Below are 57,671 nucleotides of genomic sequence, written 5' to 3'. Positions count from 1 at the left end.
TGCAGGTAGGTATCGCAACAAAGAAGAACATCCAGGGAGGTACCGTCTGCTGTGCATCATCTTTGGACTCGGGGCCACCATGATAATCTACCTTGCAGGAGTTCCCTACCTAAAACTTGTTGGGAATCTCTCCTGGAAGGTAGCACTGCAGGCAGGCATGCTCCCCTTTATCATTGGAGACTTGCTAAAACTGGCTATTGCGACACATCTTGCTGGAACATTGCATACAAGGATTGATCAGTTTCTCGGCCAAGTGCTTGCATAAAAGTCTGCAAGAGCCGTATGGTAGGCGTATGGAACAGTGCAAAGACCAACAATTTGATGCTTCATCCTATATAGAGGCATTCTACAGGACCTTCGACCGTGTCGCTGGAGATGCCAATTTTCATGGCTTGAAACCACTACCACAGATGCTTTCCATCGGAGAAATTTCCAACGAGTTTCTTGAACTGATGTTCCCTGGCCGCTGTGGACGTGACCGCGCTGAACTCGGGCTACAAGAAATCCTGAGAGCACAGATGCAGGATGTATGTTCACAGCTGAAGAGCCAGTTGTTACTTGCGTTTCGATACGACGACCCATCTCTTGATGAATGTGATGCACATAAGAAGGCCGATACTGCGATCGGGCAACTGTGTGCATTGTTGCCGGAAATTCGTATAAAACTAAAGATGGATGCAAAGGCAGCCTTCGATGGCGATCCCGCAGCAAGAAATATCAGGGAGGTCATCCTCTCCTACCCATGCATCAAGACACTCACCATCCACCGTATTGCACATGAACTGTTCAAAATGGATGTCCCCTTGATCCCTCGCATGTTCAATGAGTATGCACACAAGGAAACCGGCATTGACATCCACCCCGGTGCAGAGATTGGAGCTTCGTTCTTCATCGACCACGGCACTGGTGTGGTAATCGGGGAGACCACGGTCATTGGCAATAATGTAAAGCTCTACCAAGGAGTTACCCTGGGGGCATTGAGCTTTCCCAAGGACGCCTGCGGCAGCTTGATCAGGGGCGCTAAAAGACACCCCTCGATTGAGGACAATGTCACCATCTATTCCAATGCAACCATCCTGGGGGATATAACGATTGGGAAGAATGCAGTGATAGGATCCAACGTATGGATCAAGGAGTCTGTTGCCCCCAATACAATGGTCACTATCCAGGAACCCAAGATTACAGTGAGGGAACTCAGAAATCGCCCTAGCTGAGGGAGCGAATATCCAATTCATCGTTAAGCAGGGACAGACGTAGATGGTCTATCCATGCTCCATCCCTGTACAGATATCCTTTTGCCGTCCCCTCAACTTGGAATCCCAGATGCTCTGCAAAAGCGAGACTGGCACTGTTTTCCTTCTGAATATGTGCCTCGATACGATGCACTCCAAGTTGTTCAAATGCGTAAGCAATGACACCCAATACCGCTTCTGAACCATATCCTTGGCGCAGTTTGTCCCCATCCACACTATAGCTAAGCTTCCCTGAGCGAAAGGGCCCCCATACCAATTGATTCAAACTCACCAGGGCTATGACATGCTTTCGTGTATCCTTCGCAAAAAAAAGCAAGGGAAGCATTCTGTGTTCTTCATAGAGGGCGTACTGACGGTCCGAGACATTTTGAAACGAGCCTAGGGTGTAGTAGCTCTCCTTTTGGGGAATTGAGTAGGGACGAAACAACTCCCGGTTTCTCTTCTCATATGCAAGGTAGGGTCCTGCCAGTGAGCTCGAGATGATATATGCATCAAGACGTTCAGTCGTGAATAGCCGTTTCATAGGAAATGAACTCCATCTTTCCAACGTTGGGTAGCTTGTCACTAAAGCGACCCTTTACCAACATCCCTTCCCTTGCAAAGGGAGGAGCATCAATTACTTTCACTTCCAGATAGTTCCCGCTCAAGCCATACCAATAGCCCCCTTTCCTGTTCTGGAGGATTACCTCACTCTCTTTACCCAGTTGCCGCATTTTGTATGTATCGTGCAACTGCTTTGAGAGTTTTCTCAGTTCAAGGGCCCGCTCATCACGAATCTTTTCTGGCACTCGGTGTTTTGCATGATAAAGCGGGGTATCGGGTCGGGGTGAGAAGGGAAAGACATGCAGCATTGAGAACCCTTGGCTGAGAATGAACTGCTTCGTTTCCTCAAAATCCGCTTCTGTCTCCCCAGGAAGACCTGTAATAATATCGGCCGCCAGGAATGGGTCATTCTTCACCTGTTTGAGTTGGCCCAGAATTGCTGCTAGTTCCCCGATGGTATAGTGTCTATCTACAAGCTGCAGAACCCGGTCGCTCCCACTTTGCACCGGTATGTGGAAGTGCGGTTGCATCCGTGAATCCCGCAAGGCTTGCAACAGACGTTCATCAATGTGATCGGGTTCCATCGAACTGAGACGAAGCCTGACATCAGCAGAAAGCACTGAGAGCAACGTTTCAAGCAATCCACCCAATCCATCCCTCTGGTGGTCATACATGGTGAGATTCACACCGGTTAGCATGATCTCCTGGAATCCTGCCTCCTCGAGTGCCAAAACTCGCTCGATGACAAGATTGGGATCAAGACTAATTGCCTTGCCTCGTGCAATATGCACGCGGCAATACGCACAGCTATTGTCACACCCATCCTGAATCTTCAGATATGCTCTACTATGGTAGGAGAAAGAAGCAGCATCATAGTCAAAGACAGAAGCCTTTCCATCACTGAAGGAAAGACACCCTTCACGCATGCTCATGCCAGAAACCAGGGATGCCTTCAGATGCTTTGCAAGCTGGAGAAGATGCGCTTTCTTTTCCAAGGGCACCACAGTGACCTGGTCACTGAGTGCTTTCAGTTCCTCTTCATTGACCTGGGCATAACAACCTGTTGCAAGGGTAGGAGCAGTCTTGGCAAACTTCCGGATCATCCTTCTCGCTTTCTGCTCTGCCTTGCTGGTAACCGTACACGTATTGACAATATACAAATCAGCACCCTGGTCCTCGCTTACCACAGTGAACCCTTCCTTGGAAAAAGAATCGGCAATAGCTTCACTCTCGCACTGGTTCAGCCGACATCCCAAGGTATATACACACACATTCACTCACATTCCTCCTGCTTTTTCAGGACATCCATGACCGTATCGAGTGCTCCCTTGAGCTCCATGCGCATATCCCTTGCATACGGATTGTAGCGTTGCAGATCATAGAATAGTTGTATGGGGTCATTGCAAGTCTGTTCTACCACACTCATGAGAGACTTATATCCCTTGGTCGCCAGTTTGGTATCGCCAAGGGAAAGTTCAGAGAGCGTTCGCCCTACAAAGTGGGTAATCCCTTGTGACCAAGCCGCCTCACGGTCGTGCTGGTCGCAACTCATACGTATTACATCGAGACCCCAGCGAGCAAATTCATGAGCCCACCAGGAGAGTATCTCCTGCTTGCAATTGACCGGACAGATCACCAAAGGAAGTCCCGAAACCCCGTCCCTTCCCGAGTCAGGACCAAACATTGGATGGGTTGCAATACTCTGTACGGAGGAAGGAAGCAACTCTCGCATGACTTTGGCCGGATACAGTTTAACCGAGCAGGTGTCCATTACTACCGTGTCCTTCCCGATGCTTCCAGAAGTACGTGCAAGTACGTCCCTAAAGGAGCTGATTGAGACACAGAAAAACAGGGCTGAAGTGGTAAGGACTTCTTCCTCTGTTCCGGGGCGAACCCCTGGGGGAACGTTTTTATTTCGTCTGCTGTAGGCGATTACCTCGAACCCATGATCAGCTAATTCCTTTGCCCAGAAGGAACCAAATCGTCCCATTCCATATACTCCGATACGCATGCTCTCTTTCATGAACCGCATTGTACTGGAAAGCAATGAAGGGTATCAATACCCCAGGGCAAGCCTTGGACTCAGGAGGCGTTGCCTCCTTTTCCGCCCCAAGGGACGGGGCATCTCACCTTGCTTTCCCGGCACTCGCTCCAGAGAGGAGGCTAGGATGTACCGCAATCAAGCCTAAGTTGTGCCTTCTCTAAGATATTCTAACGTGATACACTGAAAAGGAGCTACCTAATCTAACCTGTCAAGGAGCATAACCATGACGTTTGCAGAAAAAATGAAGGCCCAAGCAATTGAGGCCCAGAAAAAGCTTGTTCTGGCTGAGGGAACCGAGAGCAGAACCATCCAAGCCGCAAGGAAAATTGTCGACGAGAAACTGGCTACATCAGTTATCCTGGTCGGTGCAGTGGATGCAGTCAAAGAAGCTGCAGAAGCAGTAAAAACTTCTCTTGAGGGCATCTCCATTGTAGATCCATCCTCCAGTGAAGATCGTGACGCTTTTGCAAAGGAATACCATGAACTTCGCAAGCACAAAGGCATGAGTGAAGAAGAAGCGTATCAAAGCATCATCGACCCCCTGCGCTGGGGAGCCATGATGGTTCGTCTTGGCAAGGCTGATGCAATGGTTGCTGGAGCTGAGAACACCACCGGCAACGTACTGCTTGCCGCTTTCCAGATCATCAAGACCAAGCCAGGAATCAAATATGCATCCTCCTGTTTCGTTATGGCGACTGACAAGAGTGAATATGGGGCAAATGGCTCCTTTATCTTTGCTGACTGCGCCACCATCCCCAATCCAACAGCTGAACAGTTGGCTGAAATTGCTAAAGCTTCCGCCATATCCTGCAAGACCTTCCTCAACACTGAGGCGAAGGTAGCCATGCTCAGTTACTCAACCAAGGGCTCTGCAAAAGGGGATTTGGTTGACAAGGTGGTCGAAGCTACCAACATTGTCAAGGAAAACCTTCCTGATCTGCAAATCGATGGTGAATTGCAGCTTGATGCAGCCATTGTTCCCAGCGTTGCAAAGAGCAAGGCTCCTGACTCCAGTGTTGCCGGCCATGCAAACACGCTGATTTTCCCTGATCTTCAAGCGGGCAATATCGGCTATAAGCTGGTACAGCGTCTTGCAGGAGCTGAAGCTTATGGACCAATCCTCCAGGGATTTGCAAAACCGATCAGCGATCTTAGCCGCGGATGCTCCATTGAGGATATCGTGGTGACCAGTGCAATCACACTTGCACAGGCAGCAAGCAACTAACAGCCAACAAAGGGCGGGAGTTTTTCCTTCCCGCCCTTACCCCATGCCCTACTTTTCTATACGATTGCCTCGTCTCTACGGGTAGGCAATGTATGATTGAAAGCACAAAAACCATTGAATCTTCTCTGAATGTATCTACCCTGTACGCTTCACCTGGCTTGATAGCTGGAGAGAATCTCACTAAGGGCAAGAAACTGTGACCAGGAGAGAGCTTCTGCTCTCAGTGATGGCTCAACACTACTGTCCTCAAGCATCGAGACAACCCCTTCCTTTCCCAACAGTGCTCCAATCTTTCCAGCAAGCAGGTTGTTTCTCACTGTCTTTCTTCGTTGTGCAAACAAATCCCTGATCACCAACAGGAAACTCGCACGCAGCTCATCCTTGACCAGGCTCTCTTCGCGTAAAGTGAAATGAACCACACTGCTGGTGACATTCGGCGTGGGGAAAAAAGCTCCAGCATTGATGACAAACGACTGGGTCACCTCATAATCCATCTGGGCTAGCAGAGAAAACGATGACCACAGCTTGGAACCTGGAGAGGCACAGAGGCGGTCAACAACCTCTTTCTGCAACGTGAATACCATCTGAGGGATTCGGTACCCTTCTTCCAGAATCTTTGCGATCACAACCGATCCTACATTATAGGGAAGGTTGCCACAGATTCGCTCAGGTGCAGCGTTTTGATAGAAAGTGGCTGGCAAGGTCTTCAGGGCATCCCCCTCAACAAGATGGAATGCCGGATCTTCACCGAAGGCATGCTCTCTCAGTATTCTGCAAAACCCATGGTCAATCTCAAAAGCCGTTACCACTGCCCCCCTTTCCAGAAGCAACGCCGTCAGAGAGCCAATCCCAGGACCAACTTCCCAAACCGTGGTGTTTTCAAGAGGTTCAAGGAGTGAGACGATGCGTTCACGAACCGGTCTCGAGAGCAGGAAGTTCTGTCCAAATTTCTTGGTCATCGCCAACCCCTCTCTCTGCAGCAGCTCGCTGATCGCATGTGGCGAATCGTAGGCAAAGTTCCAACGCATACTCTCTCCTTCGTTTTGTTTGCAAGACCCGCTTAGCATAGCCAAATGCAACAAGTGTGGTCAACAGAAGGAGTGTGAAGAGCACATAGGTATTCCACGACAACATCCAGATCTTTTCAGCACCAAGGGTGAACAACGCATTCATTCCCTGATAGACCATGCCTAGAGGAAAGGAAAACCAAGACCCAAATACGAGTGTGAGCAAGCTGAACACCATCGCAAGATTAATCAGGAGTGTCGCAGGGATGCTGTACAGCAATCCTGCTGGATTCCACGTTCCTGTGAGCATCATACTGGCAGGTCCGGTTCCAATGATTGCAAGCGTCGTATTCAACAGGGGAATGGGAGGAAGCCCTCTTCCAAAGAGAATCATGGCAAATGCACCATAGCTATAGAGAAACGCAAAACTCGTCACGGAGAACGGGAAAAGCCATATTTGGAGAAACCCCGTAAGATAGAAGGGAACAAGCAAGGAAAATTGTTTCGAACGTGGGACCAACTGAAACATATACATTCCCAAAGCTCGCAATAGTGAAGGTTTTGGCCCTACAGCCAACACGTAAAAGCAGGGAAAGATACAGGCAAACCGTTTACCCCAAAATGGGCCGAACAGACGCTTGCCAAAAAACCCTGCGAGAAGGATGAAAAAATGCAAATGCATACCAGAGAGGGCAAGGGTATGGGCACAACCACAGAGGATCGCCTTATCCTTGAGCAAGAAGGACTCACCGCTCAACTGCCCCAAGAGCAACATGGAAGCAAGACTCCGTACTTGCGCATCCTCTATGCTTACTTCCAAACGTCGTTGCAATGCTTCAAGTAGGGTGCGACGTGCAAGTGCAATAGGAGGGATTCCAAGTACTTGGATGCCCTCAGCATAGAGGATTGTTTCCGTATCATCCCACTGCCCCCAAACGTGGACATCAGAAGAAGCAACCAGAACCGCTTCTACAGGGACCAAGACCGGCACGACGCCTGATGCACTTCCCTGATACCCACGCTTGGTAGTACACCCCGTCAAAGAGAGCCGCAGCAGTTGATCACCACTTCGGGAAAGTGAGGAGTCCTCCTGCAATTTTCCTTCCAGCATCACAATCCTGTTTTGTGGAAAGGCAAAGACCATGGCACTGTTCGTCACTCCCCGGGCCAACAACAGGAAGAAGCAATACAGGAAACAAGACAACACGATGAGGCTCTTTGTACGGGTTGGGAAGAAAGGAGCAGCAATGAGTACCATGGAGCCTAAGACAAGCCCCACCTGAAGAGGATATGAGAAGAGACACGATCCACAACTGGCAAGGTAGATTGCCAGTGTGAACAAGGGAAGTAAGAGTTTTAGTGGATGGAGCAGGTCTTCCATACCAGAGAAAGACCTCACAGGCTGAGTTTTGCTTCAGCTACAGCTCCATGAGCGATACCAACAATGCAAGCAGCCCTATATCTAGCCGCTTCTGCATGCTTTGATGAAATAGACGAGCAGCAAGACGTTCATTTTTTCTGCGTTGCATTCGTTGGTTGTGGACCTTCACTGCAGTTTTGTAGAGGCTCTTGTTGTAGATACGAAGATAGTGTGCCAATAATTCACCAAGTTCTTTAAGCGTCTCATTCGACCCCTCATAGCTAATCGGCTTTAGAGGTTCGGAAGAGACCAATGCCAGACTATTACAGAGCTCCAAAGAGTCTTCTGATGAAGCTTCATCCAGAAACGCTTCAACTGCAAACAGTTGCTCGTCAATTTCCTGCTCACACTCCCCACAGCGCAACTTCAATTCATAACGCCTTCTTTGGGCAATAGAGGAACGGGTATCCCGTTTTGCAAGGTAGTTCCATGCAAGCAGTACCAAACCACCACTGATGAGTAATTCATCAACCATGGGCACGGGGTCCCTGATCACGAGGGATAAGAAGAAGTAAGAAGCTGTAAATACAGCCGCTGAGATCAACAACCTTGGAATGTACTGCTTGTTCTGGATCCATCGATCCACGCTGAAATCAATGGCTGCGTAGAGTGCATAGGAAGCTTCATCCCTCTGGTTCTTGGTCAGCATTCCACTACTTTTGAGCACAACCTGCTCATCTTCACTCCAATGCCCTACCCGATTGATATCAAGATAGGGAGAGAGTGTGAGGTTTTCCTTGTTCTGTCGTTGTATCAAATAGCATGTAATCACGAAAGTGCCGCCTTATATGCGTCTATCCGTTTCCCTAAGTTCTGTTCGAACTCAGTCCGGTCTATTCCATCTGCAGTGAAGAAAAAGTAATATTTGATTTTTGGTTCAGTTCCACTTGGTCTCACTACAATCTTATCTCCACCTTCAAGGAAGAGGATGAGGACATCACTGGGAGGGAATTCTGTCTGTTTCCCATCAAGCAGATCCTGCTTGCTGGTTATCGTATGCCCGGCCAGTGCATCGCCTACATTAAGTTTTCGCAGCCCAGTCATAATCTGGGTCATTTTTTCTTTCCCTGTGGCTCCTACATAATCTTTTGCAAAGACCGCCTCGGTAGAGAAACCCCATGTATCGTAAATCTGATCCAGTCGGTCCTTGAGGGTCATCCCTTTGCTTGCCCAGTGGCACATCATCTCTACACTTATCAAAGCACTGCTTATTGCATCCTTGTCTCGTACCTGGGGAAGCGTCAAATACCCGTGGCTCTCCTCACATCCGAACAGGAAATACTCACGTTCTCCTTTCGGGCCTTCAAGGGATGCTATTTCTTCGGCAATATACTTGAAACCAGTGAGAACATCCTTGCAACGTCCCCCTTGGCTTTCCACGATTCGTTTCACCAAGTCAGTGGTAACCAGACTCTTTACCACGAGAGGGGTTTTCTTCATGAGTTGCTCACCATCAGCTCCCATGAGATAATCGGCAAGCAATGCGGCTATCTGATTACCCGTAAGCAGATGATATGTATCCTTTTTTGCAGAAAGTGGAATGGCTATTCCCAGTCGATCTGCATCAGGGTCGGTTCCCAATACAATGTCGGCTTTCTCACGCTCAGCTAGCTTAAGTGCCATCTTCATCGCTTCGGGGTACTCAGGATTCGGCAGTGGCACGGTGGGAAAGTTACCATCAGGCTCTTGTTGTTCCTCCACTACCACACATTTGATCCCGACCTGGGAGAGCAGGTGTTGCAGCGGGAGATTGCCAGATCCATGCAGTGGGGTGTACACCACAGTAATGGGATTGTTCTGCACCAGAGCAGGCCTCCTGAGATTCAGCAGAGCGGTATGAAAGTATGCTTGGTCCACTTTCTCCGGGACAGGTACGAGCAATCCTTTAGAGCGGGCTGTTTCCGCACTTATTTTCTTGATATCCTTTGCTGTCACTGCATTGGCATGCTCTGCAATTCCAAAATCGTGAGGAGGCGTTACTTGCCCACCATCCTTCCAGTAGACTTTATAACCGTTGTATTGGGCTGGATTATGACTTGCTGTAATAACAATGCCTGCTGTGGTCTGTAAATAGCGCACGGCGAAACTGAGCATCGGTACAGGGTGCAGCACAGGGTAGAGAAACACCGAGATACCGTTTGCAGCAAGTACCAGTGCTGCTTCGTTCGCAAACAGGTCGCTGTAATTGCGACTGTCATATGCAATGACCACTGAAGGATTACTAGATGCTTCATAGAGATACTCACTCAATCCCTGGGTAACTTTGCAGACCATGAAGGTGTTGATGCGGTTGGTTCCCCCACCAATGACACCACGCATCCCTGCAGTACCAAAGGAGAGACTGGTATAAAAGCGATCGTACAACGCTTCCCAGTTTCCCTCGGCAAGTTCTTGCTCTACAGCTTTCCTAAAAACCTCCTGGTCCTCTGCCTGTAAGTATGCCTCAGCCTTCCTTTTCAGATCTTTCTCATTGTACGCCATAGATTACATCCTCCAATTCATCCACCGTATCGACAACCACAGAGCCGGGAAGTGCTTGCAGTTCTTCCTTTGGCCTGAATCCCCACGAGACCAAAATATGAGAACACCCAGCATTCTGGGCAGTCTGATAATCCACTTCGCTATCCCCAATGTAGCAGAGTTCGCCTACGTTTACACCCTGTTGACTACAAAAAAGATCGATTGCATGCCGATCGGGTTTTCTGGGAGATCCCTCTACCAAGCCTCTCACTGAAGCGAAAGAGAATTGGGGAAGTAATTGTTTGACAATTTTTTGGGTAAGCACATCCTCTTTGTTGGAAAGTATTCCAATGGCTACCCCAGAAGATTCCAATCTATCAAGAAGAGGAAGGATTCCTTGGTAGGGGTGGCTCATATCAGCATAGTGTGCCTGATAATAATCCATCATGGATTGATAAAGGAATGCAAACCGTGCTGCATCGACGGGATGTTCATAGTAGGAAAGAGCACCCTTTAGTGCATTGTAGAGCCCACGTCCCACTACTTGTTTCGCCAATGCGGCTGAGAACGGTGGCAACCCCTCCAAGGAAAGAGCAACATTGAAAGCACTACGGATATCCTCAATGGTATCGATGAGGGTACCGTCCATATCAAAGAGTATTGCTTTGGACAACGGTTTCAACATATCGCCATTATCGAGCATAGAGAGGTGGCAAGTCAACAAACGTTTTGACAAAAGGAAGACCCTATGTTTTGACAAAATAGATACACTCCGCTAGAGTGTACCCATGCAAACCATTACAATTAAAGGTGGCAAGGAAAAACAACTTCTCCGTCACCATCCATGGGTCTTCAGCGGCGCTATCGAAAATGACATCTCCCTCCTTGAAACAGGGGTTACCAGAGCAGAAACAGATGAAGGACAATTCATTGCATGGGGTTGGTATGACAAAGAAAGCCATATCCCCTTGCGCCTGCTCTCCTGGAACGAGAACCAGAGAATCGATGAGCGGTGGTGGAAACAAACCATCGCCCAGAGTGTTCTCCGCAGAAAAATGTTCTTCGAGGACAAGGCCGGGGCAACCACTACCTTCCGAATCATTTTTTCAGAGGCGGATTATCTACCAGGTTTGGTAGTGGATGTATACGGAACCATGCTCAGGATCATCATCAGCAGCCGTGTAGCATATCACTTTCAAGACCTCATCGTAGAGACATTGGAATCACTTCTCAAACCTTCCTTGATTATTCTCAATACAGACAGTGCCTTTACTGCTGCTGAACATCTCAAGGAGTCCCTCGTCTACTACCAGGATGGCCAGTATTTCACCCCATCCAAGAAACTCGATCCCGTTCGTTTCCGTGAAGATAATCTCTACTATGAAGTTGCTCCAGGAAAGGGGCAAAAAAGTGGATTCTATTGTGATCAACGAGAGAGCAGACGGGTTATCGAGGCGTATGCAAAGGATGCTGTGGTACTCGATGGATGTTCCTACACCGGAGCTTTCACCCTGCATGCACTGAGAGCCGGTGCAAAGCATGTCGATCTCCTCGATTCGAGCGAACAAGCCCTGAGGCAGGCATTGGTCCATATCCATATCAACCAGGACCTCAAGACTATTCCAGAAGGAAGCCGGGAGAAAATCGAAATTACCCAATGTGATATCTTTGAGCAGATGCGGCATATAGAAAAGGATCACTATGATCTCATGATTCTCGATCCTCCCAAGCTTGCCCAGACCAAGGCACAAGCGGAAGGAGCCCAGAAAGCCTACAAGGATCTGAATCGCTTGGCAATGCAGAAGATCAAGGACGGTGGTATCATTGCAACCTTCTCCTGCAGCTCAGCCATCAGTGCGGAACAGTTCCGCATGATCCTTGCCTGGAGTGCAAAAGATGCTATGGTAGAGATCCAGATCCTTCAGAAGCTTGGCCAAGGACATGACCATCCGATCAGGATTTCATTCCCAGAATCTGAATACCTCAACGGATACTTGGTACGAGTCATACGCTAGCTGGCAAGGGGAGTTGGGGTGTCATCCGGATTGGTATCATCAAGACTGAGCATACTTGAGAGAAATCGCAACTGCTCAACCAAAGAAGAGACCATTTCACTGAGATACCCTACCTTGCCGTTGCCATCATCAAGCGACCGCAGTGCATAACTATAGTCTTGCATTACCGGTACATCCTCATCAAAAGTCAAAGACAAAGGCATGGTTTGTTCTCCATTGTATTTACAACGTCTGAACACGGCTCTTCCATCCTTTCCCTGGCTGGCGCAGGCACCAAACAACCGACAGATAAGCGGTCGTGCTTGATAGACTGTGCAGTGATGGGGAGAGTCGGGGTCATAGAGAGGACAGGGTCCACTTGTATTCCCCTGTGCATTATTCACCGCTTCGATACGAGTTGTATCTTTCTTGAAGAGGAGAAGATAGGCAGCAACCAAACGAGCTTCACTTACCGTTATATCCGGCATAAAGTGCTCACAGCACGTACCGCAGCCACTTCCACAGGCAATACTGTACTTTGAACAGAAATTATTTGTTTGTTTTTCGATGGTTGAATACAATTCGACCAAGTCGGCCATATTCTGGCCTACATACGTTCCTTCGAACGCTCTTATGAGTTCCTCAATACTGTCCATCTGTGATGTACTCCCTAGAACGGAGCGGATACTACCATTACAAGTGGTTGTGAATCAATCAGGAAGACCACGTTTTTTTCGTTTTTTCTTACGATATTCTTTCTCTGCCTGACGGGACCCTTGCACCGAACGCTGAACCAGCCGTGCATTCCTCCGGTCAGAGAGCGCCCATCCACCAATCATCGAACTGGCGCCACAGAATGCCAGAATCCCAATCCATGCAAAAGGACTTTGCATGTAGGGCAAGGCAATGTTCATCCCATAGAAACCGGTGATAAACGTAGGTATCATCAAGCTGATTGAAATGATGGTCAACCGTTTCATGATTACATTCATGTTGTTGCTGATGACCGATGCGAAAGCATCCATCGTCCCGGTCAGGATTGATGAGTAAATATTCGCCATCTCGATTGCTTGTTTGTTGTCTGTAATGACGTCCTCAAGGAAATCCCTCTCATCCTCGCTTTCCAGACGGAAATACGGGGTGCGTTGCAACCGTTCCATCAATGCTTCATTGGTTGTCAGGCTCGTGGAGAAATAGACCAAGGATTTCTGGATCTGCAGCAACTGAATCAACTCATAATTCATGATACTCTTGTGCAGTTGTTCCTCAACCTGTGATTTCTGGCGGTTGATGTATTTAAGAAGACGGATGTACACCATCACTGCACGACCGAGGATGCTTACAACGAATCCTTCGGCGGTCTGTACCGGATATTGTCGATACCGGTTCTTGGCAAAATCCTCAAGCACGATGCTGTCACTTTGGCAGATGGTGATAACAGTATCACGTACCAGTACAATACCAAGCGGAACTGCATACTGGTTTATTCCCTTGCAATCATCGGCCAGGGCGGGCAGACGCATGATCAACGCAATATAATCATCTTCACGTTCAATGCGGGCCTGTTCGTCCTGGTCCATGATATCTGCGAGCAATTCGCTGGAAATGGCATATTTTTCTTCGAGCTGGGTGATATCATCTCTGTTGATATCCCTAGCGTCGACCCAAGTGTAAGGAGCCTCCTGAATGGGCTCTCCGGGAATCTGGCTTATAAGATTCTTTCTAATGGTGATCATACTTCCTCCATGGCTGTGTTTGCATCCATACCCAGCCCTTTGCAGGAAGAATCATGATTACTTCTTGTGTTGGGGATAGGAGGACGCCGTTCGGGTGTTTCTAGGCAGCGGGTTTATACTGCCACCGTCGTCTACTGTAGACATGGGTTCCTCCTCATAACAAGATGGCCTACCAGTCTGGCAAGCACCACAGCAATACTACCACAATCACGTTAGCCTAATAAAGGGGTTGCCAGTTTTTTTTCTCTCTTTTCGAAACAAGATAAACATTCTATACTCGCTACAAGGAGGAACATGATGGTTACACGAGAAGAAGCTGATGCATTGCTGAGAAAATACAATCCTAATGAAGCACTGGTTTACCATGCCTATTCAGTTGAGGAGACGATGCGGCGATTCGCGAAGGAGTATGGGTATGATGAGGAGTACTGGTCACTGGTTGGACTCCTTCATGATATAGACTATGGTATGTTCCCCGAGGAGCACTGCCAGAAAGCTCCAGAATTATTGCAGGAAATTGACGTTGACGATGCGTTTATCAGGGCTGTCTGCAGCCATGGGTATGGCATCTGCAGCACGATTGAGCCGGAACATTTCATGGAGAAGGTTCTCTACACCATTGACGAGTTAACCGGTCTGGTGTATGCAACTGCCCTGATGCGTCCTCTGAAAATGGAAGGAATGAGTGTGAAGTCGGTGAAGAAAAAATGGACGAGCAAAACGTTCGCGGCTGGAGTAAACCGAGACCTTATTTCCCAAGGTGCAGAAAAGCTCGGCATCGAGATGAATCACATCATTTCGCTCACCATAGAAGCAATGGCTGGGGCCGCCACCAAGATCGGCCTCTAGGAGAGCGGCATCTGTTCAAGGCGGACAATTCCGCTCTTGTTCAGAACCACCGTATAGTGAGTGTAGAGTTCCAAGCCCTCTTTTTTTGAATATTCTCGCATGACCAGATGCAGATGGTACACACGTTCACTGTTTAGCTGATCCAGTTCATCTGCATCTGGGTCCATTCTGAATACCACGTCATTGGGATCATCCATCTCTTTCAGAAAATCATCAAGCCGTATCCTTGTAACCAAGGTAAAGTGGTTCTCTCGGGGAAACCGGTCACGAGCCATACCCTGTTTGGATAGTGGATGCATGGTCAAATTACGAACATAATGGATGACATCCTCTTGGGGGAGCATATCCCTGAAAGGATTGTTCTTATCCCTACGAATCTCTCTCACAGGAGCGGGTATTTCATCAGGATTGGTAATCTTGAGCTTGATCCTACTTGAACATATCTTCTTGTTGGTCTTTGGGGAAAGAAAAGAGGAAATCTCATCGGCCATCATCTTTGGCAGGACTGCATTGAAGAAGAGCCTGAGCCATTCCTTGATTCTATCCTTGAATACATAACCGATGATGACTATCAGCGCCCACTGCAAGGAATTCTTGATGAATGTTTCTTCCGCAAATATGGTTGTCAATAGTGCAAAGGCCATTGCAACAGCAGCAGCAATTCCTGCAAGAATCTCTGAAACTCGCTTCGGCCATTTGGATATATTGGGAACGAGGTAGAGACTGGACTGTGTCCACTTCTTCAATACTGCCTTCCTATATTGTACTGTCTCTGCATTGGTGCTTCCGCTTGGATACTCCATTTTGCTACGGTATTCCAGTTCATCACGGGAAAACTGCATCAACTTACCAAGTATCTGCTTATCTTCCTCATTTCCCATCGAGGCTGAAGCCATATAAAGATCAATGGCATGTTTCTCACAAATCAGACTCACTGCCTCATCCGTCCAGAGGTAGGCAAGAAACAGACGACTCTCAGGGTCCACTTTTTTCTGGATTTCAGAAATCATACCTCTGAGAATTTTTAGAAGAGCCGAAGCGCTTTCGTGCCAGTTCATCAATGTTGCATTCAGATCGTCATGCATGCCGAGTTTCACCATGTCCTTGCAATCCTTCAGACATGCCTTTGTCTCATGGCGTACTGAGTTCACCACTGTCTGCAATTCATGGATTACGTTTCGCTCCTGTACTGCATTCAGATCAATCAAGAGTTCCTGGGTGTACTGCTTGAGAATGGAGAGAGGACTGAGTGAATTCCCATCATCGAGCAACTCTTCCAATGTTATTTCAGGAGAGGAGTATCTACCATGACTTTGAAATTTGTGGAGAATATGTTCTTCACTGTACATAGAGCGATTTACATACAGCTGGGGAGGCGAGAATAGATAGTAGTGAATTTCCCGTTCATACTTTCTCGTCTCTGGAATTGGTAGGATGAGTTTCGTCTCTAGATGCCTACTTGAATGTCTCCGTAAATCGATCAAAATTCCCTCCCGGTTGCATTAGTATACAGGAGGGTTTTTCTTAACGCAATCGCAAGTTCCGGTAACTGTCCCAGGGATACTCGTCTGCACTTTTGGTAGAGAGTGATTCCAGGTCATCATACGCTGGAATGAAGATTTCTCGACAGGGGAGGTGAAACACCTCTTGCACCCTCCTGCCCAACAGCTTCTGCAACAAGGGTGCTGTTGCGCCTTGTTCAAGCAATTCCTTGACCAAAAGCAGGATTCCACTGAAGCCGGGAATGCCACTTGCCCCTGCTTCTTTATCGTGAAGTGTATGCGGAGCATGATCGCTCTCTATCCAGTCAATTCTTCCTCCCAACAAAGCAGCAAAGAGAGCACTACGTTCAGTCTCACTGCGAAGCGGAGGATTCATCTTTGCATACAGCGAACGGTCTTTTGCGTCATCACTGGAAAGGAGCGCATGATGAGGAGTGACCGCACAGCTGACACGAACCCCCTGAGACCGGGCTTTCTCAATTTCATGGAGAGCCTCAATACTACTAAGGTGGCAGAAGTGCAGGTGTCCCTTGAACCCTTCCTCCTGGGCAATACGGAGCTGATCTGAGACACTTTTCACCTCTGCACACACAGGCCTTGCAAGGCTATGGCTGGAAAAGTCAGTGGTATTATACAGCTCAGGATGCAACAGGGATTCTTTTTCACAGTGTAGGGCAACCACTCCTTCATATCCACAATCGCTCAAGGTACGATACACCAACGCTTGTTCCTTTTCCTGCACAAGTCCCATATTGCCGGTCGAGTGAGAGGCAAACATCTTGAGTCCTACTACTCGTGGAAAAAGTTCCTGGACAAGAGAGACCATTGCTCCAATCTGCTCGGGAGAAGATGTCAGCCCAGCATAGAGATGATAGTGGACGCCAATACCACACTGTTCAGCATCCTTGAGCCGTTTCAGAACAGTATTTCGTTCTGTTAGGGTTGGTTGGGTATTCGGCATGTCGAATACCTCATCAATTCCACATGAGAGAGCAACAGCCAACCCATGGGCTAGGGTTTCCTTCTCTTTTTCTTTCCAATCACGGAGATGTACATGAGGGTCAATCATAGGCAATCAATTCAGGCGCCTCTTTCGCCAAATAGTCGTACTGCATGAATGTGCCCCATCTGCAGGTGAGGCGGTCACCACAGGCACACTCCCCACACATTCCTATTCCACAGAGCGTGGTCCTTTCCATCGACAGGTATAGATTTTGTTCCTTAATTCCCCTACCCAACAATTTGCGGCAGGCGATGGCCATGAATACCTCAGGACCTACAAGGTAGCAGGCTTGGTCATCATCCAGTGAAATGCTGTCCAGAAGGTCCAATACCCTACCTGGCCTCCCCTCATCAGCAATACAGGTAAATGCTCCATAAGTAAAGAGCTCCTCTTCCAGCAGGGCTTTTCCTTCCACGGTTTCGCTGGTTCCGACAAGGATGTCCATTTCCGTTCCTTGCCTTCTCAATTGTTCAGCTAGACTGGGAAGGACGGCCACCCCGGTACCTCCACCCAACAAGAGCGCTTTCTTAGTTATCTCATTGTTCAGCTGCGCACCATAGAGGCCCCGTACAAAGACCTCATCACCCACCTGCAAACCACAAAGATCAGCTGAAAATGGCCCACGGTTCTTGACAATGAACGTCAGTGGTTTGTTATGAGCAACGGAAAACGGTTTTTCCCCGATGGAAGGAATCCATAGAAACGCAAATTGTCCTGCCTTGCAGTCAAGCGTTCCATCCAGGGTAATGATACAGGTATCCTTGCCGTACTGCTCACGCTTGATTACCTGATGTTTCTCATACGCCATCTGTCGATGCTTGATAATGTAGGTGGTAGATTGCTCTTTGACGGAATCCTCACCGCGTATTATTGCTTCGGCCTCACGCTTCACAGAAGAGAGGTATTCAGGCCATACCTTTTGGTCCACAGTACCAAGGGCTGAACCAATACCGACTGCATCAGCTCCAGAGGCTATCAAGGCTGCAGCTTCTGCACCGGTGCTCACGCCTCCCATTCCGATGAGAGGAATGGCCTCCCCACAGGCTTCCCGGATCTCCTTGATGGCTGAAAGCGCGCGCTCATAGATATGGTGCCCGCTGCTTCCACCCTTTCCCCCAAGCCTGTTCTGCAATATAGGAAACCCTGAACCTGGATCTTTATGGACAATCGGGCCAACCGTATTGATTGCAACCAGACCATCGGCACCACCATCCATCACCGCTTTTGCTATCACACCGATGTCATCAACATTTGGAGTGAGTTTTACAAACAAGGGGGCTTTACACTCCTTGGTTGCTTCCTTGATCAATCGTACATATTCTGCGGCAATGTTCTGGTCACAGCCGATTGATGCACCATATCCCGCCGATGCGTGGGGACAGGAGAAGTTCAACTCCACCAGATCGGCCACCTCATCAAAAGCTTTCACCAAGGTAATGAAATCTTCTACGCTATTTGCAGAGAGGGAGACATTGAGGTAGCTGGAGAAGGTGTGCTCTTTCCTAAGTTTTCCAATCTCATACAGCGCTTGTTCCATTCCAGGGTTGCGCAAACCAACTGAGTTCCCAAAGTTTCCTACTGAGGTCTCACAAATCACCGGTTCACGGTTCCCTGGATTCACTTCCACTTGGAAGCTCTTGGTTGTAATAATGCTGATAGCAGATACCTTGCTGTCAAAGTAGGTGATCAACCGAGGTTTTGTGGATGCAACACCACTCACTGTTGTCAAGAGGACAGGGGCTTCTGGATTAAGGTGTCGGTTTACCAGTAGTTCCATCACATCCTTCATAGGGAAGTCTCCTCAAGCAGAAAGCGAATATTTTTCATGCAGAGATCAAGCCAATCTTCGGGAACCCCTTTGTTTTTCCAGGGATGGGTCAACGCGCTGCTGCTGTTTATTCTGGCAAGTTCTACCGGATACCCTGCTCTTTTCAGGATTGCCATAACTTCCCCAGCTGAGCCCCCTTGGTTTCCGACACCAGGGATAAGCAAGGGAACAGCCTGATCGTGATAGAAAGCGGCAATAGCTTCCAACTCCTGCAGATTGGTGGCTCCAACCACGGCCCCTACACTTCCCGACTTCTGGTTGTAGGCTGCAATTTGGCTAGCCACCTCGAGGTAAAGTGGACGACTGTTCTCGCCTTCCTTCACAACAAGCAGATTTTGCAGATCCTTTCCACCAGGGTTGCTGGTACGATTGAGCAGGTATGCGCCTTTTTCAGGGAACCTGAGGAAAGGCTCTACCGAGTCACTTCCCATATAGGGAGCTACAGTCACGGCATCGACTTGCCATGCTTCAAACGCTTCCCTGGCGTAGTTCATGCTGCTTCGGGCAATATCTCCTCGCTTGCTGTCAAGAATGACAGGAATGCCTGGAAAAAAACTCTCCAGCATATCCAAAACATCGGCAAGAGCAGCACTCCCGGAAAAATCTTCATCACGTGGTCGGTCAAGACTCTGGTAGTAACCAAGGTTCGGCTTGAAAGCTGCTGGAATCAAACCGGCAAGATTCATTCTCCGAAACAACTGCTGAAAGAAACTGTTCAGGTCAGTGCGGAGGTTCCCGCTGGAGACAGGAAGGGATTCCAGAATTGGATCCAATCCCATACAAGCAACATTCCCAGTATTCTTTGCACTCTCTTTCAATAATGTTTGATACCTCACGCTTACCCTCTCCTTACCGGTCTACTTTGGGAAATCCCTGTTTTTCACCCCAGCCGAAGGGGTCTTCCCTCCATAATGTAAGCAGCCTGGCCTCCTCACTGTTCACATAACCTGTTTCCTTGGCGCTTGCAACCATTACATCATAATCTAGAATGGTAAAAGCCTTGCAAGCTGGGTCCAAGGCGGCAAAGGCTTCCTGTGCGGCGGCAAATCCATAGGTGAAGATTGCAAAGGTATAGGGACACACACCTTGGGCCTTGGTAATCGCCTGCACTGCTTTGATGGAAGACCCACCTGTGGAGATCAGATCCTCGATAAGGAGCACCTTTGCACCTTCATAGGTTCCTCCCAACCCGAGGCCCTCTATCTGCTGTCCTAGGCCATGGTCCTTGCCAGAACTTCGAACGTAACTCATTGGCTTCGCAAGTCTGTCAGCAAGTGTGGTTGCATGAGGAATGCCGGCAGTAGCTGTTCCTGCAATGGTATCTGGATCATAATCAAGACTTTCCAGCATGGCGGCAAATGCTTCACTGACCAGCTTCCTTGCACCACTCTCGGAAAGCAGCCTCCTATTGTCATTGTAGATTGGCATGCGGTAGCCGCTCGCCCAAGTGAATGGATCCTGTACTTGGAGTCGGATTGCCCCAAGTTCCAAGGCTTTCTTTGCTAAAATGGGCCCATAATGGTTTGTTATAGCTTCAATATGTTTCATGGTCTCTCCAGTGTACCTTATTTATTTCCACGCTTCCAGATTTCCTTGAAGGTGTGTGTCTTGTTGCAGTATGCACAGACAAAGGTATTGTCTTTTGTTCGATGGAACATCGCAGGAACTCCCTCACCCTGGCCGGGATGGGAAATGCATGCTTCATTGGTGCAAGCAAGATCCTCAAAGTTGTAGATCCGGGGGGGAAGATGCAAGCGGAATTTGTTCATTACCCTTCCATCCTTGATCAGGTTCAAGGTACAACCCGGTGCCACTGCACTCAACCGTTTGAGTTGCTTTCGATCAAGACTATATTCCCCTGGTCGGAAAATGATGCCTTTGTAGACGCCTTCCTGACCACTTGTACTTACCCACTCCCCACCTTTGTATGCATCAAGGCCGAGCACACTGCTGATCAGTCTCATATGTCTCCTGATTTCGCTCGGGTGATCACCCTTGAGAATGTGGTCTATAACCAGACCATTACGGATTGGTTGAACTCCTTCACTCACCCGTTTCTCCTTCACTATGCGTGACTGCAGATCTACCTCGGTAATATAATCCTCACTCTCTTGGACTGCTTTCTTTTCAGCTGGAATAAAATCACTTCCAATCTTTCCTGCAAGCAGTGACAACAGGACAATTCTTACATACATACCGTTGATCGATTGTCGTTCCCATCCATTGAGCGGAGTGTCATCAAGGAAGGTTGGGATGGTAGGAGTTAGTTTGTGCCGTGGAAGTGGGTGGTAGAAGGTAGTTCCCTCCTTGATCTTGGGCAAGAATTCTTCACGAAATGTGATGGAGCGCCGAAGTTCTTCCTGTCGTTGGAGAATTCTGTCTCCCATACGCTCCAACTGAGGTCGGGTGAAGTACCACTGGGATGCCACATCAGGTTGCTCGAGGTACTCTTCAATGGAAGCGAAGATACGAACCTGATAGCCATTTTCCACCATGCGGTTGACGTAGACTTCCGGCATTGCCAGCTCTATTGGAGCTATCAAATCCACCTTAACCTGTTTGAAGATTTTCAAGCCATCAGCTTTTGAATGCACGGTCCGGCCGTGGAAGAGATCACCGACCAAGGCAAGATGCAACGCCTTATTGCTCCATTGGTTGTCCTCCAGAAAGGTGAACTCATCAAGCAACTCCTGGGTAGGATGTTCATGCTTTCCATCCCCGGCATTGATGAACACGGGTTTGCGATACAATGTATTGCGTTCTGCATAGGCGGCACAGGCCTCCTCCAGATGCCTGGTTACACCCTCGACCTTGCTTCGTATGATGAAAATGGTGTTTTCATACCCACTGAGTGTATTGAAGGTATCTGCATAACTTTCACCTTTATTGAAGGAAGAACTGTCACTGTTGAGCTCAGAGACTTTAGCATGGTGGAAATTTGCAGCATTCTTGAAGGACTCTTTGGTTCTGGTGCTGTCTTCCAGGAACACTTCATAGATACCGAAATCCCTATCATCAATCCTGAATGGATGGAGCTTGGTTTGATCCCTCTGTTCCATTGCCTGTTTCAGATGACGCACTTGGTTGAAGAGATACATACGCTCTTCTCTGGAAAAATCCTCAATAACACATAACGATCGTCCTGCAAATACATTCTGTTTTTCCATCTTGACTCCTTCAAAAAAAAAAGCCGGCCCTACGACCGACTCTTCACTGCACTATATTGAAGGAATTCCCATTCCAGAGTGTTACACACTATACTGTCTCGTTTCTTGCCCATGGAATCCCTCCTTCTTTTCTTCTGAAAACCATAGCAGAGAGTTGACGCTCTGTCTAGGGTTAGTCCTCTCTTTTCTTACCAGCTGCATCAGCATCATTTTCTATATCCCGAAGACTTGCAAGGTCCTGCTCTACTGGGTCTGAAGAGGGACGAGGATCCTCTTGTTTTGCAGAGGGAACCTCCGTCTGCCTCGTCTCATTGGGTTTTGTCTTCCCATTTTCACGTTCAGCTTCCACCCAATCTGCAATGGTAGCGTAAGGAGAATCAGGACCGAAGGCAAGCACCGCATCAAACTGCTCTTGCGAAAGCTTACCACGATTCTTCACATCACGCTTGTACATTTTACGATACCACCCATTGGAACGTTTACGTACTTGGTGCTTGCGACGTTTTTTCAGTGTTCCACTACTGCCCATGGCGCTGTATCGTGACGCATAGGAGCTATACCCGTATCCCTTGCCGTACCCATAGCCGTAACCATATCGGTACCCGGTTCCAACCGAACCAGGAACCACACCGTTGAACACAACACCACTGATGGGAACATTTGCCGTTCTCAAGCTGCTGATCAAATCAAAGAGAGAGCCCTTGCTGGTAATACCGGCACGGACAGTGATAATCAATCCGTCGACATGTTTGCTGATGGAGAGCAACTCACTCGCCGAGTCCAACGGAGGGGCGTCAATAATGACAAAGTCATACACACTCTCCAGATAGCTTATCAGGCGAGTATACCGCGGGTTGGAAAAAATGCCAGCATGAACCAAGGGAGCATTTCCTGGAGGCAACAGATGCAGGCCGGGAACCTTTTCAATTGGTTTCAGGATGCACGCTTCAAGAGTGGCATTCTTGGTAACATAATCCACCAATCCCACTTCGCGGTGTTTCAGGTGGAAATACCGTTCCATGCTGGGAAGACGAAGGTCTCCATCAATGATGAGCACCTTGCTACCCATCTGAGCCAAGGCAACGGCAATATTCCCAATGATGGTACTCTTTCCTTCAGCCATGGAACAGGATGTGATGGAAAAAACATGTTTTTCACTACGGTTGTATAGCATGTTCGCAACCAGCTTGAACCGTTCTGATTCAAAGGAAAGCGGATCATTATACACAATAAGGGTAGGATACAAATCCAGGTTTGAGACCTTCATCATAGGAATCCATCCCAAGAGAGGCACATCCTTGCCCACTATCTTCTGAATTTGTTGCTCTGTCTGGATGGATACATCCAAGGCCTCAATGGCCAGGGTGAGCAAGAGGCCAAAGGCTGCACCCAACAATAACGCAACAGCCAAAATCAATACTCTATTTGGACTGACAGGATTGCGAGGAAGGATAGCCTCATCAACCACGGTTACATTACCGCTGACCGACGCTTCGACCAGCTTGACTTCTTCCAACATCTCCCGGAGTTTCAAACCGATGGCTTCATAGATTTGCACATCCCGTTGCAACTCTGAGAGACGCCGCTCCAAGACAGGTAGTTGGGAAAGCTCGGAGATAAAGACCTCTCCCCGCTCTTCCAAGACCTGTATGCCCACTTCGGTGGTGAGCGCTTGTACAATGGCCTGGGTATAGCTTTCATTCCCGTAGGATCGGGTAAGCAGAGAAACGCGGTCTAGCAGATCCTTGTTCAATTGGTTCATGGCACTGCTAATCACATAGGTACGAGAGGAAGCATCCATTGGCATGGAGACCTGAGTCTGGGGTGCTGAAGAATTGCCCAAGGACTCATACATCGTCAATTCTGTTTTCCAGGCAGCAAGGTCATTCAATTTTTCAGCAATTACAGGATCCCTGCGTACATCATCAAGGGATAGCACACCTGTAACACCAGCCTGGGTGAGGCCTTCATTGTATGAATCAAGAAACACCATCGCTTCTCGCAACTGCAGTTTCAACGGTTCCAGACGCTGGGTATAGTAGGAAATCTGTTCAACCAACATAGAACTCTTGTCGGTGAGTTGAATGATGTCACTATTTTCCCTGAAGTCACCCAAGGCATCGCCTGCTGCGGAGAGAGCACGGTCGTTGATAGGAATCTGAGACTCAATAAATTCACGTTGTGCGGTTTTTGAGTTCTTAGCAATACCGGTTAACAGCGTATCATAACTTGAAGCGAGGGCATTGGCAAAATCACGTGCGAAGACAGGGTTTTCATCGGTGATCTTGATTCTTACAATGTTGGTATCCTTCACCGTAGTTACAGCAATTCTCTCTTTCAGATTGCCCAATACGAGTTTATCACGATAATCAAATCCATCTGCATTCTTGTACTGTGACAAATCCAAAGTACTGAGTGCATAATCAATGTTGCTCCGACTGGTAATCAACTCAACTTCTGTAGCAATCTTCGTGCTCGAGGCTGACATATCCATCAAGGACTCGAAAGAGGAAGATGTCTGGATAGGATCAACCAAAACAGAAACTTCTGACTCGTATTGAGGTATAGCAATCTGCAAATAACCGAGGGCTAGTGCTACAACTAGGATAAAGCCTACAAAGAACCAACGCAATCGCTTGTGAAATATGTGAAGCAACTCTGCTATGGAAATGCCCTCTTCTCCAGCATCAAAGGGACTTGTTGACTGTGCATATTCTTCCTGCTGACTCATCTGCATCTCCTACAGGCTCTTGGAATCCAAGATAATGTTCACAACCGTGGCGATAATTCCAAGGATGGAACTCACCAAGCCTATGATGGCGACCGTAGGAGCAATGTCCCTGGCCAACGTCTCTTTTGCCACTGCAATGGTGGTTTCAGGTGGAATATTTTCTTCCAACGCCAATGTCTTACCATCAGGACCTTGTATCTTAATATCTGTCGGGTAGGCAGCATCGTCACTCAGTCCCCCGGCTAGGGAAAGATAGTAATTCACTGTCTTGTCCGGAACATATGCAAACACTCCAGGACGAACCACTCCACCACTCACTGTTACCAACCGCTGGGTGAAGGGAATCAAGAGTGTATCGCCGGTTTCCAGCTGCATCGACTGATTCTCATCTTCCCCGTAGAGTATTCTTTGGATATTGAGTGGGATCTTCTTACCGGAACGAAGCAGGTAAGCCCCTTCCAAATCACTTACCGTAAGAAAACGGGAAGCGAGAGAGGTAAGCATTTGCTTCATGCTCTCTCCAGGATAGTACTGATAGAAAATCCTTCCAGAAGGATACCCAACCAGAGCTGTTGTAGAGAGAGAATCATACACTTCGCTGGAGGAAACCGCTCCCTCGACGGTTACCGTCTGGAGCGTTGGTTGCTGTGCATCCACGATAACCTGGTCAAGATGGGAGAGCGCATAGTCAGGTTGTTCGAGTAAATTGACATATTGTACATACCAAGCACCGCTTTCGGGATTATACCGCTGAATCCTGATGTTTTGCACATCTGCTGATGAAAGCAGCCCTCCTCCATAAGTAGTCAGAAGATCTTCCAAGCGATCTGACTTCAGGAGCTGGTAGGAACCTTGCTCATAGACCCGGCCACTCAACATTACCAGTTTTTCACAGCGGTCGAGGGTAATGACATCCCCACTTCTCAGAAGTGGATCCTGCTCCAAAACACCTTCACGTAACGCCATATACAGGTCAAACGCTTCTTCACTACCATCTGCATGACGGATACGGACATTCCTCGTTGAAGCATAAGGGGTTGCATTTTGCAGTACTTCAGAGAGACGGGTGAGCCCCCAAGCTGGTACCACTCTGGTTCCAACAACCTCCCCAACCACCGAAACCATGAAGGACCCTGTGCGTATGAACACAAGCTGTGGATTGGAATAGCTGTAGTAGGTACGCACCATGTCATAGATGGCTTTTCTTACCTGTGCGAAGGTTTTGCCTTTTCCATCAATGGAACCAAGACCTGGGATAGCAACACTACTCGATTCGTCCACCTGCAGATCTACCGTTACACTTTTCATTCCATCTAAATAGACCAATCTGAATGCATCTCCTGGTGTAACAGGATAGGAGCCATTGCTCACGGCGCTCAGCAGACGTTGTTCCTCATTATATACAGGGGGCTGCGCAAGTAGACCAAGCTGTGCTGAAAAGGACTGGACTTCCAGATTTTCCACACTGGTGGATGTTTTCACTTGAGGCCCGAACAATGGACTTCGGATAACCAAACCTGCTTCCTCTGCACTCAAGGGGAGTGCGGAACACAGCAAAATGATGAGTACAAATACAACGTGTGCTCGAGTTCTGTTCATGCAATAATCCTTCATTACTAGTACGAAACATACATTTTGGAAAAGCCAGTCGATTCATCCTATCACTTGCAGTAGTGTGACACAAGTCTCATTTGGCTTCCTGAAGGTTCTGTTTGTATCCCAATTCTGAGTGAATTTGACTGTCATTTTGTTGCACAATATATCTAGAAGGTAGCCTAAATTGTCTTCTCTTATTCACTTTTTACACCAGTATGCAACATTTCTCTTTCTTTGCAACATAAAACCTTTCCAACGACCTGTTTTTTGCACAATATTATAAAAATATATATATTTCGGTAAAATTAACTTTTCCAAAGACATTTTTTAATTTACCTAGAATTTTACTATGCTAACTGCGTATTCCATCGCTAAAGGTTTCTCAATATTGTTTTGACAGCAGGAAAAACGTCCCGTATAATTTGTAATAGTTGTGGTCCTTCGAGTACCATCAACGACATCACGCAATCTTTTGTAAGGAGAGAAACATGAAAAAGAGCATTGTCTTACTGTTGATCATGCTGTTGGCCACTTCCTTTGTTTTTGCACAGGGAGCAAAAGAGACCGCCACCAGTGAAGATGAACCCCTGAAAGTAGGTGTCATCTACATCAGCCCCCCTGGAGATATGGGGTATTCCTACATGCATGACCAGGGCACCATTGCCATGGAAGAGTATTTTGGAGACAAGATAGAAGTTATCCGCATGGAAGGTGTTCCTGAGAATGAAAGTAGCGAACGTGTCATGGAGAGCCTTATTGACGAAGGATGCAAAATTATTTTTGCAAACTCCTACAATTACCAGCAGTACATGCTCAATGTTGCTGAGAGATACCCAGATGTCTACTTCGAGCACTGCTCCGGCTACCTCTCTGCTGACAACATGTCCAACTATTTCGGAAGAATGTATCAGATGCGCTACCTCTCCGGTATGATCGCTGCTGAGATGTCTCCTTCCGGAAAGATTGGCTATGTAGCTGCATACAACACTCCAGAGGTTGTACGTGGAATCAACGCATTCACCCTTGGTGCACGTGCTGTCAATCCAAAGGCAACCGTCACTGTTGTTTGGACCAATACCTGGTTTGACCCTTCCCTTGAGCGCCAGGGCGCAGTTGCTCTTCTCGACCAGGGTTGTGATGTCATTGCACAGCACCAGGATACCACTGAGCCTGCAAAGGCAGCAATCGAACGCGGCAAGTATGCAATTGGTTACAACGCTGACTTCCGCAAGATTGTTGGTGATGACAAAATATTGGTCTCTCCGATGTGGAACTGGGGCAATTACATGATTCCTGCTGTCCAGAGTGTTCTTGATGGCACATGGAAGAGCCAGAGCTACTGGGGTGGTCTCGAGGATGAGATGATTCATCTTTCCCCTATTTCCCCATTGGTACCCAAGGCTGTAGTTGATGAGGTCATGGCTGTCCAAGATACGATTCGTAATGGTGAATGGGATGTATTCTGGGGCGAGCTAAAGGATAACACCGGTGCTGTTCGTCAGAAAGCAGGCGAGAAGATGAGTGACGATGCGATGCTTACCATGGACTGGTTTGTTGAAGGCGTCATCGGTAGCGTCTGATCATTGCATTTCCTTTTGGATAGGGGCGGGCTGCTACCCGCCCCTACTTGATTCAAGACTTTTCTTGCCTTATCTCTAAGGCAAACGTAAGTGGATAGAATATGAGTGAATTAACCACCGACGAAACACCCGTCGTGCGAATGGTCAATATAACCAAACACTTCCCTGGAGTTCTGGCAAACGACCAAGTGAACCTAACCTTGCACCGGGGAGAAATTCTCGCCTTGCTCGGTGAGAATGGAGCCGGCAAAAGTACTCTAATGAATATGTTGGTCGGACTGTACCAAGCCGACAGCGGGGAAATTTATGTGAAGGGAAAGCTGGCAGAGATCAACTCCCCTCAGGATTCAATGGCCCTTGGAATAGGTATGATCCACCAGGAATTCATGCTGGTAGGGAACATGAGTGTAGCAGAGAATATTGTCCTGGGCATGAAGGACCTTCCTTTTGTCCCTCCCATGGCAGAAATACATGAAAAGATTACGGAACTGAGCAAGCGTTATGGCTTACAGGTCTATCCAGATAAGATAATTCAAGATCTTTCGGTTGGAGAACAACAACGTGTAGAAATATTGAAATTGCTCTACCGAGGGGCCGACATTCTTATTCTCGATGAACCTACAGCAGTGTTGACTCCCGGGGAAGCAAGGGATTTGAATGAAATCTTGAAAAAAATGCTCACTGAAGGCAAGAGTGCCATATTCATTACCCACAAAATGGATGAGGTGATGGAATTCAGCCACACCGTCCAAGTGCTGAGACGAGGAAAGAGTGTGTCCGTCTGTCCTACCAAATCGATTAAACGGGTACAGGACTTGGCAAATATGATGGTTGGTCGCGATATATTATTCTCCCTGGAACGTGGCCCGTACAATCCTGGGGACATCAAGGTAGAAGTGAAAGATTTATTGGTACTGCCGGTTGGGGGTGGGAAACCAATTCTTGATAACATCTCTTTCTCAATTCGCGGTGGAGAAATTCTCGGTATTGCCGGTGTTGCTGGCAATGGTCAGCAACAGTTGACTGAAGCCATCACAGGGCTACTGAAAGTCAATGGGGGAACCATTTTCCTCAATGGGAAGGATATGACGAACAAGACTCCTTTGCAAGTCATCAAAGCAGGGGTAAGCCATATTCCAGCCGACCGCGGTAGTATGGGAGTGGTCGGAGATATGAGTGTAGGCGACAATCTTTCCATGAAGAAGTATCGCACTGCAGAACTTTCTTCACACAACATAATCAAACGGGGATTGGTCAGAAAATTTGCAGATCACCTCATCGAACTATTTACCATCAAGACTCCCAACCAGGACACATCGGTAAAGTTCCTAAGTGGAGGGAATATCCAGAAAACAATACTCGCACGGGAGATAGATGCCTGTGGGGGCATCCTTATAGCAGTGTACCCATCTCGGGGACTTGATGTTGGTGCCACAGAAGCTGTCCGCCAAAATCTGATCAAACAACGCGACAAAGGGTGTGCAGTCTTGCTGGTAAGTGAGGAACTGGAAGAACTGTTGATGGTTGCAGACAAGATTGCAGTTATGTTTGAAGGGAGAATTATGGACATCGTGGATGCAAAGGATGCAAAAACCGAGGAACTTGGCATGTTGATGGCAGGTGTCGAAAGGAGGGATATATGAAATTCCGCTTGGAGAAGCGCGACAGCCGATCCACCAGGATGGCGGTGCTCGTTCCTGTAGCCAGCCTGCTGGTATCCTTTATTCTGGGAGCCATCGTCTTACTGATCTCTGATGCCAATCCGTTTCAAGCCTATGCGGCCATGATCAAGGGTGCTTTCGGTAGCCAGACAAAGTTACAATACACCCTGGTGAAGTCCATTCCCTTGCTCCTTTGTGGGCTTGCTGTAGGAATTGCTTTCCGTTTGAAGTTCTGGAACATCGGAGCTGAGGGACAGTATGTCGGTGGTGTCATCGGTATTACCTGGGTAATGCAATTCTGGACTTTCCTCCCGAGTGCCCTACTGCTTCCTGTAGGTATGCTTGTTGGTATTTTATTCGGTGCCATATGGGGCGGCATTCCCGGTGTGTTGAAAGCACAGTGGAGTGTTGATGAAACGCTCACCACCTTGATGATGAACTACATCATCATCGGCTTTGCTGAATACCTCTATTTCGATGCGTGGAAGGCTCCTCGAGGAAATATGGGTACCGTACTGTATCCCAAAGAAGCATGGCTTCCCAGAATTTGGGGGCGAGTACATGGAGGTATCTTCATAGCCCTGATTCTTGTGGGAATTCTCTGGTTCGTCTTGTATAAGACACGTTGGGGGTTCGAGCTGAATATGATTGGCAAGAACAAACGAGCAGCAGAGTGCCAGGGTGTTTCAATCAAAAAGAATATTATCCTTGCAATGCTGCTTAGTGGGGCAATCGCTGGTTTGGCAGGAGTAATTGATGCAGCAGCGGTGACGCACCAGTTGACCAAGGGAGTTGATGCCGGATACGGATTTACCGGTATCATCATTGCATGGATGAGCGGTCTCAATCCGTTTATATCCATCATCGTCTCAGTCATTATGGCCGCTCTTGAAACGGGCAGTGATGCCTTACAGATGACTATGAAGTTGCCCAATGCTATGGGTGCTGTTCTGCAAGGCTTGATACTCATTCCGTTGTTGGCTGGCAATATTTTCATCGAGTATCGTTTGCTCGTGATCAAAAACCGTAAGGAGGTTACCGCATGAACATGCTTGATTTCATCACGAAACTACTAGCGGCAACACTGGCCATGGGGACCTCCCTTGCCTACGCTACATTGGGAGAAGTTTATACCCAGAAAACAGGAATACTGAACCTTGGTATGGAAGGTATCATGCTCATGGGAGCGCTCGCTGGCTTCACCACAGCATTCAATACAGGAAATCTGTATCTCGCATTGATGATGGCGATGCTGGTGGGGGGATTTTTCAGTCTCATCCATGCATTTCTCTGCATTACGATGCGGGCGAACCAAGTTCCTGCTGGGCTTGCCATCACCATGTTCGGCACCGGACTTGCCAACTTCCTGGGAGAACGGCTTGGTCCTGCTTCCAACGGCTATAACCTCACCGGCATGAACATCCCTAGCAAGTTCAGCAACATTGCCATCCCCTTCTTGAGCGATATCCCAATCCTTGGAGCTCTCTTTGATGTAAGCTTGCTTACCTATGCCCTCTACCTCCTGATCCCCTTTGCCTGGTTCTTCATGTACAAGACCAAGCATGGCATGGTGGTCCGGGCTGTAGGAGAAAATCCAAGAACTGCTGCTTCTATGGGTATTTCGGTTTCCAAGATCCGCTATATATACACTGTCATCGGTGGAATGCTTGCAGGTCTTGGTGGTGCATGTCTCTCATTGAGTTTCACCCCAAGCTGGAATGAAGGCATGACAGGTGGTAAAGGTTGGATTGTCATTGCCTTGGTCATCTTCTCAACCTGGAACCCCGCTCGAGTGGTGATTGGAACACTGGTCTTCGGTGGTATAACCAGTTTGCAGTTCAGCTTACAAGCTGCTGGACTGAAAATGGTCATTCCCAGCCAGTTCCTTGGATTCTCACCCTATTTGATCACACTTGTTGCATTGGCAACCATGACGATCATCAATCAGAAGAAAAAAGGCTCGTTCGCATCTCCTTCTGCCTTGGGGACGTCATTTGCAATCGATGACAAATAACTATGCAGGGGATTCTATCTACAAGAGGGGACCTTAGGGTCCCCTTTTACATGCTTGCATACCGGGTTTCAACTCATTACGATATTCATATGAAAAAGACCAATGCGATGCGAATTCTGGAAGCCCAGGGTATTCCCTATGAGGTGGTAGCATACTCCTGGGATGAGGAGCATCTCGATGCAGTTCATGCGAGTGAGGTTGCTGGATTGGAACCTTCCCAAGTATTCAAGACCATCGTGCTGGAAGATAATGAGAAACAAATCTTCGTATGTTGCCTTCCTGCAGATTTCTCTGTCAGCCTAAAGAAGGTGAAGGCTTTGACGGGGAGCAAGGATATTGATCTATTGAAGCTCGACCGGCTTCAATCTGTCACAGGCTATATTCGCGGAGGATGCAGCCCCTTGGGAATGAAGAAACAATTCCCTACATTCATCGAGGAAGTAGCCCAAGCGGAACCGTACATCCATGTTAGTGCAGGGGTTCGCGGGTTACAGTTGAAAATCAAACCCGAGGATCTTGTATCGGCCACCCAAGGGAAGTTTGCAGACTTTACTTAGTCATGTCTGTTATGGCTGGTAAAATATCTCCTAAGACGGAGAGAGAGCGAGACTGCAACCATAAACAACAAAATCACTAGTGCTGTTACCAAAAGGCTGCTCGCCCAGCGAAGGGAGATTGCTCCTGTCTGATACCTTGCGAGTGAGCCATCAAACACTGCACTGGAACTGAAAAGAACGACCATTGATCCAAGCACAATATCGGCGATGGGGATTCTATTCCCCTTCCGGTTGGAAAACCAGAGAAAAAACAAAAGGGTACCCAGCAACAACGCAAGCAGTGTGGGAACCGCTACAGGAAGGAACCAAGTAAGGGCACCAGAGACCACCAGGTTGATTAATGCTAGGTAGAACACCGTGGACAGTACGCTTAATGCAATACCACCCTTCACATGCTTCTTTGCCCATCTGCTCCAAGGGAACACCCCATACATCCAGAATATCACTATCCCACCGACTGCAATGAGCGACCAACTCCAAACAAAATCAGCCCCATCGAGCCCCAGTAACAAGAGCGCAACAATCAAGCTCTGCCAGCTTGCGTGATGCACATATCGGGGTTTGGCTAGAACAATGGATACCAAGCTAACGGTAGCCATAGCGATACAGAATAAGGGTATGAATCCATACGCCAAAGCATCGGAAAAAAAGAGGGAAAGCCCAACGGTAATCTCACTGACTGCAAAAAGAGCTATAATTAATTCAATCAAGCCTTTCCTTGCTTTGGTAATACCGTGAGTTCCCTCTGGGGGCAACTCTTTGGCGAAAAGAGGATCACTGGAAGTTTCTTCCATTCCTGGAGGAAGTTGTACCTCTGTTCCACATAGGGGGCAAGTCTTCGTTCCACTGGATAATTTTACTCCACATCGTACGCAATATGCCATGGTTTGTATTACCTCGTATCTTCCCTGTTGGTCGCAATTTCGACTTGGATGCCATCTTCCACCAAGAAGGTACAAAAGAGTCGCTCCAAGGAGGTATCTGTTGCATAGAAACTATTGAAATTCACCACAATCCTATCAAGATAGCCAATGACAGCCAAGCTTATTTTGTTCAACAACCCAGGGCTTAGATGGAAATCACATCGTACGACTTGACTCTCCAGCTGAGGAGGAAGTGCAACATACCCAAGATTTGTGATCACTCCGCTATATTGGTCATCTCCAAGAAAATCGGAAAGCAATTTGAACAGTGGGTTTTTAAGGGCAGTTGGAGCGAATCGTATAAAAGGATTTCTCTCCCCTGAGACATTCCGCTTGATCTGGCTTAATAATCGTTTCTTGGATTGCGCTTGGGCCATCTGTAGATGAACTTCAGTGGCAATCTCATCAAACTCGTAGAATCCCAAAGCTGGCTCGATACCGACGACAGCAAACAGGGTAAAGTTCCTCATCGTGTCATACCCAAATATTCTTCTTAGGTTCATTGGGACGGATAGGCGTATAGGCTTGCGCTGCTTCTGGTTAGGAACTTCCTCAAGCTGTAGTCGCTGCAAACTGTAGAGGTAGACGGTTGAAAGGTATTCACCTATGGTAAGCGATCGCTGTTTTGCTCGTTTCTTGATCTGATCGGTCGCAATGGTTGCACTGATTACCTTTACCCGGTCATCAAACGGTCCGTTTCCCTTGCGATGATACGCCTTGCTGATCGCTGGATACGATGGTATCTGTTTATCATAGAGATGTTGAAATGGATCACTGAATTCCTGTTTTGCAGGCCGTACTCGGTAATTCAATCCGCCAGAGAATTCCACTTGTGGCATTCCTGCATGGTGGCAATATCGCTCAATCAACAGCTTCAGGTAAGCCATTGCACCAGAGCCGTCTGTAAGTGCATGAAAACATTCCAAGGCTATACGATGCTCACTGTAAAGCACCTTGAATAGATAACCGTTGTTCTCCTTGAACGCAAACCTTCCACTGGGATAACTCCCCTCTTTATGTACGATAGGATCCGCATCATTGGGAGAAAGATAGTACCAGAAAAAACCGGTGTGCAAACGAATTTTGGCGTAGGAACATCGGTAGAGAAGGTCATGTAATGCCTGCTCCAGAATCGCTTTTTTGATGGAGAAAGAAAAATCCATGGAAACACGAAACGTATTCGCATTGAACACAGCCTCAGTAGGAGGATAGATTAATGCGGAATTATCGAGTGCGATGAACCCTTCAGGTGCATAATTCTGGATGCGTTTCATTATAATTGACTGTTTTTCACTCCATGCTTGTAGAAAGGCGTCTTCACCAACTTCGCCTTTTTACGTTGCCCGTGTATTTCAATATCCACGGTATCACCGAACTTGAGTCCAGTTTCTCGCTTTATGAGAACATATGCACAGAAAATACCCAAGGTAGGACTCTTCGTCCCACTGGTAACATACCCAATATCCTCATCTCCAAGAAAAACCCGGTATCCACTACGTGGAACTGCTTTTTCCACCATCTCAATACCTCTCAGACTTCTGGGTACGCCTGCTTCTTTCTGTTTGAGCAAAGCATCCTTTCCACAGAAATCTGTCTTTTCGAGTTTTACAAAGTTGGAGAGATTGGCTTCTAATGGTGTGATGCTGTCACTAATCTCATGCCCATACAACGGGAGTTTTGCCTCCATGCGCAAGGTATCGCGACTACCGAGGCCACAGCAGATAAGGCCAAAGGACTTGCCTGCTTCCAAGAGTATATCCCAAAGGAGCGGGCCATCCTCTGCAGCACAGTACAGTTCATACCCATCTTCTCCGGTATAGCCAGTCCTGCTGATGAGAGTCATTACCTCCCCTACTTCACACTGGCTTCTAAAGTGGAAGGTTTGTATGGTGTCGCAGTCAGGTACCAACGTAGCAAGAATCTGGGAGGAGAGAGGACCCTGCAAAGCCAATTGGACCGTTGCATCAGAAATATCTTGTACCATCGGGCACGCTCCCGATCTTGGATTGCCTTCTTTGATCCATTGGAGGTCTTTCTCAATATTGGATGCATTCATAACAACCATGAAAGAGATATCGGAGCGACGGTAGATGAGCAAGTCATCCACCACCGTTCCATTAGGATAGCACATCAGTGTGTAGCGACACTGGCCTACCTGCATGTCACTGATGGAGTTTGTGCAAAGATACTCAAGATAGGAGGCTGCTGTCTCCCCACTTACATTGCACTCCCCCATGTGGGAAACATCAAAAAGTCCCGCACGATTTCGTACAGCGTCATGCTCTCCTAGGATGCCCGTCTCAAATTGCACAGGCAATTCCCAACCCCCAAAGTCAATCAACTTGACCCCTGGATAGTTTTTATATCGCTGATACAGTGGTGTGCGTTTCATGGTTTTTCCTTTACTTATACCAAGGCAATCATTTCAATTTCTACGGAGACATCCTTGGGAAGCTTTGCAACCTGAACTGCTGAACGAGCAGGAAGGATTCCTTCTTCAAAATAGGAGGCATAGACTTCATTGACGGCACCGAAGTCATCCATATTTTTCAAGAACACAGTTGCTTTGACAACCTTGGAAAGATCGGTGCCAGCTTCTGCGAGCACGGCCTTCAGGTTCTCAAAAACCTGTTTAGCCTGATTTGCTGCATCTCCACCAACCAGTTCGTTGGTTTTCGGGTCGACAGGAAGCTGTCCGCTGGTAAAAACGAAAGGACCGGCAACAACAGCCTGACTGTATGGGCCTATTGCTGCAGGAGCATTAGCGGTGGAAACTTGAGTTTTTTCCAATTGAAACATCATACTGTATATTCTCCTCTTTCTATACATGAATTGGTTTTCAGTCGTATCCATGTGGATAATACTACTGACCAACACAGCGTATCATATAATGAAAGGTATCAATACCCCAGGGCAAGCCCTGGACTCAGGAGGCGTTGCCTCCTTTTCCGCCCCAAGGGACGGGGTATCTTACCTTGCTTTCCCTGCACTCGCTCCAGAGAGGAACCATCATGCTGATTCCTTTCCTCTCGCTCCGTTGGGGAATAAGAAGAAATGCATTGCATAGGGATGGAAACTCTTTCTCTTATAGCATTGTAAGAAGCTCTTCAGGGCTCCGAACGACTGCAAAAGTGGTCTCGTCCTTCGGATGACCCTTGGGGAACCCGAAACCCCAATCCACTGCAATGAAGGGAACATTAGCATCCATCGCACCTTTCTGGTCATGATAAGTATCCCCAATAAGCACTGCATCCTTTGCTTCTACTGCGAGGTCCTTGAGTACTTTGTTGACAATATCTGCTTTTGAGAGCGTTGAATCCAGATCTGCTCCCCTGATTGAGTCGAAATATCCATCAAGATTGAAATGTTCCAACATTTGTTTTGCGAGTTTTTCATATTTCAAGGTCCCTACTGCAAGCAAATAGCCACGATTTTTCAAGGTAGATAAAAGCTGAGGGATGCCTGGGTATGGGTGCGCGTTAAAACGTCCATGGGTATCATATTCCACTCGATAGAGAGAGATTGCTTCATCTATCAGGGAGGGTTCTAGGTTGTACACTTCGACAAAACACTGCGTGATGGGAGGTCCGATAAATTTACTCAGCTGGTTCACATCATGTTCTGGGGGAAAACCCAGCTTTTCCATCGCTGCATTAGCCGATGCGAATATTCCTGGAGAGGTGTTCATGAGTGTACCGTCAAGATCAAAAATAGCAAGTTTGAAGTTCATGCATGCACCATATGCAAAATCCAATCTTGTATCAAGCCATTTGAAGCAACAAGATCACACCTCTCATCGGTAAATGGTTGCCTAGGATCAGCACTCTCCACTTTGCCTCCTGCTTCCTTTACGATAAGCATCCCTGCTGCAAGATCATAATAACCTAGACATCGTTCAAAATACCCATCAAGCCTTCCTGCTGCAATGTAGGAGAGCTCTAGAGCACAGGAGCCAAGGGACCGAAAGTCACTCGTAGCTAAAAAGATTCTTTTTGAGGTTTCAAAGAATTCATCTGCTAATTCATGATGACGATGAGGAGGCACACAAACCATCAAAGCTTTGGAGACATCATCAATATCACTCACCCTGATTGGTTGCCCATTCAGGAAAGCCCCATGGCTCTTGCTCGCCCAAAACAGTTCTTGTTGCCTTGGATTGTATACCACCCCCACCAAGGGTTTAAAAGGTTCCAATTCCCAAGCAATACTGATGGTGTAATTCGGAATAGAGCGAAAGAAATTGGTTGTACCATCTATAGGATCGATAACCCAACGGCCCATTTCATGATTCCCGGTTTTACCGCTCTCTTCCCCAAAAATCGCATCATCAGGGAAATACGTTTTGAGTACCCCAATGATATGCTGTTCCGCTGCTTGATCTGTCTCAGTAACAAAATCATTCTCGTGTTTGCTTCTTACGGAAATATGTCTTGCCACTCCTGCTTTCAACACCAGTGGCCCAACTGATTTGGCTGCCTGTAGTGCAATATCAAGGTGGTGTGCAATATGTTTTTCTTGGTTCATCTCATTCGCTTCTTCTCAAGGATTCTATCACCCAAATTAACTGCATATTTCCAATCGGATTGGGAAAAATCTTCATAGCGTATGGATTGCTCTTCTGCCTGCAACAGTTTTCCACTTACATTGTATCCTAGATAGAGAACATTCCAAGTGGTTTTGTTTTGCATATACATGATAGCTCCAATATTCTCTTTTCGATCCCAAGCACGTAGAGCGTCTCCTTTCTCAGCCATCAGGAACACAGTTATGTCGAACCCAGGTATGGTGAACATTTTGTCTTTCTTGTCACTCAGTTGTGACTGCCTTGCTTGTTCAATCAAACCAGCAGTGCCCATCAAGAGTTGTGGTTCAGCTTGCTTGCAGAATGATACGAAGGGATTCTCTGTCTCCCATTCAGGGCTCAACCGCTCCAAGATTTCCTTCAGAGTAGAAGGTAGATTACCATCCACAGTACTTGTAACCTTTTCCTGCTGAAAACCTGAAAGTTCCAGTTTTTGTTCCGGTTTTCTTTGAGGTTGTGGTTTTTCTACGGTCTTGGCAATGGTATCTGCAAGCAAGAAACGAGGGATACCTGTTGCCAGATTCTCAGCATTCTCTTCTTCTGCTTCCGATGATTTAGGACTCACTTTCTCGTATTTATTATATTCAGGAGGGAGAGCAAGCCGATTATCAGGGTGAAAGGGTTTCTCTTCTTCCACGGGAGCATCTTCCTCCACGGGAGTTTCTTTCTCCACGGGAGTTTCTTTCTCCACAGGAGTTTCTTTCTCCACGGGAGTTTCTTCTTCCGTTGGTGTTAGTCCGTCATCCACACCTTTTACGATATTTGAGAGATGTCCAAAAAAGGAGAAGGGGTTGGCCGGACCTTCGTCCTCATCATCATCTTCCCCCTTAAGCATATCTTCAAGATTATGCTTATCATCTTCATCACTCGTATAACTCGCATGGAACATCTCGCTGCCTTCTTCAGCCTCCTCTTCCATGTCCGCATTTGCAGTAATCAGGAAATCATCATCTTCTTCCATAAGCATATTTTTAAAATTATGCTCATCTTCCTCTTCCATAAGCATAGCTTCAAAATCATGCTCATCATCTTCATCACTCGTATAGCTCGCATGGAACATCTCGCTGTCTTCCTCGGCCTCATCTTCCATGTCCGCATTTGCAGTATTCAGAAAATCAGCATCTTCATACTCTATATCATTCGAGTATGAAGCATCATCAATGATGCAATAGGCTTCCATCTCATACTCATCATTCTCATTTTCTTGGTTAGTATCTCTGGAAGAATTGAACACATCCTCCTCATCAAGATCAAAAAGACTTGGCTGCTCACTTTGTGTAACAATATCACCTGCTGTTTCATTCTCATCAGATTCGCTCTCGTTAGATTCAGAGGCATCTCCTTCGGTGAAGTACGATGCACCTGTAAAGGGAATATCATCTTCTGGAGGAATATCATCTTCTGGGGGAAGAAGGTCCTCTTCTTCTGCATCCTCATGACGATGAACCCCTGCAAAAGGGGAAAGACCCAACAACTCCTTGAGTTCTGTAACACCTTCCCAGCTAGATGCAAGGTTTGCTAGTTGCAAGAAAGAAAGTCTCAGCACCCCTTCCTGAACTTCCAAGGGATAGAGCGTAGGGTGCTTGGTATCTATGATTACAGCGATTGCAGGGTGTGCTTGTGCAAGATTACTCGCCTTGAGGGTTTTCTGTAGATTGTGGACATATTGCTCTGAATCATGGAACGGATTGCCATCGATTTCCTCTCCATGGCTAGAAGGAACTTGCACTACAACCTGTTTCTCTTCATTTTCGTAGAGTGCATCAAGATATCCATCCTGGTAATCTACATGAGAAGTATAATTCAGCGTGCCCAACATCCCAGTAAAGAAAGTAACCGGCACCAGACTCCGCTTTTCAGACTCGATACTATTCCATTGTCTCGCCAGTTCTTCATCCTGCGTGCAGACAGCGCGCTTGATATAGCCATACGCCTTATCGAGCAAGGAATGACCAACAAAGCAGTAGTAGGAAGCATCTAAGCGGATAAATGGGCACTCATCACTCTCCAATCCGTCGCTCAGTAAATGGCTCGCCTCCTCATAGTCTTTTGAAGCAAGAGCATCAGAGAGCAAATACGCATCTCGCTCATTGAGAGTTGCATCACCAAGCACATCAAAAAGGAGAAACTTGTCACGACGGTCAACGATGCTCTCAACCCATGACTCCCATCCCTGTTCTTTGATAATTCTGTTCATGACCGATTCCAAGTCATCAACACGCTCACCACGACTCTTGAGTACCTCAAGTTGCAACATACTCGCTTGCTTGAAGGTTGCATTATCCTCAAGCAAGGAATCAATCCCTTCGAAAGCTTGTTTAGACAAGTGCAGAAATGCAGAGAGCAGTCCATCCAGCTTTGCCGGGAATACTTGATTAACCAGAGCATTGAATGGTTGCAATTGATATCGCAATGCAGTTAATTTCTGCTGTAATAAATCCTGTTCTGGAATCGGGGGAAGACAGAAATCACTCGCTTCTTCCTGAAAAGTTAGCATCTCCTCATCAGAAGCAAACATACCTTGGTTGCGCAACAGCAAAGTATAGTTGTCAACATAGCGAATAGTTTTCTTGCAGAGATCATCAAATAGTTGAGTTACACGTTTCCAATCCTTCGACTTAAGCTCCCTATCTTGTTCATATGGCCTCTTCCAGTATGGAAGCAGACTCGAAAGATAGGCAACCAGACGGAAGGCAGCCTGCTGTGTGAAAAGGTCAGAGTTTTTCTTCCTCAAGATTCTATGCTGTTCCCAGTATGCAAATTTCACCACCTCCAACGGGTGGTATTGGAAAACGATATTCTTGATATTCCGGATATCATTGGAAAGAAAAACGGAGATTTCCTTGAGATTCTTCTGCACCTTCTCAGTCGGAATCTCACCAATGGAAAGTAAATCCCAACCCTCACTGGTTTTCACTGTTGACTCTCCTCGTAGTAGAGCATACCACACCTTTCTCTCTCATTCAAACTTCGCTCCCCATGTTCGTACAACCAAATCATATCGTTTCGAGTGTCTTTGAAGTCATGAGCTTATAACTAGCAAGACCTACTACAACTGATGCTAGAGCAAACAAGGAATAATCCATGAAAAGAGCACGATATCCAAACTGTTCAACGATAAGACCACCCAGACTCGATCCTAGTACCGTAGGTAATCCTATACCAAGCGAAACATACATCGACATACCGAGCGTCCTGTGTGAACGCCGCACCCTACGAGCAACTAAAAAGATTGCTGCCGGATGAAAAAACCCATAACAAAGGCTGTGAAGAAACTGAGCAACCAATACACCACCAAAAGTTGGTACCATCGCATATATAAGCAGACGGACCACCATTGCACCACTGCTGATCATCAACAGCTGGACAGGAAGTACCTTTTTTCTTTGTAGGAGATACCCTGCAAGAATCAAGGCGCCAAACTCACTACCCGATGCGATTGCATTCATCAGGCTGATTGCATTAATCCCCAACTCTTCCACCAGATACAAGGAAAAGAAACTGGCTATGGAGGACATGCTCATCCTGTTCAAACCAATAATCACCAATCCAACGATAAAAGCAAGGTCGTACCACTTACCCTCAGCTTGGGTTGAGTCATCATGTGGAATTTTCGGTCGTTTTGGCTCCTTCTTCCAAGCCAACACAGGAAACATAAAAAGCAAAAATGTCCCTAAAACATGAAAACCAATATTGCTGTTGCTGGTGAGATCAGGCCGATGTGTCACTGCCAACAACAACGAGAAAAGTACAAACCCAATTGTTCCACCGCTTCTCAGTACTGCATATTTCTGCGCATCACCATGTAATCGGTTATTAGCATAACTATCGATTATGGGAATCAAGGATCGAAGGAAAAAGGCCAGTATGGTCAATGCAAACATGGTCATCCAAATAGAAGTGGAAACCATCAATAACGTTACACCCAAGGCAGACATACCAGTACAGAAGAGTATCGTGTTCTTGCTTGATCCACGATTGTCAACATGACGGGCAATCAACAAAGGCCCCACAATTCCGGCAGTCTCAAAAACAGCGAGAAGTAACCCCACCATGTCATGTGAGTACCCAAGGTTTCTGATCATCACCTGCAAGTAGGGATTGAACACTGCCATAATGGCAAAAACAAAAAAGAAAGATGTATAGAGACTGACCATGGATGCATTGTAGGGATTTGTACAACTGACAACAAGACCTTTCTTTACATGGTGATAAATGGACGAGCTTTTTCGAGGGTTGAGAAAGGAAGATGCAAATCCTCAAGACACGAGATAGGAGTATTGCGTCGTTTATCAATGATGCGATTCACATAGGTGGGGCCTAAGCCAGGAACCCTGAGCAAGGCTTCCTTTGGTGCTCGCTTGATCGACAGGGGATAGAAATCTATATTTGCTTTTGCCCAAGCAAGTTTTGGATCATCATCAAGGCTGAGATTCCCCTCCTGTCCAAAGGATAATTCTTCAAAATTGAACCCATATTTCCGCAAGAGCCAATCGGCTTGGTAAAGACGGTGTTCACGAGTCAACAGCCCTTGGTCCTGTAGAGGAATGGAAGGAAGGCCATCGAACAGCTCCAGCTGTGCTTGCTTCGGGGCGGCAACCTGCTCTCCGGGAAGGGAAGAATCCCCCAAGCCTCGTTGGTATGCACTGAAATAGAGCCGTCCCACATGCAGTTCCTTGTACATCCGACTTGTATAGAACAAGATTTCCTTATCCAACTCATTACTGGCTCCAACTATGAACTGACTGGAAGTATGAACTCGTTGATATTGGCTCCCTCTTGCTGTTTGACTTGCAATATACTTGAGCGGCTCCAGAATATCCTGCACATAGTTTTTGGCATCTGTGAGTTTGGAAAAATGATGTTCCCCTGGTGTTTCAATATTTAGGGAAAGAGCACTGGCATACTTGAGAGCTTCATCAATGCTTTCCTTGGTGGATCCTGGGATAACTTTCAAATGGATATAGCCCTTGTAGTGGTAACGGTTTCTCAAGATTTTGGCAGTTGAAACCAGCATTTCCATGGTCCCTCCTGCATCTCCCATGACAGCACTGGAAAGAAACAACCCAAGTAGGGGTCGTTTTGCCTGAAAATCATAGAAGAAGGAAGCCATCTCTGAAGGAGATAGTGCAACAGGGCGAAAATCTTGACCTGTTCTCAGTGGACAATACTTGCAGTCATTGACACATCGATTGCCCAACAGGGTCTTGAGAACAATCCCCGGCCCTCCACTGGCAGTTGTTGTGGGATAGAGCCAACCACTGCCCGTGTTATCCCGTTTACGGTGCTCATTGGGATTTTTGGTCCCACAGGCACAGCTAAGATCATACTGGGCATCACGACTCAAGATATCCAACTTGCTTTGTGTATCCATACCCCGTAAGGTAACATCAGTATAGTAGTTTTGCAAGTGTTTATCGTCTTCGGTATTCACTGATCAAGAGACCTGCCAATGTGAATGCAGTGCCGATGGCATCAATGGTGGTAAAGATCTCCCCTAGTACCAAGGAAGCAAACACAATGGTTATAATCGGACTCAAATAGAGATAGAACGAACTCTTGACCACTCCAATGGTACGCAAACCATAATTCCAAGAGACAAAACAGAATGCTGAAGCAATACAACCGAGGAACAATAGATGATAGAGATAGGGAGCAGATATGGCTGCCTGAAAGTCAAACGACTTACCTTCTATAAGCAATACCACCACCTGGATGATGAGCGCATAGAAAAACATATCCCTGGTGACAAGAAGATTCGAGTATCCTCTTCGTGCTACCAAACGCGTGAGTACAGTATAGAGTCCCCACATCATAATTGCCAGCAATGCGAGGAAATCTCCAAAAGGGTTGATATCCAGAGAGGTCCCATCCCCAACAGTCAGTAAGATGATTCCCACCATGGAGATGGCAAACCCTACAAAGTAGTTTTTCTTCAGGGAATCTTCCTTCAAGAAAAAATGCGTTGCCAGGAGGGTAAAGAACGGAGCAGTCGCAACAATCACCCCTACATTGCTTGCACTGGTATAGACCAGGGCAGTATTCTCCAGATAGTAATACAGGAAGATTCCCATCATTCCAGCTGCTGCAACCAGTGCTCGATCCTTGATTGAGGTATACCCCACCCTTCTGTGGTTTATTGCAAAGAGAAGGGTCAACCCAAGAAGTGAGCGAACCATCAGGATTTGGGCAGGAGTAAAGGCGACCAAAAGCAATTTGGTCGATACAAAGGTAACCGCCCAGAAGGTCATGGTACTGATCACAGCAATATGGCCTAGTATCCGAGCCCTCGGCAACACAACAACAGTTTTTTCCATACTGGCTGGCAGTGTATCTTCAAAGCTTCAGCTCTGCAACTAATGGTGGTATACTGAACATGCAAGAGGAGGCGCCTATGATGACCTATCGAAAGGAACTCTGGTTTCACCTCAACAAACGGCGTGGACTCGTCAACATTACTGAGGCTGTACAAGAAGCAGTTGATGAGTGCGGAATTAGAGAAGGACTGGTGTTAGTCAACGCAATGAACATCACCAGCAGCGTGTTCATCAATGCCGTGGAAACGGGGTTGCATGAAGATTTCGAGATTTGGCTAGAAAAGTTGGCCCCTGAACTGCCCTATGAGCAGTACAAACACAACACTGAAAAGGAGCATAATGCAGATGGCCACCTGAAGCGATCCATCATGGGGCGAGAGGTGGTCATTGCAATTACAGGAGGAAAGCTCGATTTCGGGTCTTGGGAAGAGATTTTCTACTATGACTTTGATGGCATGCGAGACAAGCATGTCCTCATCAAGATCATCGGTGAGTAGATTGATATGCAGCCAAGCCTGCTTCAATGCAGGCTACTGCCCTCTTTAGATCATCGGTATTGAGCACATAGGCAATCCTCACCTGTCGGTGCCCCAAGCCTTTGGTCACATAGAAATCCTCACAGGGGGCAAGCATCACAGTCTCTTCGTTCAAATCAAAATCACGAAGCATAAATGTAGCAAATGACTCTGCGTCATCCACAGGGAGTTCCGCCACCAAATAGAAGGCACCCTTTGGGTTGCTTACCTTCACTCCATCGATTTTCTGTAAAGCATCAACAATGAAATCCCGTCTTTTTTCATATTCAATTGTAACTTCACGGAGATAGGAGTCATCGGTATTCAATGCAGCAAGGGCTGCCACCTGTTCAATGTCAGGAGGACACAAGCGAGCTTGGGAAAGCTTGAGTGCATTTTCCAAGACTTCCTTATTCTTACTGACCAAGGCACCGATTCGAGCACCACACATGCTGTATCGTTTAGAGAAACTGTCGACACAGATGACCCGGTCACTGAACTCCTCAAAAGAGAGCACACTGGTAAACTCCTTTCCGTCATAGCAGAACTCACGATACACCTCATCTACAATCAAGAAGATATCGTACTGCTTGCAGAGATTCAGAAGTTGCAACAACTCATCCTTCGTATAGACATAGCCGGTGGGATTATTTGGGCTGCACAACAGGATTGCCCCAGTTTTACGAGAAATCCGCTTCTCAAATTCACTGATATCGGGAAGAGAAAACGATTCTTCCATAGTGCTGGTGACCGGAACCAAATCAACCATCGCTGAATGAGCAAAAGAGGAAACATTGGTATAATACGGCTCTGGGATGATAATCTCATCATAAGGATCACAAAGCGTCATGAAGGCAAATTGCAGGGCTTCACTGCCTCCAGTGGTGATGAGAATATCCTCAGCATCTACATTGAGGCCATACTTTGCATAATAGTCAGGCAATGCTTCACGTAGCTCCTGCCTTCCCTCACTATTACCATAGGCAATAATACTTTCGTCGTAGTTATGAACTGCTTCAATGACCTGTCGTGGGGTCTTTATATCGGGTTGTCCGATATTCAAATGATATACCTTGATTCCGCGATTGACTGCATCCCGAGCGTATGGAGAGAGCCGGCGGATAGGGGAACATTGAAAAGCTGAGATTCTATGTGACATGTGCATATTAATAACTCCAGATGATATAAATAAAAGTACAACTCACCTACTGATGAACGATCAGATAGTGGGAGGTAGGGGTAACCCGGAAAGCAAGAACTACTTGCCCTCCGGGTCGGTAGCGCTAGCCCCTGGTTTTGGCTCTTGAGCCTGGGCTTGAGCCTGAGCCTGCGTGTTATCGATAAGAATCTGGATGAATTTGCGGTTGTCAAGCAATGGGCTGATGGAACGGCCATGGTGCAACCGGCTGATGACGCGAGCAAACAACTCAGTGATATCCGCTTGCACATACCATTCTTTATCAAGGAGATCCCTCCCATGGAACACTGAATTGGTGCCGATGATCCGATAAAAAATCCCTTCTTTATAGGCTAGATCAAAATCTTCAACAGCTCCTGCATTGAAGAACGGGAGGCTTACCATACAAATAATCCTTTTCGCACCAAGGTTCATCAATTCACGCATAGCGATAATCATGGTTCCACCGGTCGCAAGCATATCATCAGCAATCAGTACGGTCTTGCCTTTCACATCACCGAGCAGGTTGATGCTCTTGATATTGGAGTGTTTTGCATCACGACTTACGATGGAGTAATCGCGTTCCTTGTACAGCATTGCCAACGGGCGGTGCAATGCTTGGGCATAGAATTTGTTTCTGCTGATTGCTCCCGTATCGGGTGCAACCACAACGAGATCAGGGTCACTGAAATCAATGATCTTACGAAGTGCAATCAAGACCTGATAAGAAGCATGTAGATTTTCCAGATGGAGCTTTGAAAAGCTGTTCTCAATCTCCCGGCTATGGATATCCAACGTGATGATTCGCTCGACTCCAAGCATTTCACACATATGGCCGAACATGGCGGCCGTGAGCGCCTCACGAGCACCTTTCTTGTGTTGCCGTGAATAGGGATAGGTTGGGAGTACCAAAGTAACACTCTCTGCCCCTGCAAGTTGGAGTGCATTAATCGTCGTAAAAAGGAACATCAGGTGGTCATTGACTGAGAGGCTGACCGGCTCATTAGAGCCAGCAACTTTCACGGGTTCCAAGTTGGAGACATCATATACAATGAAGACTCTCAAACCCCTAACTGCATCTAGAATCTCTGCTTTTTCTTCCCCATTCGCGAACTTGGTATACTTCACCTTGATGGTAAAATCAGGACACTGAAACGTCGTTGGGCATTTGCTTCTGGGTATTCGCTTGTTGTTCAAGTCATCCATCAACGTGACAGTCTTGAGAATCTCATCTTCACTCATGTCATGTCGTTTAGCCAATGCGCTGGACAGTTTTTCATACCGTTCCAAATAGAGACGACGGAGGTGTTTTACCACCTTTCCCGTAAAATATTCCGAACCTGGGCCTGAGATAATTCCAAGCTTGTGGGGTTTGATGATGCTCATGGCTGAACCATACAACAACACTGCTGAAAGTTCAATCCATTATGGGATTGGAGCATAGCTACGATGATACGATTTTTTTTCAATCGAACGGGTTCTACTTTACCAAGGAGACTAAAAATTGGTACGGTATCACTGATATGAAAACTATTATGATGCTTTTCCAAATTGTCGGCAGCTTGGGTCTATTCCTGTTTGGGATAAAACTCCTCAGTGAAGGTCTCCAGAAAACTGCCGGTGACAAGATGAAGGCAGTCCTTAACCTCATGACAAAGAATCGGTTTGTTTCCATACTCACCGGTATGCTTATTACTGTCATAATCCAAAGTTCCTCAGCAACCACGGTTATGGTAGTCAGCTTTGTCAATGCAGGACTGATGGGGCTCACCCAAGCCATCGGAGTCATCCTCGGTGCCAATATCGGTACCACCTTTACCGGCTGGTTGGTGGCATTATTGGGGTTCAAGGTTGACATTACCGTTCTGGCACTCATTTCCATCGCCTTTGCCGGTCCGCTGATGTTCAGCAAAAAAGCACAGCACCGTGATATTGCTGACGTGTTGCTAGGATTCGGAATTCTGTTCCTTGGATTGAATTTCATGAGCCACTCAATCCCGGACATTACCGGGAATGTGGATACATTGGCTTTCCTTTCCGCAATCAACAACGATACACTCTGGGTCAATATTCTCTGTATTATCATAGGAACACTTATTACGATGGTAGTCCAGTCTTCCTCAGCTGCCATGGCAATGACCCTTACCATGGCATACAATGGTTGGCTTGGAGTTTCGGCCGCAGCTGCTATGATCTTGGGTTCCAATATTGGAACAACCATCACGGCGTATCTCGCCTCCATCGGTACCAGTACAACTGCAAAACGGGCTGCGTGGGCTCACATCATTTTCAACGTATTTGGAAGTTTGATCTCCTTGATTCTCTTCCACCCTCTCTTGACGTTTGTGAATTGGATTACCCCTGGTAACATCTTCGCCCTCTCAGGAACAGCGCTCAGCAGCCAGCTTCCACTCTTCCTTGCCATGTTCCACACGGTGTTCAATGTAATAAACACCATCATCTTCTTCCCCTTTGTTTCCCAATATGCCAAACTCATCAAACGCTTGGTGCCTGCAAAGGCTGAGTACGATGAAGGAACCTACCACTTCAAATACATCGGTGGTATCTTCATCGACAGTCCTGAAATATATATGCTGGCAATCCGTGATGAAATCAAGAAGATGGCAAACCTTGCTTGTAATATGCTCACTCGTTACCGCGGTATGTTCAACAATCCAAATGCGAATATGGAAAGCGATGTCCAGGCAATGAAAAAGGATGAGGAGTACGCCGATCAGATGCAGGAACAACTCTCTGACTTCTGCGTACACCTCTTGCAAGATTCCCAAACCCCCACTAATGCTTCCTCCCTCAACTGTCTTATCAGGGTTATGGATGAGTTGGAATCGGTAACCGACAGCTGTTTCAACCTGACCATGCTCAGCCAGCGAAGATTTGCTCAAGGTTGGGTATTCGACGAGGAGACTGACAAGGACCTCAAAACGTATCAGCAGATTGTTCAGGACTTCCTTGATTATGTCCGAGACCGTATGGACAAGACCCTTACCAAAGCTGAAATGCAGATGGCAAATGAATATGAGGAACAGATTAACAGCTACCGTAACAGGCTGAGCCAGGCTGTCCAGGAACGACTAAGCGGAGGAAAGGCTGACGTACGTGTGGAACTCTTGCTCCTGGAGAAGATCAGACATCTGGAGCACATTGGTGACTACTGCACCAATATTGCAGAAGCCTACCATCAGGCGGTCAAGCACACTCCCATGCTGCAAAAACATACTGAAATGAGCGTTTCAAACCTGTAAATACCTCTCACTACCAAGAAGAAAGGACCTGCTAGGTCCTTTCTTCTTGTCTATTCTCATTTGGCATTCTAGTACAGGACTGTCTCTACACCTTCCAGACCACTGAGTTTCTGGTACACTTCGGCATAACTGGCAAGTACCTCATCACAACCAGTTTTCATCAGAGAGACGAAGAACTGGTCTTCATCCAAACCCAGGTTGCCTGTGGTTCCAATACTGCTCCTGTTCTTAATGGTCTGCACTGGGTCAGCTTTACGGACTTGCTCCAGATGCAACCCAACATCCTTGTAGGTATCACGGAAATTCTTGCCATCAAGCACTCCCTGCAAAACCACATCAGTAGCATAGAGCTCTGGTGTGCATCCTGCAATCAAGGCTTCTTCGTTCACTTGCAATCCTTCAATCATCCTTTGGAAGATCTGTACCAACTGCCACGTGCCTTTTGTTCCAGTCAACAGCGGTTCCTTGGTATCTTGGAAGTCCCGGTTGTATCCAGAAGGAAGGCTCCTAATAATGGATTTGACCCGTGCTGCACAGCTCGATACCACTGAGGAGCGACTTCTTGCAAGTTCAAGTCCATCAGGATTCTTCTTCTGTGGCATGATGGATGAACCCGTGCACAGTTCTTTGGGAAGTGAGAAATAGCCAAACTCAGGAAGGGTGAACAGGATCAAATCCTGGGCAAGCTTGCTCAGGGTAAGCGCAATGTAATCACAACCATCAAGGAGCATTGCCTCAAACTTCCCTCTACTGTTGTTCGCATACAAAACATTGTTCTGAACACGGGTGAATCCCATCTGCTCCCCGGTGAATTGTCTGTCCAGAGGCAACGGTACGCCGTAACTGGCAGCAGAGCCAAGGGGACTCTGGTCGAACAACCAAGAGAGATGCATCAGATGCTGTGCCTCATCATAGAGCTCCTCTGCATAGCTTGCTGCCCAAAGGCCAATGGATGAAGGCATGGCAATCTGCATATGGGTACGCCCCGGCATGGGAACTTCTGCATGCTTCTCGGCAAAGGAGAGCAGTGTCTCACAGAGGTCTCCGGTAGCCTTGCAAAGCTTGATGGTGAATTCTCGCATCCAAATCCGCAAGGCTGTCTGCACCTGGTCATTTCTGCTCCGACCAGTATGAATCTTCTTCCCTACTTCCCCATATTCATCGGTCAAGAAACCCTCAATAGCCGTATGGCAATCTTCATGCTCCTTGGTAATGGCAAATGAATCTTCTTGTTTAAGGACAATGATTCTTTTCAAACCCGCTTCCAGGGAAGCAAGTTCCTCTGCATCCAGGATTCCTATTTGGTGTAATCCTCGTGCATGGGCGATGGAACCTAGACAATCGGCGATAACCAGTTGCTGGTCCAGAATGTAATCGTTGCTTACGGTAAATTCCTCCATCAAGGAATCGAGTGAATAATCTTTCTGCCAAAGCTTGGACATATGTGTTCAGCCTCCATGAATGTGGAAAGTCTATTGGCTATCCCGATGCCTGTCAATTGAAGCAAAGACGCATCATTCATGACTTGGAGGATATGAGATACATTGTACTTGCCATACTCCTGACCATTCAGCTCTGTATTGGTTGTGGCTGCGACCATCAAGGGCCTACCCCTGTCAATTTGCTTAGTTCAGTAGACAGCACACCGCCCACTTTACTGAAAATCAGTTCTCTCGACCGTCAATCTGCACTGCTTGTCTTTGATGAACCCATCAATCAAGATACAATCCAACTCCAAGCAAAGGGAAATCAAGTTGCAAGCAAGCAGGTTACAAAGGCTTCCCTGGTTATTGCATTCAAGGATGCGATGAGCCTGAGTGAGGGACTACCCTTACAGGGAAGGGCTGAGGATCTACGAGGGAATAGTATCAGTTTCTCCCTCTTGCTTTGGGCAAAGAACACCAATCCCCCTTCCCTCTTGATCAACGAGATATCCACCAAGGGAAGCGAAAGCAACCCTGACCGTGTGGAATTATATGTAACGAACAGAGGCAATCTTGGGGGAATCACCATCTACGCAGGGACAGAACAGGAGTACACCGACCGAATCATCTTTCCTGAGCTGTGGGTGGAACGAGGCGACTACCTTGTGATTGCTTTTTCCAAGGGGGAAATAGCATCAGGGACCTATTGCTCAGAAAACCTAGCTGGATTGAGCGCAAACAATGGATGCTTGACGCTTGCCATAAGCCCTCAATGGGATGCACCACTGCTTGACGCTGTTATCTGGGGGAACCATACCACGCAAACCTATGACGGGTTCGGTTCAAAAGCGCTCCTTGGACAAGCTCAGCTCATTGCAGAGGCAGGGCATTGGAACAGCAAGGAGGCCAATGCATCCATCAACAGTACTGACAGCACTGCCACGAGAAGCATATGCAGGGAACAACTGAGAGATACCAACAGCTTGGACGATTGGTATATCTGCGCTACACGTAACGCATCATTCGGAACAAAGAACTCAGAGGAACACTACGAGGATTGATTGGGGAGTAGCCTCCCCATCTCCTACAGATGTTGTTTTACGAATCCTTCAATGACGGACAGGGAGGCTGCACCCATTCTCTGGTCAACTACCTCTCCATCCTTGAAAAGCATCAAGGTAGGAATCGAATTTACATTGAACATGTTTGCAAGGCTTTCTGCTTCGTCCACGTTCACTTTCGCTACTTTCAGTGTATCAGCATACTTCTGCGCCAGCTGTGATACCGCAGGTCCAATCATTTTGCATGGACCACACCAAGGGGCCCAGAAATCCACCAACACCAGCTTATCCGCCTGGAGTATTTCCTCTTTGAAGTTGTCGTCAGTTACGATAATTTCATTCATTGGTTTTGCTCCTCATCTTGCTTGCATAGTACCGGCAAACAGACAAAAAAGAAAGAGATAGAATCCTCATAATACCGAGTATAATCAACTCCAGAGGAACGCAACCGCCCTGCGTTCGAGGATCTTGTCATCAAAAATCAACTCAGCAGTCCCTTGCGCAAGTGACTGGCAAACAAGAAGAGGAAGCAGATGCTCCTCACGTGGGTGGCAATACCTGGCATAGGGGGCATTCTCCCAGTGTATCAATGCCTGTTTTCTACTCTCAATAGGCTTATCGGTACTGCATGTATCAATAAGAAAGTTCTGAAATGCATTGTTCTGTTCGTCATCTCCTTTCCAAAATTGCCGAATGTTATGAAACGAAAATCCAGAGCCTATAAAAAGAATGTCTTCATCAAGCAAAGGTCTGAGCTTCTCTCCAAGATTCCAGTGATCTGCAGCTGAGAGGGAAGAAAGAAGTGAGAGTTGTATGGTTGGAATGGAGGCTTCTGGATACATCAGACTGAGTGGAATAAACATTCCATGGTCGAACCCACGTGTTTCACTCAGCACAGCATCCCCTAGTAGAGTTGCAATGCTCTTGGCAAGATCTGGATTGCCAAGAGCTGGATAGGTTATCTCATACGCTTCTTTAGGGAAACCATAATAGTCATATAGCAACCAAGGAGTTGGAGATGCGATAAGTGTTGGCTTTTCCTCCTCCCAATGCGCACTAACGACTACAATTGACTTGGGTCGTGGCAAAACGTTGCCAAGCTGTTTCATAAAGCGTATCATCGCTCTATGTGAAGGGTCTCCCAAGAGGGGAAGTGGTCCCCCACCGTGAGAAAAATAGACAATCTTAGCTTTCATCCACATCCTCCCGTTTTCTGCAAGTATACACCATGAGCTCGTAAAAGGATAGCAAATTACTAGGGGATCATCCCCTGTTGCTGAAGAAACACAGCTCCAAGAAAGAATTCTCTGAACAAAAAAACGAAGGAGGACGTGGAGGGACTCCTTGCTGTAATGCTGGCGCAATGAAAGGTATCAATACCCCAGGGCAAGCCCTGGACTCAGGAGGCGTTGCCTCATTTTCCGCCTCAAGGGACGGGGTATCTCACCTTGCTTTCCCGGCACTCTCTCGGGAGAGGAACCTTCCTGCTGATTCCTTTCCTCTCGCTCCGTTGGGGAATGAAACGAATGGTATGATACATCAGTTTTTACATGCTACAATGCACAGAGGGGAAACCGATTGATAGGAGAATGATTCAGCCAAGAATAGTAATGAGCTTTCTCCACTTCTGATTAGAACCAAGGAGTAGATACCGTGCCTAAAAAGACAGACAAAAAAACCAGCGGGAATCCAACCAAGAAACAAAAAACACAAGGGAAAATGATTAAGGGATACCTTTCCGTTCATGCAAAGGGATTCGGTTTCGTACTCGTCAAGAAAGGAACTGATATCTTTATTCCGTTGGAACATATGCTGAATGCTATGGATGGAGACTATGTTTCTGCTGAAATACTGAAAAAGATACCAAAGAAGAATCCTGAAGGTAGAATTGTCAAAATCCTCAAATTACAGGAAAAAGAGATCATTGGTGTTTTTAAAAGAAGCAAGGAAGGCGGGTTAGTCATTCCGAGCGATGAACGGTACAACAATCCAATCATTATTCCGAAGGATTCCTTATCTTCCCCAAAGATAGGGAGAATGCCAAAGAATGGTGAGTTTGTGGTGATAAAGAGGACTGGGTGGAAGGAAGATGACCATACTGTTACAGGAACCATCATTGATATCCTTGGAAAGCCGGAAAACAAGGAGATGGATCTCCTTATGGTTGCCCGAAACAACAATTTGACGATTCCATTTCCAACACAAGTAAACAAGGAACTTTCCAAGCTTCCCGAATTTGACCTACAAACTGAATTGAAAAAACGTGAGGACTATCGATTGATACCCTGTTTTACCATTGACCCGGAATCTGCAAAGGATTTTGATGATGCTATCTCCCTCACACAATTGGAAAACGGTCGTTTTGAACTGGGAGTACATATTGCCGATGTCTCCCACTATGTAAGTGAGGGGTCAGCCATAGATAAAGAAGCATATGAACGAGGGACTTCTGTCTATTTTGTAAATAACGTAATTCCCATGCTTCCTGAGCGGCTTTCCAATGATCTTTGCAGCCTCAAACCACACACTGACCGCCTTGCTTTCTCGGTGATCATGGAAATCGATTCCCGAGGCATTGTGCAGACGTATCGGATCAAAGAGACCATTATCAGGAGTGCAGAGCGTTTTACCTATGAAGAGGTGGAAGCAATAATCAAAGGGAAGAAGCATGCACATGCTAAGACTATTCATCTTATGCAAATGCTCTCTCTTGTTCTTCGCAGAGCGAGGGAAGAAATGGGTTCCATTGATTTTGACATCTCTGAGGCGGCAATCTCTCTTGACGAGCAGGGAGTTCCCTATGCTATTAAGCCACGAGAAAGAATTGAGTCAAACCGGTTGATTGAGGAGTTCATGCTTGTTGCCAACCGTACTGTTGCTAACCATATTGCAAAGCAAGATACCAATAAGAACCAGAAGCCATTTGTCTATAGGGTCCATGAAAAGCCCGATAAGCAGTCAATACAAAGCTTTCTTGCACTTCTTGAGCGATTGGGCTTGAAATACCAACTTGACAAGGAAGTTGAATCAGATGACTACAGGAAAATACTCGATATTGTCGAAAACCTTGACGAAAAATACTTTATCGAGAAAGTTGCTCTCAGATCTATGACAAAAGCATATTACAGCACAAAGAACAAAGGCCATTTTGGCTTGGCTTTTGACGCCTACACCCATTTCACCTCTCCGATTAGAAGGTATCCCGATTTGGTGGTGCATCGGCTGTTGAAATACTATGCAAGCAAGGAGAACAATAAAAAGGGAATTGCAAAATCCGAAACGGCAACCTTGTCTACGAAGCTAGAATCAATCTGTACACACTGCTCAGAGCGGGAGATCAGGGCAACCCAGGCTGAACGTGAATTCATCAAGATTAAATCGATGGAATTCCTCTCATCAAAGGTAGGAGAGACATACGATGGGATCATCTCCGGTATAGCGAGCTTTGGAATGTTCGTGGAGTTGTCTCACTATGTCATTGAGGGGTTGGTGCATATCTCTGAGCTCAAAGGAGACCACTACGATTTTGATAAAGAGGAATTCACACTCACCGGGCGAAAGACTGGAAAAGTCTATCGCATGGGGGACGCGGTTACCATCAAGATCAAAAGTGTATCCAAAGAGGAGAAACGAGCCGACTTCTCTCTTGTATGACCTCTCAGAAAGGACAGAGGAGTATGAGAATGTCAGAAACCATGGCATTGCTCTACGCGAGGGTTTTCAGAGTAGTGCAAGTCAAGGTGTATCCGAAATCGAAATGGGATTACGCCTTACATACAACACAATCAAGGTTTCCATGATCCATGTTTATCAAATTCACGAACCAATAAAACAAAGAGAGAGCCGAGAGTCTTCAATATAAATCGTCTTGTGTCTTCATCGATGTCCTTGATGGCATATACTGCGGCAAATATTTTCCCTTTTTTATTGAGCAACAGGTCTTTGAAGGTTTTTGCATTTGTGGATTTTATGACATGATAAAGAGAATCCACAAAGACTTCCCTTTGTTCCTTGTCAAACGATGATACCCATTTATTCAAGACCCTGTTGAAATAGGAAGCATTTCCCTTCAGATTGTCTGCATATTGAAAATCGACACCATTGACCAGCCAGGAAAAGGGATCATGTTGCATAATCCAAAATCGATTGCTTTTGACTACCTTGAATTCCTCCTGTTGTTGTAGGAGCATCCCTATCAAAGAAGACTGCGGCAACGTCTTTCTGATTTTATATTTCGTTTTCGCATAGTTTTCGCTGAGGAAAATATCGTCAGTGAATCCTGGGCCATCATGACTGAATATAACATGTATCCTATCCTGAATGCTTTGTTCACAATACATTGAGGCATACACGGCGATATTGCCTCCTTTTGAGTGCCCTCCAACAAGCATAGTCCGATATGGGCTTCCAACGAACCTGTTCAGGTATTTTACACCTTCCTCTTGGGAAGGAACTGGATTAAGGAATGCCATATTGAAGTCTTCTTTCCATCCCACGAATGTTGAATCAGTTCCTCGGAAGGCAACGTATGCTATCCCCTCACCAATCAGAAACGTAATTGCAGAAAACTGCTTTTCCTGAACTGGATCTGTATGTTCCACGTACCAGGTCATCCTTATATCTTGGAATCTTGGGCTATCGGCAAGAGCCGACAACAGCTTTCGATTGTTCCTCTTATCACGAACGTCCAGGAAAAGCGACTCCAAATTATCCTGTTCCATGAGCTCCCGTACACTGATAGAACCATACAGTGAAGAGATTCCAGGCACAAATCCGTTGAATCGTAGATACGCGAATTGTGACAATACGAGACTGTCGACTTCGCAGAAAGGCCTTGAATCAAAGCTATCCTTTGCCAATTTGACATAATCAATTATGTTACCCATTCCCTGTCCTTTTTTGATTGGATATTTGGATGTCTACGTTTCATACAGCAATCCATCTTGATGCAATCTCACTTAGGGAGTTTTAACACGGAAACCAGATCCTTTGATGAGCCAACCATACTGACCAACAAAGACTTTTGATAGCGGTAGAAGATGTTTGAAAGGGGCTACATATGAATCATATAGTATATCCTTTTCCATCTTATTTCTATCTCAAAATACATTCGAGTATTCTCAAGTGCAATCCCTGCATGCCTCATGGCATGGCGGGGATGGTTCTCTCTTCTCCAATCATACAGGAAGAAATCGTGCAGGGGAGCCCCCTAGCACATGACTCCTTGTCCAAGCCGAAGGCATCTGCTAGATACCATGAAGCCTGTGATATCACCAAGGAATGGCTCAGGGGAGATGCCTGATGATGCCTAATGCTAGCCATGGATCCGACCTTTCTGTTCGCGAGCAAGTCTTCTATCGCCTTAATGTAACACTTCTTCAATGAAAGGTATCAATATCCCAGGGCAAGCCCTGGACTCAGGAGGCGTTGCCTCCTTTTCCGCCCCAAGGGACGGGGTATCTCACCTTGCTTTCCCGGCACTCGCTCGGGAGAGGAACCATCATGCTGATTCCTTTCCTCTCGCTCCGTTGGGGAATAAAATAAAAATCAGAATCTGCATACGGGTGGTAATTTCCGAGGCCATTGAGGGTATAGATAGGTTTTATGGGTAAATATGTAAACAACCTCAGAACCTGGGGAGCGTCTTAAGATCCTTGTAGTCCAGGTTCGCAAAGAAGTCCGAGATATAATGCTCGACCTCCTCGATCCATTTCCCGGAGGCGGCTTTCGCCCTGAGAGTGACCATGTTCTGCGCGGTGGCCGCGTCCCAGCGCATACCCGCCTGCTTCAGCCGACGCTGGAGCACCGTCTTGTTGCTGCTCTCGATCGCGCCGCTGCCGACATACAGGCCCTCATCGCGATATTTCTTGTAGTCGATGTTCCCGATGTTGTTGGTCAGATACGTATACAGGTTCACCACATTCGGAATCGTTTTGCCTTTGTAGGAGGCCACTTCGTCGATCACCCTGCGGTATTGTCCATCCTTGAGCAGCGCCGACATCTGCTGCGCCCACGGGACGGCACGGCTCTCGTCGTTGTTGAAACGGTACCGGGCGAAGCTGTGGATGTTCTCTATGGCATGGTAGAGATCCAGGATCTGCTGGGCGTCGGGGAAGAACTCCTCCTTGAGGTTCCGTATCCAGGTCGCGCCGTCGCTGATGATGTGTTTTGTCAAGAGAAATTGGATAAAATGGTAGTGGGAATTCCCTATTCTGGTACTGTTCGAAAATACTCACTAT

General features: G+C 47.0%; 54 protein-coding genes (1 of these 54 running past the window's edge). 19 read left to right on the top strand and 35 right to left on the bottom strand.

Annotation, left to right across the window (positions count from 1 at the left end):
* Positions 1-265 carry the final stretch of a biotin transporter BioY gene (locus DYP60_RS04615; protein WP_117329716.1) on the top strand. Its footprint begins 290 nt before the window's first position, so 265 of the gene's 555 nt are visible here — the last part of the coding sequence; its start codon lies beyond the left edge, outside the window; the stop codon is at positions 263-265.
* A gap of 28 nt (positions 266-293) precedes the next feature.
* Complete coding sequence (gene epsC, locus DYP60_RS04610; protein WP_117329715.1) at positions 294-1,214, top strand: serine O-acetyltransferase EpsC; 921 nt, start codon at positions 294-296, stop codon at positions 1,212-1,214.
* Here the strand turns inward: epsC and DYP60_RS04605 are convergent.
* Genes DYP60_RS04605 through DYP60_RS04595 form a run of 3 tightly spaced genes read right to left on the bottom strand, consistent with a single transcriptional unit; the run spans position 1,207 to position 3,819 of the window.
* The gene (locus DYP60_RS04605) at positions 1,207-1,776 is read right to left on the bottom strand and encodes a GNAT family N-acetyltransferase (protein WP_117329714.1); all 570 of its coding nucleotides are present in this window, start codon (positions 1,774-1,776) and stop codon (positions 1,207-1,209) included. The genes epsC and DYP60_RS04605 overlap by 8 nt on opposite strands.
* On the bottom strand, positions 1,754-3,073 hold the full coding sequence (gene mtaB / locus DYP60_RS04600; RefSeq protein WP_117329713.1) for a tRNA (N(6)-L-threonylcarbamoyladenosine(37)-C(2))-methylthiotransferase MtaB: 1,320 nt from the start codon (positions 3,071-3,073) through the stop codon (positions 1,754-1,756). The genes DYP60_RS04605 and mtaB overlap by 23 nt, the downstream gene beginning before the upstream one ends.
* Complete coding sequence (locus DYP60_RS04595; RefSeq protein ID WP_240622820.1) at positions 3,070-3,819, bottom strand: prephenate dehydrogenase/arogenate dehydrogenase family protein; 750 nt, start codon at positions 3,817-3,819, stop codon at positions 3,070-3,072. The genes mtaB and DYP60_RS04595 overlap by 4 nt, the downstream gene beginning before the upstream one ends.
* Before the next feature lie 23 nt (positions 3,820-3,842).
* Here DYP60_RS04595 and DYP60_RS14165 point away from each other — a divergent pair, with 23 nt between their 5' ends.
* Positions 3,843-4,001 carry a hypothetical protein gene (locus tag DYP60_RS14165; RefSeq protein ID WP_165849499.1) on the top strand — a complete coding sequence of 53 codons (159 nt, stop codon included), beginning with the start codon at positions 3,843-3,845 and terminating at the stop codon, positions 3,999-4,001.
* 62 nt (positions 4,002-4,063) lie between these two features.
* Complete coding sequence (gene pta / locus DYP60_RS04590; RefSeq protein ID WP_117329711.1) at positions 4,064-5,065, top strand: phosphate acetyltransferase; 1,002 nt, start codon at positions 4,064-4,066, stop codon at positions 5,063-5,065.
* 149 nt (positions 5,066-5,214) lie between these two features.
* Here pta and rsmA read toward each other — a convergent pair whose 3' ends face one another.
* The 5 genes from rsmA to DYP60_RS04565 are packed head-to-tail and all read right to left on the bottom strand — an operon-like array spanning position 5,215 to position 10,637.
* On the bottom strand, positions 5,215-6,024 hold the full coding sequence (gene rsmA / locus DYP60_RS04585) for a 16S rRNA (adenine(1518)-N(6)/adenine(1519)-N(6))-dimethyltransferase RsmA (protein ID WP_240622819.1): 810 nt from the start codon (positions 6,022-6,024) through the stop codon (positions 5,215-5,217).
* On the bottom strand, positions 5,975-7,453 hold the full coding sequence (locus DYP60_RS04580) for a ComEC/Rec2 family competence protein (protein WP_133299286.1): 1,479 nt from the start codon (positions 7,451-7,453) through the stop codon (positions 5,975-5,977). The genes rsmA and DYP60_RS04580 overlap by 50 nt, the downstream gene beginning before the upstream one ends.
* Positions 7,454-7,490: 37 nt before the next feature.
* Positions 7,491-8,264, bottom strand: a complete 774-nt coding sequence (locus DYP60_RS04575; protein ID WP_117329708.1) for a hypothetical protein — start codon at positions 8,262-8,264, stop codon at positions 7,491-7,493.
* The gene (locus tag DYP60_RS04570) at positions 8,261-9,973 is read right to left on the bottom strand and encodes a phospho-sugar mutase (protein ID WP_117329707.1); all 1,713 of its coding nucleotides are present in this window, start codon (positions 9,971-9,973) and stop codon (positions 8,261-8,263) included. Before DYP60_RS04570 ends, DYP60_RS04575 begins: the two co-directional genes overlap by 4 nt.
* Entirely contained in the window at positions 9,960-10,637 is a 678-nt protein-coding gene (locus tag DYP60_RS04565) for an HAD family hydrolase (protein ID WP_117329864.1), read from the bottom strand. Before DYP60_RS04565 ends, DYP60_RS04570 begins: the two co-directional genes overlap by 14 nt.
* Before the next feature lie 103 nt (positions 10,638-10,740).
* On the opposite strand from DYP60_RS04565, the gene DYP60_RS04560 reads away from it, so the two are divergent.
* Entirely contained in the window at positions 10,741-11,967 is a 1,227-nt protein-coding gene (locus tag DYP60_RS04560) for a class I SAM-dependent rRNA methyltransferase (RefSeq protein WP_117329706.1), read from the top strand.
* Here the strand turns inward: DYP60_RS04560 and DYP60_RS04555 are convergent.
* Together DYP60_RS04555 and DYP60_RS04550 are read right to left on the bottom strand one after the other, a co-directional pair.
* On the bottom strand, positions 11,964-12,602 hold the full coding sequence (locus tag DYP60_RS04555; protein WP_117329705.1) for a YkgJ family cysteine cluster protein: 639 nt from the start codon (positions 12,600-12,602) through the stop codon (positions 11,964-11,966). The genes DYP60_RS04560 and DYP60_RS04555 overlap by 4 nt on opposite strands.
* A 54-nt stretch (positions 12,603-12,656) precedes the next feature.
* A complete protein-coding gene (locus tag DYP60_RS04550; RefSeq protein WP_117329704.1) occupies positions 12,657-13,682 on the bottom strand; it encodes a magnesium transporter CorA family protein in 1,026 nt (341 codons plus the stop codon).
* A 297-nt stretch (positions 13,683-13,979) separates the two neighbouring features.
* On the opposite strand from DYP60_RS04550, the gene DYP60_RS04545 reads away from it, so the two are divergent.
* Positions 13,980-14,531, top strand: coding sequence for an HDIG domain-containing metalloprotein (locus DYP60_RS04545; RefSeq protein WP_117329703.1), 552 nt, complete (start codon positions 13,980-13,982; stop codon positions 14,529-14,531).
* Here the strand turns inward: DYP60_RS04545 and DYP60_RS04540 are convergent.
* The 8 genes from DYP60_RS04540 to DYP60_RS04505 all read right to left on the bottom strand — a co-directional run bounded on the left by DYP60_RS04540 (position 14,528) and on the right by DYP60_RS04505 (position 26,361).
* Complete coding sequence (locus DYP60_RS04540; RefSeq protein ID WP_117329702.1) at positions 14,528-16,015, bottom strand: hypothetical protein; 1,488 nt, start codon at positions 16,013-16,015, stop codon at positions 14,528-14,530. The genes DYP60_RS04545 and DYP60_RS04540 overlap by 4 nt on opposite strands.
* Positions 16,016-16,055: 40 nt before the next feature.
* Entirely contained in the window at positions 16,056-17,102 is a 1,047-nt protein-coding gene (locus DYP60_RS04535) for an amidohydrolase family protein (RefSeq protein ID WP_117329701.1), read from the bottom strand.
* Positions 17,095-18,825: an alpha-hydroxy-acid oxidizing protein gene (locus DYP60_RS04530; RefSeq protein ID WP_117329700.1), complete on the bottom strand. Its 1,731-nt coding sequence runs from the start codon at positions 18,823-18,825 to the stop codon at positions 17,095-17,097. The genes DYP60_RS04535 and DYP60_RS04530 overlap by 8 nt, the downstream gene beginning before the upstream one ends.
* On the bottom strand, positions 18,822-19,700 hold the full coding sequence (gene pyrF / locus DYP60_RS04525; RefSeq protein WP_117329699.1) for an orotidine-5'-phosphate decarboxylase: 879 nt from the start codon (positions 19,698-19,700) through the stop codon (positions 18,822-18,824). The genes DYP60_RS04530 and pyrF overlap by 4 nt, the downstream gene beginning before the upstream one ends.
* Before the next feature lie 13 nt (positions 19,701-19,713).
* Positions 19,714-20,412, bottom strand: coding sequence for an orotate phosphoribosyltransferase (pyrE, locus tag DYP60_RS04520; RefSeq protein ID WP_117329698.1), 699 nt, complete (start codon positions 20,410-20,412; stop codon positions 19,714-19,716).
* Between the two features lie 17 nt (positions 20,413-20,429).
* Entirely contained in the window at positions 20,430-22,031 is a 1,602-nt protein-coding gene (locus tag DYP60_RS04515; protein ID WP_117329697.1) for a bifunctional aspartate carbamoyltransferase catalytic subunit/aspartate carbamoyltransferase regulatory subunit, read from the bottom strand.
* A gap of 172 nt (positions 22,032-22,203) precedes the next feature.
* Positions 22,204-24,762, bottom strand: a complete 2,559-nt coding sequence (locus DYP60_RS04510; protein WP_117329696.1) for a GumC family protein — start codon at positions 24,760-24,762, stop codon at positions 22,204-22,206.
* A gap of 9 nt (positions 24,763-24,771) precedes the next feature.
* Positions 24,772-26,361, bottom strand: coding sequence for a polysaccharide biosynthesis/export family protein (locus DYP60_RS04505; protein ID WP_117329695.1), 1,590 nt, complete (start codon positions 26,359-26,361; stop codon positions 24,772-24,774).
* A gap of 485 nt (positions 26,362-26,846) precedes the next feature.
* On the opposite strand from DYP60_RS04505, the gene DYP60_RS04500 reads away from it, so the two are divergent.
* The 5 genes from DYP60_RS04500 to ybaK all read left to right on the top strand — a co-directional run bounded on the left by DYP60_RS04500 (position 26,847) and on the right by ybaK (position 32,170).
* Positions 26,847-27,938: a BMP family ABC transporter substrate-binding protein gene (locus DYP60_RS04500; RefSeq protein WP_117329694.1), complete on the top strand. Its 1,092-nt coding sequence runs from the start codon at positions 26,847-26,849 to the stop codon at positions 27,936-27,938.
* Between the two features lie 101 nt (positions 27,939-28,039).
* Positions 28,040-29,581, top strand: coding sequence for an ABC transporter ATP-binding protein (locus tag DYP60_RS04495; RefSeq protein WP_117329693.1), 1,542 nt, complete (start codon positions 28,040-28,042; stop codon positions 29,579-29,581).
* A complete protein-coding gene (locus tag DYP60_RS04490) occupies positions 29,578-30,645 on the top strand; it encodes an ABC transporter permease (RefSeq protein ID WP_117329692.1) in 1,068 nt (355 codons plus the stop codon). The genes DYP60_RS04495 and DYP60_RS04490 overlap by 4 nt, the downstream gene beginning before the upstream one ends.
* A complete protein-coding gene (locus DYP60_RS04485; protein WP_206363104.1) occupies positions 30,642-31,613 on the top strand; it encodes an ABC transporter permease in 972 nt (323 codons plus the stop codon). Before DYP60_RS04490 ends, DYP60_RS04485 begins: the two co-directional genes overlap by 4 nt.
* An 89-nt stretch (positions 31,614-31,702) precedes the next feature.
* Positions 31,703-32,170 (top strand): Cys-tRNA(Pro) deacylase, encoded by a 468-nt coding sequence (gene ybaK / locus DYP60_RS04480; protein ID WP_117329862.1) that lies wholly within the window; start codon positions 31,703-31,705, stop codon positions 32,168-32,170.
* Here the strand turns inward: ybaK and DYP60_RS04475 are convergent.
* Genes DYP60_RS04475 through DYP60_RS04460 form a run of 4 tightly spaced genes read right to left on the bottom strand, consistent with a single transcriptional unit; the run spans position 32,167 to position 35,895 of the window.
* Positions 32,167-33,054 (bottom strand): zinc ribbon domain-containing protein, encoded by an 888-nt coding sequence (locus tag DYP60_RS04475; RefSeq protein ID WP_133299285.1) that lies wholly within the window; start codon positions 33,052-33,054, stop codon positions 32,167-32,169. The two genes, ybaK and DYP60_RS04475, sit on opposite strands and share 4 nt — an antisense overlap.
* Before the next feature lie 8 nt (positions 33,055-33,062).
* Complete coding sequence (locus DYP60_RS04470) at positions 33,063-34,367, bottom strand: hypothetical protein (RefSeq protein WP_117329690.1); 1,305 nt, start codon at positions 34,365-34,367, stop codon at positions 33,063-33,065.
* Positions 34,367-35,485, bottom strand: a complete 1,119-nt coding sequence (gene gcvT, locus DYP60_RS04465; RefSeq protein ID WP_117329689.1) for a glycine cleavage system aminomethyltransferase GcvT — start codon at positions 35,483-35,485, stop codon at positions 34,367-34,369. The genes DYP60_RS04470 and gcvT overlap by 1 nt, the downstream gene beginning before the upstream one ends.
* Before the next feature lie 14 nt (positions 35,486-35,499).
* The gene (locus DYP60_RS04460) at positions 35,500-35,895 is read right to left on the bottom strand and encodes a RidA family protein (protein WP_117329688.1); all 396 of its coding nucleotides are present in this window, start codon (positions 35,893-35,895) and stop codon (positions 35,500-35,502) included.
* 88 nt (positions 35,896-35,983) lie between these two features.
* Here DYP60_RS04460 and DYP60_RS14160 point away from each other — a divergent pair, with 88 nt between their 5' ends.
* Positions 35,984-36,160: a hypothetical protein gene (locus DYP60_RS14160; RefSeq protein WP_160527872.1), complete on the top strand. Its 177-nt coding sequence runs from the start codon at positions 35,984-35,986 to the stop codon at positions 36,158-36,160.
* Positions 36,161-36,178: 18 nt separating this feature from the next.
* Here DYP60_RS14160 and DYP60_RS04455 read toward each other — a convergent pair whose 3' ends face one another.
* The 6 genes from DYP60_RS04455 to DYP60_RS04430 form a co-directional block, all read right to left on the bottom strand.
* The gene (locus tag DYP60_RS04455) at positions 36,179-36,823 is read right to left on the bottom strand and encodes an HAD hydrolase-like protein (protein ID WP_117329687.1); all 645 of its coding nucleotides are present in this window, start codon (positions 36,821-36,823) and stop codon (positions 36,179-36,181) included.
* Positions 36,820-37,617, bottom strand: coding sequence for an inositol monophosphatase family protein (locus DYP60_RS04450; protein WP_117329686.1), 798 nt, complete (start codon positions 37,615-37,617; stop codon positions 36,820-36,822). The genes DYP60_RS04455 and DYP60_RS04450 overlap by 4 nt, the downstream gene beginning before the upstream one ends.
* The gene (locus DYP60_RS04445) at positions 37,614-40,592 is read right to left on the bottom strand and encodes a hypothetical protein (protein ID WP_117329685.1); all 2,979 of its coding nucleotides are present in this window, start codon (positions 40,590-40,592) and stop codon (positions 37,614-37,616) included. The genes DYP60_RS04450 and DYP60_RS04445 overlap by 4 nt, the downstream gene beginning before the upstream one ends.
* Before the next feature lie 79 nt (positions 40,593-40,671).
* Positions 40,672-41,832 carry an MFS transporter gene (locus DYP60_RS04440; protein ID WP_117329684.1) on the bottom strand — a complete coding sequence of 387 codons (1,161 nt, stop codon included), beginning with the start codon at positions 41,830-41,832 and terminating at the stop codon, positions 40,672-40,674.
* Positions 41,833-41,876: 44 nt separating this feature from the next.
* Positions 41,877-43,049: a radical SAM protein gene (locus DYP60_RS04435; RefSeq protein WP_117329861.1), complete on the bottom strand. Its 1,173-nt coding sequence runs from the start codon at positions 43,047-43,049 to the stop codon at positions 41,877-41,879.
* A gap of 40 nt (positions 43,050-43,089) precedes the next feature.
* The gene (locus tag DYP60_RS04430) at positions 43,090-43,992 is read right to left on the bottom strand and encodes a DMT family transporter (RefSeq protein WP_117329683.1); all 903 of its coding nucleotides are present in this window, start codon (positions 43,990-43,992) and stop codon (positions 43,090-43,092) included.
* A gap of 77 nt (positions 43,993-44,069) precedes the next feature.
* On the opposite strand from DYP60_RS04430, the gene DYP60_RS04425 reads away from it, so the two are divergent.
* Complete coding sequence (locus tag DYP60_RS04425) at positions 44,070-44,489, top strand: secondary thiamine-phosphate synthase enzyme YjbQ (protein WP_117329682.1); 420 nt, start codon at positions 44,070-44,072, stop codon at positions 44,487-44,489.
* Here the strand turns inward: DYP60_RS04425 and DYP60_RS04420 are convergent.
* Positions 44,476-45,672 carry a pyridoxal phosphate-dependent aminotransferase gene (locus tag DYP60_RS04420; RefSeq protein ID WP_117329681.1) on the bottom strand — a complete coding sequence of 399 codons (1,197 nt, stop codon included), beginning with the start codon at positions 45,670-45,672 and terminating at the stop codon, positions 44,476-44,478. The genes DYP60_RS04425 and DYP60_RS04420 overlap by 14 nt on opposite strands.
* Before the next feature lie 93 nt (positions 45,673-45,765).
* Positions 45,766-47,070 (bottom strand): ribose-phosphate diphosphokinase, encoded by a 1,305-nt coding sequence (gene prs, locus DYP60_RS04415; RefSeq protein ID WP_117329860.1) that lies wholly within the window; start codon positions 47,068-47,070, stop codon positions 45,766-45,768.
* Between the two features lie 137 nt (positions 47,071-47,207).
* Between prs and DYP60_RS04410 the strand changes: the two genes are divergently transcribed.
* Entirely contained in the window at positions 47,208-48,947 is a 1,740-nt protein-coding gene (locus DYP60_RS04410) for a Na/Pi cotransporter family protein (RefSeq protein WP_117329680.1), read from the top strand.
* Between the two features lie 68 nt (positions 48,948-49,015).
* On the opposite strand, the gene argH is transcribed toward DYP60_RS04410, so the two are convergent.
* Positions 49,016-50,389 (bottom strand): argininosuccinate lyase, encoded by a 1,374-nt coding sequence (gene argH, locus DYP60_RS04405; protein WP_117329679.1) that lies wholly within the window; start codon positions 50,387-50,389, stop codon positions 49,016-49,018.
* 92 nt (positions 50,390-50,481) lie between these two features.
* Between argH and DYP60_RS04400 the strand changes: the two genes are divergently transcribed.
* A complete protein-coding gene (locus DYP60_RS04400; protein ID WP_133299284.1) occupies positions 50,482-51,432 on the top strand; it encodes a lipoprotein TP_1001-related protein in 951 nt (316 codons plus the stop codon).
* A gap of 23 nt (positions 51,433-51,455) precedes the next feature.
* Here the strand turns inward: DYP60_RS04400 and trxA are convergent, their stop codons facing one another.
* Both trxA and DYP60_RS04390 read right to left on the bottom strand, forming a co-directional pair.
* Positions 51,456-51,776: a thioredoxin gene (gene trxA / locus DYP60_RS04395; protein WP_117329677.1), complete on the bottom strand. Its 321-nt coding sequence runs from the start codon at positions 51,774-51,776 to the stop codon at positions 51,456-51,458.
* Between the two features lie 84 nt (positions 51,777-51,860).
* Positions 51,861-52,628 (bottom strand): DODA-type extradiol aromatic ring-opening family dioxygenase, encoded by a 768-nt coding sequence (locus DYP60_RS04390; protein ID WP_117329676.1) that lies wholly within the window; start codon positions 52,626-52,628, stop codon positions 51,861-51,863.
* A gap of 167 nt (positions 52,629-52,795) precedes the next feature.
* Between DYP60_RS04390 and DYP60_RS04385 the strand changes: the two genes are divergently transcribed.
* A complete protein-coding gene (locus tag DYP60_RS04385; protein ID WP_133299283.1) occupies positions 52,796-53,014 on the top strand; it encodes a hypothetical protein in 219 nt (72 codons plus the stop codon).
* A 71-nt stretch (positions 53,015-53,085) separates the two neighbouring features.
* Positions 53,086-55,086 (top strand): ribonuclease R, encoded by a 2,001-nt coding sequence (gene rnr / locus DYP60_RS04380; protein WP_117329674.1) that lies wholly within the window; start codon positions 53,086-53,088, stop codon positions 55,084-55,086.
* Positions 55,087-55,217: 131 nt separating this feature from the next.
* Here rnr and DYP60_RS04375 read toward each other — a convergent pair whose 3' ends face one another.
* Entirely contained in the window at positions 55,218-56,318 is a 1,101-nt protein-coding gene (locus DYP60_RS04375; protein ID WP_117329673.1) for an Mbeg1-like protein, read from the bottom strand.
* 251 nt (positions 56,319-56,569) lie between these two features.
* Between DYP60_RS04375 and DYP60_RS14155 the strand changes: the two genes are divergently transcribed.
* Both DYP60_RS14155 and DYP60_RS04365 read left to right on the top strand, forming a co-directional pair.
* Positions 56,570-56,734 carry a hypothetical protein gene (locus DYP60_RS14155; RefSeq protein ID WP_165849498.1) on the top strand — a complete coding sequence of 55 codons (165 nt, stop codon included), beginning with the start codon at positions 56,570-56,572 and terminating at the stop codon, positions 56,732-56,734.
* Positions 56,735-56,813: 79 nt separating this feature from the next.
* On the top strand, positions 56,814-57,044 hold the full coding sequence (locus tag DYP60_RS04365; RefSeq protein WP_117329671.1) for a hypothetical protein: 231 nt from the start codon (positions 56,814-56,816) through the stop codon (positions 57,042-57,044).
* Between the two features lie 14 nt (positions 57,045-57,058).
* Here DYP60_RS04365 and DYP60_RS04360 read toward each other — a convergent pair whose 3' ends face one another.
* Entirely contained in the window at positions 57,059-57,607 is a 549-nt protein-coding gene (locus DYP60_RS04360; RefSeq protein ID WP_117329670.1) for a hypothetical protein, read from the bottom strand.
* Positions 57,608-57,671: the final 64 nt, after the last annotated feature.

This window comes from Sphaerochaeta halotolerans, from assembly GCF_003429665.1.
GTDB lineage: Bacteria > Spirochaetota > Spirochaetia > Sphaerochaetales > Sphaerochaetaceae > Sphaerochaeta > Sphaerochaeta halotolerans.
The sequence above is the reverse complement of the archived record's forward strand: the minus strand, read 5'-3'. Positions and strand labels throughout refer to the sequence as shown.

Excerpts from the sequence above, each read along its gene's own strand:
- DYP60_RS04530 (WP_117329700.1), bottom strand. The coding sequence starts at position 18,825 with ATGAAGGATGTGATGGAACTACTGGTAAACCGACACCTTAATCCAGAA.
- DYP60_RS04385 (WP_133299283.1), top strand. The coding sequence starts at position 52,796 with ATGAAAGGTATCAATACCCCAGGGCAAGCCCTGGACTCAGGAGGCGTT.
- epsC (WP_117329715.1), top strand. The coding sequence starts at position 294 with ATGGAACAGTGCAAAGACCAACAATTTGATGCTTCATCCTATATAGAG.
- DYP60_RS04455 (WP_117329687.1), bottom strand. The coding sequence starts at position 36,823 with ATGAACTTCAAACTTGCTATTTTTGATCTTGACGGTACACTCATGAAC.
- DYP60_RS04375 (WP_117329673.1), bottom strand. The coding sequence starts at position 56,318 with ATGGGTAACATAATTGATTATGTCAAATTGGCAAAGGATAGCTTTGAT.
- DYP60_RS14160 (WP_160527872.1), top strand. The coding sequence starts at position 35,984 with ATGAAAGGTATCAATACCCCAGGGCAAGCCCTGGACTCAGGAGGCGTT.
- prs (WP_117329860.1), bottom strand. The coding sequence starts at position 47,070 with ATGAGCATCATCAAACCCCACAAGCTTGGAATTATCTCAGGCCCAGGT.
- DYP60_RS14165 (WP_165849499.1), top strand. The coding sequence starts at position 3,843 with ATGAAGGGTATCAATACCCCAGGGCAAGCCTTGGACTCAGGAGGCGTT.
- DYP60_RS04550 (WP_117329704.1), bottom strand. The coding sequence starts at position 13,682 with ATGATCACCATTAGAAAGAATCTTATAAGCCAGATTCCCGGAGAGCCC.
- DYP60_RS04410 (WP_117329680.1), top strand. The coding sequence starts at position 47,208 with ATGAAAACTATTATGATGCTTTTCCAAATTGTCGGCAGCTTGGGTCTA.
- DYP60_RS04595 (WP_240622820.1), bottom strand. The coding sequence starts at position 3,819 with ATGAAAGAGAGCATGCGTATCGGAGTATATGGAATGGGACGATTTGGT.
- DYP60_RS04510 (WP_117329696.1), bottom strand. The coding sequence starts at position 24,762 with ATGAGTCAGCAGGAAGAATATGCACAGTCAACAAGTCCCTTTGATGCT.
- rsmA (WP_240622819.1), bottom strand. The coding sequence starts at position 6,024 with ATGACCAAGAAATTTGGACAGAACTTCCTGCTCTCGAGACCGGTTCGT.
- argH (WP_117329679.1), bottom strand. The coding sequence starts at position 50,389 with ATGTCCAAGCTTTGGCAGAAAGATTATTCACTCGATTCCTTGATGGAG.
- DYP60_RS04605 (WP_117329714.1), bottom strand. The coding sequence starts at position 1,776 with ATGAAACGGCTATTCACGACTGAACGTCTTGATGCATATATCATCTCG.
- trxA (WP_117329677.1), bottom strand. The coding sequence starts at position 51,776 with ATGAATGAAATTATCGTAACTGACGACAACTTCAAAGAGGAAATACTC.
- DYP60_RS04580 (WP_133299286.1), bottom strand. The coding sequence starts at position 7,453 with ATGGAAGACCTGCTCCATCCACTAAAACTCTTACTTCCCTTGTTCACA.
- DYP60_RS04490 (WP_117329692.1), top strand. The coding sequence starts at position 29,578 with ATGAAATTCCGCTTGGAGAAGCGCGACAGCCGATCCACCAGGATGGCG.
- DYP60_RS04560 (WP_117329706.1), top strand. The coding sequence starts at position 10,741 with ATGCAAACCATTACAATTAAAGGTGGCAAGGAAAAACAACTTCTCCGT.
- pta (WP_117329711.1), top strand. The coding sequence starts at position 4,064 with ATGACGTTTGCAGAAAAAATGAAGGCCCAAGCAATTGAGGCCCAGAAA.
- DYP60_RS14155 (WP_165849498.1), top strand. The coding sequence starts at position 56,570 with ATGCCTCATGGCATGGCGGGGATGGTTCTCTCTTCTCCAATCATACAG.
- DYP60_RS04420 (WP_117329681.1), bottom strand. The coding sequence starts at position 45,672 with ATGCACATGTCACATAGAATCTCAGCTTTTCAATGTTCCCCTATCCGC.
- DYP60_RS04400 (WP_133299284.1), top strand. The coding sequence starts at position 50,482 with ATGAGATACATTGTACTTGCCATACTCCTGACCATTCAGCTCTGTATT.
- DYP60_RS04515 (WP_117329697.1), bottom strand. The coding sequence starts at position 22,031 with ATGGAAAAACAGAATGTATTTGCAGGACGATCGTTATGTGTTATTGAG.
- DYP60_RS04440 (WP_117329684.1), bottom strand. The coding sequence starts at position 41,832 with ATGGTCAGTCTCTATACATCTTTCTTTTTTGTTTTTGCCATTATGGCA.
- DYP60_RS04570 (WP_117329707.1), bottom strand. The coding sequence starts at position 9,973 with ATGGCGTACAATGAGAAAGATCTGAAAAGGAAGGCTGAGGCATACTTA.
- pyrE (WP_117329698.1), bottom strand. The coding sequence starts at position 20,412 with ATGAAACATATTGAAGCTATAACAAACCATTATGGGCCCATTTTAGCA.
- DYP60_RS04500 (WP_117329694.1), top strand. The coding sequence starts at position 26,847 with ATGAAAAAGAGCATTGTCTTACTGTTGATCATGCTGTTGGCCACTTCC.
- DYP60_RS04430 (WP_117329683.1), bottom strand. The coding sequence starts at position 43,992 with ATGGAAAAAACTGTTGTTGTGTTGCCGAGGGCTCGGATACTAGGCCAT.
- DYP60_RS04425 (WP_117329682.1), top strand. The coding sequence starts at position 44,070 with ATGATGACCTATCGAAAGGAACTCTGGTTTCACCTCAACAAACGGCGT.
- DYP60_RS04545 (WP_117329703.1), top strand. The coding sequence starts at position 13,980 with ATGGTTACACGAGAAGAAGCTGATGCATTGCTGAGAAAATACAATCCT.
- DYP60_RS04555 (WP_117329705.1), bottom strand. The coding sequence starts at position 12,602 with ATGGACAGTATTGAGGAACTCATAAGAGCGTTCGAAGGAACGTATGTA.
- DYP60_RS04470 (WP_117329690.1), bottom strand. The coding sequence starts at position 34,367 with ATGAAACGCATCCAGAATTATGCACCTGAAGGGTTCATCGCACTCGAT.
- DYP60_RS04485 (WP_206363104.1), top strand. The coding sequence starts at position 30,642 with ATGAACATGCTTGATTTCATCACGAAACTACTAGCGGCAACACTGGCC.
- DYP60_RS04390 (WP_117329676.1), bottom strand. The coding sequence starts at position 52,628 with ATGAAAGCTAAGATTGTCTATTTTTCTCACGGTGGGGGACCACTTCCC.
- DYP60_RS04505 (WP_117329695.1), bottom strand. The coding sequence starts at position 26,361 with ATGAACAGAACTCGAGCACACGTTGTATTTGTACTCATCATTTTGCTG.
- DYP60_RS04435 (WP_117329861.1), bottom strand. The coding sequence starts at position 43,049 with ATGGATACACAAAGCAAGTTGGATATCTTGAGTCGTGATGCCCAGTAT.
- DYP60_RS04460 (WP_117329688.1), bottom strand. The coding sequence starts at position 35,895 with ATGATGTTTCAATTGGAAAAAACTCAAGTTTCCACCGCTAATGCTCCT.
- DYP60_RS04495 (WP_117329693.1), top strand. The coding sequence starts at position 28,040 with ATGAGTGAATTAACCACCGACGAAACACCCGTCGTGCGAATGGTCAAT.
- DYP60_RS04475 (WP_133299285.1), bottom strand. The coding sequence starts at position 33,054 with ATGGCATATTGCGTACGATGTGGAGTAAAATTATCCAGTGGAACGAAG.
- DYP60_RS04365 (WP_117329671.1), top strand. The coding sequence starts at position 56,814 with ATGAAAGGTATCAATATCCCAGGGCAAGCCCTGGACTCAGGAGGCGTT.
- ybaK (WP_117329862.1), top strand. The coding sequence starts at position 31,703 with ATGAAAAAGACCAATGCGATGCGAATTCTGGAAGCCCAGGGTATTCCC.
- gcvT (WP_117329689.1), bottom strand. The coding sequence starts at position 35,485 with ATGAAACGCACACCACTGTATCAGCGATATAAAAACTATCCAGGGGTC.
- DYP60_RS04450 (WP_117329686.1), bottom strand. The coding sequence starts at position 37,617 with ATGAACCAAGAAAAACATATTGCACACCACCTTGATATTGCACTACAG.
- DYP60_RS04565 (WP_117329864.1), bottom strand. The coding sequence starts at position 10,637 with ATGTTGAAACCGTTGTCCAAAGCAATACTCTTTGATATGGACGGTACC.
- DYP60_RS04535 (WP_117329701.1), bottom strand. The coding sequence starts at position 17,102 with ATGATTGACCCTCATGTACATCTCCGTGATTGGAAAGAAAAAGAGAAG.